Origin of the sequence: uncultured Veillonella sp. (assembly GCF_963551295.1) — a bacterium.
Classification (GTDB): domain Bacteria; phylum Bacillota; class Negativicutes; order Veillonellales; family Veillonellaceae; genus Veillonella.
This window is the reverse complement of record NZ_CAUVFT010000003.1, coordinates 1-57,671: the sequence shown is the minus strand read 5'-3', so window position 1 is coordinate 57,671 and position 57,671 is coordinate 1. Positions and strand designations below refer to the sequence as shown.

Annotated in this window: 56 protein-coding genes and 1 pseudogene; 11 read left to right on the top strand and 46 right to left on the bottom strand. The window is 38.3% G+C overall.

Annotation, left to right across the window (positions count from 1 at the left end; translation table 11 throughout):
• Positions 1-30 precede the first annotated feature (30 nt).
• The 28 genes from RYO55_RS01255 to RYO55_RS01120 all read right to left on the bottom strand — a co-directional run bounded on the left by RYO55_RS01255 (position 31) and on the right by RYO55_RS01120 (position 28,529).
• Positions 31-1,278, bottom strand: coding sequence for an aminotransferase class I/II-fold pyridoxal phosphate-dependent enzyme (locus tag RYO55_RS01255; protein WP_314983814.1), 1,248 nt, complete (start codon positions 1,276-1,278; stop codon positions 31-33).
• A gap of 247 nt (positions 1,279-1,525) precedes the next feature.
• A complete protein-coding gene (locus tag RYO55_RS01250; RefSeq protein ID WP_004696198.1) occupies positions 1,526-2,095 on the bottom strand; it encodes an outer membrane beta-barrel protein in 570 nt (189 codons plus the stop codon).
• 80 nt (positions 2,096-2,175) lie between these two features.
• The gene (gene ftsZ, locus RYO55_RS01245) at positions 2,176-3,216 is read right to left on the bottom strand and encodes a cell division protein FtsZ (RefSeq protein ID WP_004697140.1); all 1,041 of its coding nucleotides are present in this window, start codon (positions 3,214-3,216) and stop codon (positions 2,176-2,178) included.
• A gap of 138 nt (positions 3,217-3,354) precedes the next feature.
• Positions 3,355-3,699 carry a small basic family protein gene (locus RYO55_RS01240; protein ID WP_004696202.1) on the bottom strand — a complete coding sequence of 115 codons (345 nt, stop codon included), beginning with the start codon at positions 3,697-3,699 and terminating at the stop codon, positions 3,355-3,357.
• On the bottom strand, positions 3,696-4,391 hold the full coding sequence (locus tag RYO55_RS01235) for a DUF881 domain-containing protein (RefSeq protein WP_004697175.1): 696 nt from the start codon (positions 4,389-4,391) through the stop codon (positions 3,696-3,698). Before RYO55_RS01235 ends, RYO55_RS01240 begins: the two co-directional genes overlap by 4 nt.
• A 28-nt stretch (positions 4,392-4,419) precedes the next feature.
• A complete protein-coding gene (locus RYO55_RS01230) occupies positions 4,420-5,274 on the bottom strand; it encodes a cell division protein FtsQ/DivIB (RefSeq protein WP_295815707.1) in 855 nt (284 codons plus the stop codon).
• Positions 5,275-5,302: 28 nt separating this feature from the next.
• Positions 5,303-6,235 (bottom strand): D-alanine--D-alanine ligase, encoded by a 933-nt coding sequence (locus tag RYO55_RS01225; RefSeq protein WP_101928360.1) that lies wholly within the window; start codon positions 6,233-6,235, stop codon positions 5,303-5,305.
• Positions 6,232-7,614 carry a UDP-N-acetylmuramate--L-alanine ligase gene (gene murC / locus RYO55_RS01220; protein WP_314983810.1) on the bottom strand — a complete coding sequence of 461 codons (1,383 nt, stop codon included), beginning with the start codon at positions 7,612-7,614 and terminating at the stop codon, positions 6,232-6,234. The genes RYO55_RS01225 and murC overlap by 4 nt, the downstream gene beginning before the upstream one ends.
• A 14-nt stretch (positions 7,615-7,628) precedes the next feature.
• Positions 7,629-8,738: an undecaprenyldiphospho-muramoylpentapeptide beta-N-acetylglucosaminyltransferase gene (gene murG, locus RYO55_RS01215; protein WP_314983808.1), complete on the bottom strand. Its 1,110-nt coding sequence runs from the start codon at positions 8,736-8,738 to the stop codon at positions 7,629-7,631.
• Positions 8,738-10,108 (bottom strand): UDP-N-acetylmuramoyl-L-alanine--D-glutamate ligase, encoded by a 1,371-nt coding sequence (gene murD, locus RYO55_RS01210; RefSeq protein WP_314983807.1) that lies wholly within the window; start codon positions 10,106-10,108, stop codon positions 8,738-8,740. Before murD ends, murG begins: the two co-directional genes overlap by 1 nt.
• Before the next feature lie 83 nt (positions 10,109-10,191).
• Positions 10,192-11,178: a phospho-N-acetylmuramoyl-pentapeptide-transferase gene (gene mraY, locus RYO55_RS01205; RefSeq protein WP_295815718.1), complete on the bottom strand. Its 987-nt coding sequence runs from the start codon at positions 11,176-11,178 to the stop codon at positions 10,192-10,194.
• Between the two features lie 56 nt (positions 11,179-11,234).
• The gene (gene murF / locus RYO55_RS01200; protein ID WP_012864509.1) at positions 11,235-12,593 is read right to left on the bottom strand and encodes a UDP-N-acetylmuramoyl-tripeptide--D-alanyl-D-alanine ligase; all 1,359 of its coding nucleotides are present in this window, start codon (positions 12,591-12,593) and stop codon (positions 11,235-11,237) included.
• A gap of 1 nt (position 12,594) precedes the next feature.
• On the bottom strand, positions 12,595-14,079 hold the full coding sequence (locus RYO55_RS01195) for a UDP-N-acetylmuramoyl-L-alanyl-D-glutamate--2,6-diaminopimelate ligase (RefSeq protein ID WP_314983806.1): 1,485 nt from the start codon (positions 14,077-14,079) through the stop codon (positions 12,595-12,597).
• Between the two features lie 55 nt (positions 14,080-14,134).
• The gene (gene ftsL, locus RYO55_RS01190) at positions 14,135-14,539 is read right to left on the bottom strand and encodes a cell division protein FtsL (protein ID WP_004697156.1); all 405 of its coding nucleotides are present in this window, start codon (positions 14,537-14,539) and stop codon (positions 14,135-14,137) included.
• 21 nt (positions 14,540-14,560) lie between these two features.
• On the bottom strand, positions 14,561-15,493 hold the full coding sequence (rsmH, locus tag RYO55_RS01185; protein ID WP_314983805.1) for a 16S rRNA (cytosine(1402)-N(4))-methyltransferase RsmH: 933 nt from the start codon (positions 15,491-15,493) through the stop codon (positions 14,561-14,563).
• Between the two features lie 9 nt (positions 15,494-15,502).
• Positions 15,503-15,934, bottom strand: a complete 432-nt coding sequence (mraZ, locus tag RYO55_RS01180; RefSeq protein WP_004696227.1) for a division/cell wall cluster transcriptional repressor MraZ — start codon at positions 15,932-15,934, stop codon at positions 15,503-15,505.
• Positions 15,935-16,317: 383 nt separating this feature from the next.
• Complete coding sequence (trxA, locus tag RYO55_RS01175) at positions 16,318-16,638, bottom strand: thioredoxin (protein ID WP_004696229.1); 321 nt, start codon at positions 16,636-16,638, stop codon at positions 16,318-16,320.
• Between the two features lie 9 nt (positions 16,639-16,647).
• Positions 16,648-17,022, bottom strand: a complete 375-nt coding sequence (locus RYO55_RS01170; RefSeq protein WP_314983804.1) for a CoA-binding protein — start codon at positions 17,020-17,022, stop codon at positions 16,648-16,650.
• Positions 17,023-17,153: 131 nt separating this feature from the next.
• Complete coding sequence (gene gluQRS, locus RYO55_RS01165; protein WP_314983803.1) at positions 17,154-18,128, bottom strand: tRNA glutamyl-Q(34) synthetase GluQRS; 975 nt, start codon at positions 18,126-18,128, stop codon at positions 17,154-17,156.
• Positions 18,129-18,208: 80 nt separating this feature from the next.
• Positions 18,209-21,118, bottom strand: a complete 2,910-nt coding sequence (locus tag RYO55_RS01160; protein ID WP_314983801.1) for an insulinase family protein — start codon at positions 21,116-21,118, stop codon at positions 18,209-18,211.
• Positions 21,119-21,258: 140 nt separating this feature from the next.
• Complete coding sequence (locus tag RYO55_RS01155; RefSeq protein ID WP_004696238.1) at positions 21,259-21,576, bottom strand: hypothetical protein; 318 nt, start codon at positions 21,574-21,576, stop codon at positions 21,259-21,261.
• A gap of 7 nt (positions 21,577-21,583) precedes the next feature.
• Positions 21,584-22,813 (bottom strand): aspartate kinase, encoded by a 1,230-nt coding sequence (locus RYO55_RS01150; RefSeq protein ID WP_004696945.1) that lies wholly within the window; start codon positions 22,811-22,813, stop codon positions 21,584-21,586.
• A gap of 319 nt (positions 22,814-23,132) precedes the next feature.
• Positions 23,133-23,522 carry a class II SORL domain-containing protein gene (locus tag RYO55_RS01145; RefSeq protein WP_004696242.1) on the bottom strand — a complete coding sequence of 130 codons (390 nt, stop codon included), beginning with the start codon at positions 23,520-23,522 and terminating at the stop codon, positions 23,133-23,135.
• 129 nt (positions 23,523-23,651) lie between these two features.
• The gene (gene cobO, locus RYO55_RS01140) at positions 23,652-24,194 is read right to left on the bottom strand and encodes a cob(I)yrinic acid a,c-diamide adenosyltransferase (RefSeq protein ID WP_012864517.1); all 543 of its coding nucleotides are present in this window, start codon (positions 24,192-24,194) and stop codon (positions 23,652-23,654) included.
• 192 nt (positions 24,195-24,386) lie between these two features.
• Entirely contained in the window at positions 24,387-25,763 is a 1,377-nt protein-coding gene (locus RYO55_RS01135) for a cobyrinate a,c-diamide synthase (protein WP_314983800.1), read from the bottom strand.
• 29 nt (positions 25,764-25,792) lie between these two features.
• Positions 25,793-26,500: a precorrin-2 C(20)-methyltransferase gene (cobI, locus tag RYO55_RS01130; RefSeq protein ID WP_004696248.1), complete on the bottom strand. Its 708-nt coding sequence runs from the start codon at positions 26,498-26,500 to the stop codon at positions 25,793-25,795.
• A gap of 86 nt (positions 26,501-26,586) precedes the next feature.
• Positions 26,587-27,441, bottom strand: a complete 855-nt coding sequence (locus tag RYO55_RS01125) for a sirohydrochlorin cobaltochelatase (protein WP_295815737.1) — start codon at positions 27,439-27,441, stop codon at positions 26,587-26,589.
• A gap of 206 nt (positions 27,442-27,647) precedes the next feature.
• Positions 27,648-28,529 (bottom strand): sirohydrochlorin cobaltochelatase, encoded by an 882-nt coding sequence (locus tag RYO55_RS01120; RefSeq protein WP_295815739.1) that lies wholly within the window; start codon positions 28,527-28,529, stop codon positions 27,648-27,650.
• 474 nt (positions 28,530-29,003) lie between these two features.
• Here RYO55_RS01120 and RYO55_RS01115 point away from each other — a divergent pair, with 474 nt between their 5' ends.
• Positions 29,004-29,993 carry a sirohydrochlorin cobaltochelatase gene (locus RYO55_RS01115; protein ID WP_295815741.1) on the top strand — a complete coding sequence of 330 codons (990 nt, stop codon included), beginning with the start codon at positions 29,004-29,006 and terminating at the stop codon, positions 29,991-29,993.
• A 51-nt stretch (positions 29,994-30,044) separates the two neighbouring features.
• Entirely contained in the window at positions 30,045-30,986 is a 942-nt protein-coding gene (locus RYO55_RS01110; RefSeq protein ID WP_295815742.1) for an ABC transporter substrate-binding protein, read from the top strand.
• Between the two features lie 67 nt (positions 30,987-31,053).
• Here RYO55_RS01110 and RYO55_RS01105 read toward each other — a convergent pair whose 3' ends face one another.
• From RYO55_RS01105 to RYO55_RS01050, 12 genes are all read right to left on the bottom strand, one after another.
• Positions 31,054-31,836, bottom strand: a complete 783-nt coding sequence (locus RYO55_RS01105; protein WP_295815744.1) for an ABC transporter ATP-binding protein — start codon at positions 31,834-31,836, stop codon at positions 31,054-31,056.
• Positions 31,836-32,831, bottom strand: a complete 996-nt coding sequence (locus RYO55_RS01100) for an iron ABC transporter permease (protein WP_314983796.1) — start codon at positions 32,829-32,831, stop codon at positions 31,836-31,838. Before RYO55_RS01100 ends, RYO55_RS01105 begins: the two co-directional genes overlap by 1 nt.
• A gap of 139 nt (positions 32,832-32,970) precedes the next feature.
• Positions 32,971-33,636 (bottom strand): precorrin-8X methylmutase, encoded by a 666-nt coding sequence (locus tag RYO55_RS01095; RefSeq protein WP_004696261.1) that lies wholly within the window; start codon positions 33,634-33,636, stop codon positions 32,971-32,973.
• Positions 33,623-34,411: a precorrin-6A reductase gene (gene cobK / locus RYO55_RS01090; RefSeq protein WP_314983793.1), complete on the bottom strand. Its 789-nt coding sequence runs from the start codon at positions 34,409-34,411 to the stop codon at positions 33,623-33,625. Before cobK ends, RYO55_RS01095 begins: the two co-directional genes overlap by 14 nt.
• Positions 34,408-35,097, bottom strand: coding sequence for a precorrin-3B C(17)-methyltransferase (cobJ, locus tag RYO55_RS01085; protein WP_009351748.1), 690 nt, complete (start codon positions 35,095-35,097; stop codon positions 34,408-34,410). Before cobJ ends, cobK begins: the two co-directional genes overlap by 4 nt.
• Before the next feature lie 29 nt (positions 35,098-35,126).
• Positions 35,127-36,272, bottom strand: coding sequence for a cobalt-precorrin 5A hydrolase (locus RYO55_RS01080; protein WP_314983792.1), 1,146 nt, complete (start codon positions 36,270-36,272; stop codon positions 35,127-35,129).
• A 4-nt stretch (positions 36,273-36,276) separates the two neighbouring features.
• Entirely contained in the window at positions 36,277-37,038 is a 762-nt protein-coding gene (gene cobM / locus RYO55_RS01075; protein ID WP_295815751.1) for a precorrin-4 C(11)-methyltransferase, read from the bottom strand.
• Between the two features lies 1 nt (position 37,039).
• Positions 37,040-37,627: a precorrin-6Y C5,15-methyltransferase (decarboxylating) subunit CbiT gene (gene cbiT / locus RYO55_RS01070; protein WP_295815752.1), complete on the bottom strand. Its 588-nt coding sequence runs from the start codon at positions 37,625-37,627 to the stop codon at positions 37,040-37,042.
• Positions 37,624-38,250 carry a precorrin-6y C5,15-methyltransferase (decarboxylating) subunit CbiE gene (gene cbiE / locus RYO55_RS01065; protein ID WP_295815754.1) on the bottom strand — a complete coding sequence of 209 codons (627 nt, stop codon included), beginning with the start codon at positions 38,248-38,250 and terminating at the stop codon, positions 37,624-37,626. Before cbiE ends, cbiT begins: the two co-directional genes overlap by 4 nt.
• Entirely contained in the window at positions 38,226-39,344 is a 1,119-nt protein-coding gene (gene cbiD, locus RYO55_RS01060) for a cobalt-precorrin-5B (C(1))-methyltransferase CbiD (protein WP_215675539.1), read from the bottom strand. The genes cbiE and cbiD overlap by 25 nt, the downstream gene beginning before the upstream one ends.
• 71 nt (positions 39,345-39,415) lie before the next feature.
• A complete protein-coding gene (locus RYO55_RS01055) occupies positions 39,416-39,910 on the bottom strand; it encodes a YajQ family cyclic di-GMP-binding protein (protein ID WP_004696277.1) in 495 nt (164 codons plus the stop codon).
• A gap of 412 nt (positions 39,911-40,322) precedes the next feature.
• The gene (locus tag RYO55_RS01050) at positions 40,323-41,918 is read right to left on the bottom strand and encodes a WG repeat-containing protein (protein ID WP_314983790.1); all 1,596 of its coding nucleotides are present in this window, start codon (positions 41,916-41,918) and stop codon (positions 40,323-40,325) included.
• A 225-nt stretch (positions 41,919-42,143) separates the two neighbouring features.
• Here RYO55_RS01050 and RYO55_RS01045 point away from each other — a divergent pair, with 225 nt between their 5' ends.
• The 3 genes from RYO55_RS01045 to RYO55_RS01035 all read left to right on the top strand — a co-directional run bounded on the left by RYO55_RS01045 (position 42,144) and on the right by RYO55_RS01035 (position 45,859).
• The gene (locus RYO55_RS01045; RefSeq protein WP_302498332.1) at positions 42,144-43,118 is read left to right on the top strand and encodes an RluA family pseudouridine synthase; all 975 of its coding nucleotides are present in this window, start codon (positions 42,144-42,146) and stop codon (positions 43,116-43,118) included.
• A gap of 251 nt (positions 43,119-43,369) precedes the next feature.
• Positions 43,370-44,299 (top strand): class II fructose-1,6-bisphosphate aldolase, encoded by a 930-nt coding sequence (fba, locus tag RYO55_RS01040; protein ID WP_195394676.1) that lies wholly within the window; start codon positions 43,370-43,372, stop codon positions 44,297-44,299.
• 3 nt (positions 44,300-44,302) lie between these two features.
• The gene (locus tag RYO55_RS01035; RefSeq protein WP_105086621.1) at positions 44,303-45,859 is read left to right on the top strand and encodes a polysaccharide biosynthesis protein; all 1,557 of its coding nucleotides are present in this window, start codon (positions 44,303-44,305) and stop codon (positions 45,857-45,859) included.
• Between the two features lie 99 nt (positions 45,860-45,958).
• Here the strand turns inward: RYO55_RS01035 and RYO55_RS01030 are convergent, their stop codons facing one another.
• Positions 45,959-47,002, bottom strand: coding sequence for an AEC family transporter (locus RYO55_RS01030; protein WP_295815766.1), 1,044 nt, complete (start codon positions 47,000-47,002; stop codon positions 45,959-45,961).
• A gap of 220 nt (positions 47,003-47,222) precedes the next feature.
• Between RYO55_RS01030 and RYO55_RS01025 the strand changes: the two genes are divergently transcribed.
• Positions 47,223-47,963: a gamma-glutamyl-gamma-aminobutyrate hydrolase family protein gene (locus RYO55_RS01025; RefSeq protein WP_308521373.1), complete on the top strand. Its 741-nt coding sequence runs from the start codon at positions 47,223-47,225 to the stop codon at positions 47,961-47,963.
• A 15-nt stretch (positions 47,964-47,978) separates the two neighbouring features.
• Positions 47,979-49,286 (top strand): APC family permease, encoded by a 1,308-nt coding sequence (locus RYO55_RS01020; RefSeq protein ID WP_308521372.1) that lies wholly within the window; start codon positions 47,979-47,981, stop codon positions 49,284-49,286.
• 150 nt (positions 49,287-49,436) lie between these two features.
• On the opposite strand, the gene RYO55_RS01015 is transcribed toward RYO55_RS01020, so the two are convergent.
• Together RYO55_RS01015 and RYO55_RS01010 are read right to left on the bottom strand one after the other, a co-directional pair.
• Positions 49,437-50,279 (bottom strand): hypothetical protein, encoded by an 843-nt coding sequence (locus RYO55_RS01015; RefSeq protein WP_314983786.1) that lies wholly within the window; start codon positions 50,277-50,279, stop codon positions 49,437-49,439.
• An 81-nt stretch (positions 50,280-50,360) separates the two neighbouring features.
• Complete coding sequence (locus RYO55_RS01010) at positions 50,361-52,628, bottom strand: YadA-like family protein (protein WP_314983784.1); 2,268 nt, start codon at positions 52,626-52,628, stop codon at positions 50,361-50,363.
• 614 nt (positions 52,629-53,242) lie between these two features.
• Between RYO55_RS01010 and RYO55_RS01005 the strand changes: the two genes are divergently transcribed.
• Entirely contained in the window at positions 53,243-53,392 is a 150-nt protein-coding gene (locus tag RYO55_RS01005; protein WP_243632510.1) for a hypothetical protein, read from the top strand.
• A 15-nt stretch (positions 53,393-53,407) separates the two neighbouring features.
• Positions 53,408-53,854, top strand: a pseudogene (locus tag RYO55_RS01000) (acetate uptake transporter); the annotation flags it as partial.
• Between the two features lie 171 nt (positions 53,855-54,025).
• On the opposite strand, the gene RYO55_RS00995 reads toward RYO55_RS01000, so the two are convergent.
• On the bottom strand, positions 54,026-54,622 hold the full coding sequence (locus tag RYO55_RS00995) for a hypothetical protein (RefSeq protein ID WP_123137851.1): 597 nt from the start codon (positions 54,620-54,622) through the stop codon (positions 54,026-54,028).
• Positions 54,623-54,846: 224 nt separating this feature from the next.
• Here RYO55_RS00995 and RYO55_RS09735 point away from each other — a divergent pair, with 224 nt between their 5' ends.
• Positions 54,847-54,924, top strand: coding sequence for a putative holin-like toxin (locus tag RYO55_RS09735; RefSeq protein WP_223209338.1), 78 nt, complete (start codon positions 54,847-54,849; stop codon positions 54,922-54,924).
• A 228-nt stretch (positions 54,925-55,152) separates the two neighbouring features.
• On the opposite strand, the gene RYO55_RS00990 is transcribed toward RYO55_RS09735, so the two are convergent.
• Both RYO55_RS00990 and RYO55_RS00985 read right to left on the bottom strand, forming a co-directional pair.
• The gene (locus RYO55_RS00990) at positions 55,153-55,923 is read right to left on the bottom strand and encodes a hypothetical protein (protein WP_314983782.1); all 771 of its coding nucleotides are present in this window, start codon (positions 55,921-55,923) and stop codon (positions 55,153-55,155) included.
• A gap of 92 nt (positions 55,924-56,015) precedes the next feature.
• The gene (locus tag RYO55_RS00985; RefSeq protein WP_314983781.1) at positions 56,016-57,230 is read right to left on the bottom strand and encodes a hypothetical protein; all 1,215 of its coding nucleotides are present in this window, start codon (positions 57,228-57,230) and stop codon (positions 56,016-56,018) included.
• A 220-nt stretch (positions 57,231-57,450) separates the two neighbouring features.
• Between RYO55_RS00985 and RYO55_RS09730 the strand changes: the two genes are divergently transcribed.
• Complete coding sequence (locus tag RYO55_RS09730) at positions 57,451-57,528, top strand: putative holin-like toxin (protein ID WP_223209338.1); 78 nt, start codon at positions 57,451-57,453, stop codon at positions 57,526-57,528.
• The last annotated feature ends 143 nt before the right edge of the window (positions 57,529-57,671 follow it).

Below are 57,671 nucleotides of genomic sequence, written 5' to 3'. Positions count from 1 at the left end.
AAGTGGTTTTTAGTATAATTTACTTATGTATTATAATTTACCAAGACGTTTCATGGCATTATAAATTTTTTCAGCTAGACCTGTCATTTGACATTTAGGAATACCGCATGCTGCTATACGAATACCATTTGCTAATGCAATTACATAGATGTGCTCTTTTTTCAATTCTTCACAGATAGCATTCGCAGAGTCTGTAGGAATTGTAATAAAGAAGCCACCCCGGTAAGGTAACATAGGAAGTCCTACTTGTGCTGCTTCTTGTTTAAAGATATCAGCACGATTGCGAATTAATTGATAATAACAATTGCGTTCAGCTTCATATTCCTTAAACTTAGCTGGATCAGCCACAATATTGGCCATTGTACGCATTGCAGGACGACAAATATTAGACCATGTAGCACGACTTGTAGATTTGTTAACTTCAAAAAACTCATCAGCTATTTCTTCATCATCAGAAATCCCAATCATCGCACCAACGCGCTGACCATACATAGTGAATCCTTTAGATAAGCTATAACATACACAGGTGAGAATTTCTTTTGGCAAGTGACTAAATTTATTGAAGAACGCACGTACCTCATCTTTTTCACCAGAGTAATCAAGATATGCTACATCAATACCAATAATCACATTATTTCGACCAATAGCAACCAGATCCTTCAAGAAATTAAGGATAGAATCCCAATCTTTATCCTCAATGGAGTAGCCAGTTGGATTGTTACCAGGCGTATTAAAGATAACAACCACATTTGTTTGTTTAGCCGCCAATTCATTTACACGATTTTGGAATGCTTCATGGTTAAAGTTATTATGTTCATCAAATAAAGAATATGTAACAAGTGTACGACCTACATCACTACAAATCACGCGATAGGCACCCCAGTACCAATCCGCTGTTAATACTTCATCACCAGGCTCTGTGTAGTTATGAATCAAATGATGAATGCCACCAGTGCCACCTGCAGTAGCAATGCTACGAATATGTCCTTCTGGGCGGAAATTACCAAAACATTCTTTTTCAGCAGCGCACAAAAAATCTGGAATACCCGCAATTGGTGCATAACCAACATGTTCAGAATCTGAAAGACTCAAATATTCTTCTTTAACGGTCTTAAGAAAAACTAAGTTTCCCTCTTCATCATGAATAGCACCTAAAGTACCATTTACAACATTCTCACGGCCATTTTCTTTAGCATCAGCTTGAGCTTGACCAGCAGTTACGAAGATCACGTCTTTTAATTTTTTTCCTTTTGCATGCTTTGCAGCAACACTTGTCATAACTTGCACCATCCTATCTGAAATGAATATTACATATTTATCATACCTAAACTGATTTAAATATACAACGTATATTCAGTAAATATATTGTATACATAGAAGATTTAACTAACTATTAGTAATTCAACACTTATTAAATATATATAAAATAAATTAAGTACCTTATTTAGGAAAAATAGTTAACAAATATACAAAAAACAGTAAATATATAAAAAAAGACCACTCAAAAGAGTGGTCCTTATCATCCTTAGAAGGAGTAGCCTACACCAGCGTGTAAACCTTTTGCAGTTTTATCATTGCTATCTACGCTATATTTATCATAGCCATAGTATACATTCAAATCTACATCAGGGCGTACTTCATATTGAGCACCTACTTGATAAGTTTGCTTAATATCATTACCCCAACCAGCCTTAGCAAAGCCGTTTACTTTATTAGTCAAAGGTACATGACCGATAACACCGGCTTGGAAACCAAGTTCAGTATCATTTGTACGAATCGCAGTACCTGCACCATATAGATTTACATTTGGATGTACCTTATAAACCAATGCTAATTGATGATCTTTAATATCGCCATTTTTTGCATTTAATTTATCGTAAGAGTATTGTAATGCAGCTTTATTGGAAAGGTCGTGTTGTAAAGAAACACCGAAACCATCATTGCTATTGCCACCACCGTTAGATACGTGTTGTTTAAAAGCATAATCAGCTTGTACTTTAGTGGATCCATCACTAATTTTTGTTACAGGCGCTGCAGCAAATGCACTGCCGGCTACAACTGTAGCTGCTAAAGTTAATAATACTAATTTCTTCATTTTTACCTCCTATACACATACCAACGGTATGTCTTAATAAGTTACTAATTGATAGGTATAATAATTATACAATCTATAAATTAGCGTTTCATGAATACAGGGATATCAGGGATACCACTGTTAGTATTTGTAGTGGATGCCGGACGGGATGTAGTTGTTGTTTTACCGAATTCAGGTACATTCTTAGTATTTGAATTAAAACCAGTTGCCACAACAGTAATTTGAACTGTATCGCCTAAGCTTTCATCGATAACAGAACCAAAGATAATATTTGCATCAGGATCCGCCGCTTCAGAAATAATTTCCGCAGCTTCATTAATTTCAAACAAGCTTAAGTTAGCACTACCGGAAATATTGAGTAAGATACCTTTTGCACCATCGATAGATGTTTCCAACAATGGGCTGTTAATTGCCATTTTCGCAGCGTCGGCAGCACGGTTTTCACCTTCACCAACACCGATACCCATCAATGCTTCGCCTTGTTCAGTCATGATAGTTTTAACATCTGCAAAGTCAAGATTAATCAAGCCAGGAACTTGAATCAGGTCTGAAATGCCTTTGATACCTTGGCGAAGTACATCATCAGCTGTACGGAATGCATCGCTTAAGGAACATTTTTTATCTACAACTTGCAACAATTTATCATTAGGAATAACGATAATAGTATCTACTTTTTGAGTCAAGAATTCAATGCCTTTTTCCGCTTGTGCACGACGGCGTTTACCTTCAAAAGCGAACGGTTTAGTAACGACACCTACTGTCAATGCACCGATTTCTTTAGCACATTCTGCAACGATAGGAGCAGCACCTGTACCAGTACCACCACCCATACCGGCAGTTACGAATACCATATCAGCACCTTCAAGAGCTTTAATAATTTCTTCGCGGCTTTCTTGAGCAGCCTCTTCACCGATTTGTGGATTTGCGCCTGCACCAAGACCTTTTGTAACCTTCTCGCCAATTTGAATCGTTACATCCGCTTTAGATAATTCAAGCACTTGGCTTTCAGTATTAGCGGATAAAAATTGAACACCTTTAAGATCGCTATCTACCATGCGATTAACAGCGTTATTACCGCCGCCACCAACACCGATAACTTTAATATTTGCAAAATCAGACATTGAACTTCCTCCTCTTATCGTTATCTATCGTATCAATATACGTCCCAATGTATCGATTTATATACTGACAATCTTATAACAATTACATTTATTTTACACTAAAATTTAAAAACTTTCCACTATATAGAATGTGATTTATTAGAATCGCTTAGTCATAATAATCTTGCGTATAGCGCCTACATTAATAAATACATGTAGACCAAAGCCAATAAGAGCTACGTAATATAAGTTAATTCCTATAAGGTCACCTACATATACAAGAATAACAGCTAACACAACATTTGAAAAGAACCCAAGCACAAAATTACTAAGATCAAAGGTTCGTTCCAATGCAGCCCGGCTACCACCAAATACAGCGTCTAGTGCAGCCAGAACAGCGACTGATGTGTAATTTGCATAACTTATAGGTATATGAAATGGTGAAAGCCACCCTAATGTAGTACCTACAATTAAACCAACAATGGCAAAGATATAAATATTCATTCTTTACCTCCTGTTTCATTAGGCTTTATATGTTCTTCTCTGAAGGTTCCTGTAAAAGCTGGAATAGCTATTTCATTTTCTTCCTTTATGGTTACCTTTATGCCCCAGTGTTTCAAGGAATCCACCACACCGCCTCGCATGGTGAGCGCAGAATTTAATGTTTTTGGGTCACCAATCGCTTTAACTGTAAAAGGCGCCCCAAAAACCTTACCATTCACAGTAATAGTCGGACCAGAGCATCGTATTTCAGAAGTCCCTATGAGACGTTGATCATTGATAGCTATCGCCTCAGCCCCACCAGCTCGCAATTCATTAACAATACGTAAAATATCTTCATCATGAATCACATATAAATTAGGATTTTCACCACTTTGAATAGGCTTTAGGCTATCCTCAATTAATACACTAACACCCGTACCTTTAACATTAGTTAAAGCTGCTTTCATCATCAACTGTTCATCTGCTTTAACATTGCTACTAGCACCAGACTGTTTAAGTTCTTCTATTTGTTTTAACAATGCATCACGTTCACTTTGAGCCTCTCGTAATTGTACGGCTAAATCACCAGCCCGTTGTAAACGGATATTTTCTTCTATATTATCTTGAGTCATCTTATATTGAGTAACAACCATGAAACCCAATATACAACTGACTAAGGCTATTGCCCACCGTTCGTGTCTCACGACAATCATCTACCTTTTATCTTCAACATGACCTTGTTTATCTTGTTTTTTTATCATCCTTCTTAGTAGATGAATTTTCTGTTGTCTTTGTTCCAGTCTGATGCTTTTTAACTTCCGGTATTACATCAGTTTTTATATATGGTGATGAAACATTAACATCTATATATTGTACATTGCTATGTGTTGTCTTAATATCTTGTAACATAGACTGAGTTAACTCGGCTTTTTTAGGTAAGTCTTTACTATCCCCTAATCTAATTTGCACCCCCGATACGGTATAAGCCATTATTGCATCAGGATCTCCTATATTGACTTCTGCAATAGTCTTGAAGGTGCTCTCATCAAGAGAGTTTAAGTATTCAAGAGCCGCTAAAATGGGCTTATCAACAACGGTATCACCTAACAAAATATTTCCCGCCTTAACACCTGATATCATTGGTACCGACGTATCTTGTATTGCAGGCTCTGATGCAATCACTTGACCTTTACTGTCAAGTGTTAAATAACCAAACTGAGCTGGTACAACTGCAACAGCTTTGCGCTCTATGACACGAACAACCATTGTAAATGGCAATTGATAACTAATTTGGGCCTCTTCAACCCGTAAGTCTTTCGCCAATCTAGTTTTTAATTTCTCTGTACTAATTTGCAATATATTTACAGGTTCATGAATATCCCCTGCTACCATTACATCTTGTACAGTTACCTTATCCGACCCTATAATTTTTAAGGATCCAAAAGGAATAGGTAGTGTAAACAATCCCACCAACACGAGAGTAACTGCACCACCGATTTTTAACACTCGTTTTCTAAATACAGCCCGTTCATCTTGAACAGGTGTAGAAGACTGCATCTCCCCAGAGTTGGATGGATGGTATTGCTTATCATCCATAGATAACTCCTTATGTTCTATTCAGCCCTTAAAATTTCCCTATACTAGCTGTTAATAGAATCTTTTCACATAATGTTGGAAAGTCAATTCCCATTTCTTTAGCTGCCTTTGGTACTAAAGACGTTGCCGTCATACCTGGCACAGTATTGTATTCTAGAACATACATATTATCTGCATGATCTGTCATAATATCAACACGAATAACCCCACTGCCTTGTACTTCGCGATACACAAGTTCCCCTATGCGTTGCATCTCAGCAGTCATTTCTTCACTAATAGGCGCAGGTACTAAATATTCTGTAGCACCTACAGTATATTTACTGGTATAGTCATACTCCCCAGAATGTGGACGTATTTCAATTACTGACAATGCCTTTCCGTCAAGAACGGATACTGTAAATTCGCGACCATCAAGAAATTGCTCTACTACAAGAATCGGATCATATTTTAGCGCTTCTGTAACAGCAGCCTCCAATTGTGCCTCATCACGAACGATGGTAACGCCAATACTAGAGCCTTGAGTAGCAGATTTCACCACTACAGGAATCGTAAACTGTCTACGAATATGTCCTATAATAGCTTCTGCAGATTCTAAATTACCATTAAAGGATTCAGAAGTAGCTGTTGGAATATTAGCCCCTTTGAAAACATCTTTGCTTACTTTTTTATTCATTCCTACCGCATGAGCCATGATGCCCGATCCAGTATATGGAATTTCTGCCATTTCAAGCAAGCCTTGTAATGCGCCATCTTCACCATAACGGCCGTGAATTGCATTAAATACAATCTCTCCGCCTAAGGATTCAATATCTTTTAAAACAGTACGAGGATTAAGTTCTAATGTTTGCGCATTATACCCTTTGCTTTCGAGTGCTTCCGCAATAGCAGCGCCAGTACGGCGAGATACTTCAGCCTCTTTGGAAGGGCCACCCATCAATACGATTATTTTTCTATCTTTCATTGTAAGCCTTCCTCCAATATAGCTAATAATTTGGGTCCATATTGATTAATAGAACCGGCCCCCATTGTGATAACCAGATCATTAGGTCGCACAATTTTTGCCAATACAGCCGGTATGTCGTCAACAGATGGTACATAATGTACAACCTTATGTGTAGCGGCTTCAACAGCGTCAGGAATAGTACGTCCATCGATACCTGCAATCGGATCTTCACCAGAACTGTAAATATCTGTCATATATATTTCATCAGCACTGGTAAAAGCAGTGGCAAATTCATCTTTCAATAAGCTTGTACGTGTATACCGATGCGGTTGAAACACACAAATAACGCGATGTTTTTCAAGCTCTTTTGCTGCTCTTAAGGTCGCTTTAATTTCTGTTGGATGATGTGCATAATCATCGACAACCCAGACTCCACCAACATGACCTTTTGTTTCAAAGCGTCGTTTTGCACCGATAAATTTACCTAACGCTTTTGTAATAAAGCGATTCTCTACACCGCAACATTCATGAGCCACAATAAAGGCTGCCAAGGAATTTAATACATTATGCTCTCCTGGCACGCGCAAGCTGATGCGGCTTATATTAATGCCTTTATGATATACATCATATACCAAGGAAGAGTCCACATAATGAATATTTTTTGCTACATAATCATTATTATCCTCTAACCCATACGTAATAAAAGTACGCTTTACGTGGCTCATAACATAACGAATATTTTCATTATCACCACATACGATAGCCTTACCCGTTTCTGGTAACGTTTTGACGAACTCACAGAAAGCGTTTAATAAGTTATCCATAGTTTTATAATGATCCATATGATCATCTTCAATATTAGTTATAACGATAGTATGTGGACGCAATTTCAAAAATGAACCATCGCTCTCATCCGCTTCCACAACTGAAAAATGTCCTTTACCAAGACAACTGCTACCTTTAAGATAATCTACTTCGCCACCAATAATTACCGTAGGATCCGCATTAGCCTCCACCAGAATTTGTCCAATCATTGAGGTTGTAGATGTTTTACCATGCGCACCAGCTACTGCTATACCATCTGTCACATCTAACACAGCCTTTACAATATCAGAACGGTGTAAAATGGTAATCCCTTGCTCTTTAGCAGCAACAATTTCAGGATTGTCTTCACGAATCGCTGTAGAACGAACTATGGCATCAACACCATTTACATATTCTTTATTATGACCGATATGCACTGTGGCACCCATATCTCTAAATTTAGAAATCACTGCAGATTCAGCTACATCTGAGCCAGATACATCATAACCTTTTTGAATCAAAATATTCGCTATCGCACGCATACCAGATCCACCAATACCGATAAGGTGAATCTTGTGAATACCGTCTAACATAAAACCTCTCCTTATTACTTTGCAATAGATAAAGCTAATTTTGCAATATCATGAGCCGCATTCGGTTTCCCCAATTGCAATGCTCGATCTCCCATTTGTGCCAACAAATCACGGTTGGCCATAAACATCTCGATTTCCCCTATTAAATCGTGAGCACTCAACATTTTATCTACAATCATATGCGCCGCCCCTTCTTGTACAAAGATACGTGCATTATAGGTTTGATGATCTTCCGCTGCATATGGATACGGTATCAATACGGATGGAATACCGCGAACTGCTAATTCCGCAAGACCTATAGCACCAGATCTAAAGACTGCTAAATCGGCTGCTGCTAGTGCTTTTGGCATATCATGTAAATACGGCAAAATCAAAGATGAACTACCTAAACCATCCCCAGCGGTAATACCTAATTGAGATAAAACAGATTCATATTCTCCGTTTCCCGTAATATGAATTAATTTAATACCTTCTACACCTTGGAAGTGTTTATGTACATCTATCATAGCATTGTTAATAGTTCTCGCCCCTCGAGAACCTCCAGCTATGAGTACTGTGAAGGTATCATCACTTAAGTTGAAATAGTTACGTCCCGCTGTTCTTGAATCAACTAACACATCTGGACGAACAGGATTACCAGTGTAGACTACGCGCTTTGCTTTAGAAAATGATGCTTCCGCATCCTTATAGCCTAAGGCTACCACATCAACAAAACGACTCAAAATTTTATTAGTAATGCCTGCTATGACATTCTGTTCTTGAATTAAAGTAGGAATATTGTGTAATGCTGCAGCCATGAGAACAGGACCACATACATAACCTCCAGTACCAATAACTACATCAGGTTTAAACTTACAAATTATGGCATTAGCTTTCACAATACCTAAAGCAGTTTTACCTAGCGTGACCATGGTACCTAATGATAATTGACGCTGCAAGCCTTGCACAGGAATTGTACTAAAATCAATTCCTTCTTTAGGAACTAATGTAGCCTCAAGGCCTTGTTTGGTGCCAACGTATAACACCTTTGCATCAGGGTTTTGTTTCATGATTTCTTTATATATAGTTATTGCTGGATATATATGTCCACCAGTACCACCACCTGAAATAATAATACGTTTCATTAATGGTGTCCTCCCTCTTGCAACATATGAACACAACGTTTAAAATCATCTCCACGCTCTTCAAAACAGCTGTACCAATCAAAACTTGAGCAAGCCGGAGATAATAGCACAATATCGCCCGTCTCTGCCAATTTATAGCCTTTCTCTACTGCATCCTTCATGGATAAAGCACGATAAATCGGCTTCACACCAGCCGTTTTTGCAGCCGTCTCGAAACGATCTGCCGCTTCCCCCATGAAAATAACAGCTTTAGTCTTCTCTTTAACTAACTCCATGAAATCTTCTAAAGGCGTCATTTTATCATGGCCACCAGCTAATAGAATAACTTGTTGATCAAAGGATTCTAATGCTTTAATCACAGAATCTACATTAGTGGCTTTGGAATCATTATAGAATGTGATACCACCAATCGTCTTAACGCGCTCTAAACGATGTTCAACTCCATGAAACTCGCTAATAATGCGATGAATTGTCTCTACGGGTACGCCCAACGCATAGGATAAAGCAATAACGGTCAATATATTTTCAATATTATGACGGCCTGGAATATGAATATCTTCATTTCCAATAACAGATTTTGCTATACCATCTTTAGCAATATAACATTGCCCATCAGCATAATAAGCGCCATTCTCTACAACTCGGTTTTGACTAATTTGTAAAATATGGCTAGCCGCACGGTGCTCCATATCGGCTACAATGGGATCATCAATATTAAGTACTAAAAAATCTGTACTCAATTGATTTTCAAAGATGCGTTCCTTAGCAGCAATATAGTTTTCCATCGTTTTATGACGAGCCAAATGATCGGGCGTAACATTGAGCATAATAGCCCCAATAGGTCTAAAATGCTTGATCGTTTCTAATTGATAACTAGATAATTCGGCTACTAAAAAACCATCTGCAGGCATAGAGTATGCCACTTCACTAAGGGAATCACCAATATTCCCACCGACGCGAACTGGTTTTCCAGAGCCTTCTAGAACCTTAGTTAATAAAGTTGTTGTCGTAGTCTTACCATTTGTACCAGTAACAGCTACGATAGGTGATTTAGATACTTCATAAGCTAATTCTACTTCGCTGACCACGTCAATACCACGAGCCTGTGCTGCTTTTACAATCGGAATATCTAAAGAAATACCTGGAGAAATAACGATACGATCCACGCCATCTAGCAAGGACTCATCTTGACATCCTGTAATAATAGTTACCCCTGCTGCAACGAGTCGTGTCTCCTCAGCCGTAGGCAGTGTCATGGGTTTATAATCATTTAACACAACATGCGCACCCACTTGGGCTAATACCCAAGATGCACCTATACCGCTGGCTCCAGCGCCAAGAACAAGTATATGTTTATCTCCGTATTCCATCTATATCACCTAAATTATCTACAAAATTAATGTATCCTGTCTAATAAGCATACCATTATTTACAACTTCCGTTAAGTATTATCTTATAAAGTTATAGTCGCTAAAAGCACACCAATAACGGCTAAAACAGCTCCACCAAACCAGAAACGATTAACAACTGTTTGTTCTGCCCATCCGGAAAGTTCAAAATGGTGATGAATAGGACTCATCTTAAATACACGCACACCACGTGTTTTGAAAGAAATAACTTGAATAATAACAGATAATGCTTCCATAACAAAAATGCCGCCAATCACCACAAGTAACAATTCTGTTTTAGTTAAAATAGCCATTGCTGCAAAGGCACCGCCTAATGCCAAAGAGCCTGTATCCCCCATGAATACTTTTGCAGGGTTCACATTATATACCAAAAAGCCAAGACATACAGCTGCTATAATAGCACCGAAGTACGCAACACTTTCAGCACCGATAGAATTTGTCATCGATACAGCCATCAGGCCAATAACAGAGAATGCTATCGCCGCCACTGCTGATGTACCACCAGCAAGACCATCAAGACCATCTGTTAAATTTACTGCATTTGTAGCTCCTACAATAATCAAGAATGCCAATACATAATACCCCCATCCCAATTGTAATTGTATATCTACAACAGGAATCCATAATGTGGTAGGAACAACCATAATCTCAGTAATGCAATAACAGAATACGGCAGCCAATATAAATTGTCCAAGTAATTTTTGCTTCGCTGTTAAACCAAGATTTCGTTTCTTTACTGCTTTTACAAAATCATCAAAAAAACCTAATAAACAATGACCCAGTGTTAAAAATAATAACATACCTGTGCCCACATTCCATGGTGCAAACAATGCCACGCCAATAACAAGGGCTACCATCATGAAAGCACCGCCCATTGTTGGCGTACCTGCTTTCGCTTGATGACTTTCAGGGCCTTCTTCACGAATACTTTGTTGTGCGTGCAAAGAACGCAACATAGGAATAGCAATTTTACCTAGCACTACCGTAATGATGAAAGTCGCTACGAAGGCTAACAGAATGTGATTTATCATATGAATCCTCTACTTATTAATAAATAGGACGGCTAGATATAACTAGCCGTTACCTATTATTCTCGATCCTTTAATTCTTCAACAACGCGCTCCATTCGTAAACCACGGGAACCTTTCACAAGGATAACATCCCCTTTTTCACGAATATCACTGTATGCGTTTGCCATTTCTAAATGACTCTTACAACGGAATGCAGTTAAACCTGCTTTTTTCGCTTCCTTTGCAATAAAGGCAGCAGCATCACCAAAGGTAAATACAACACTATATCCTTCTTCAGCAAGTAATTGACCAATTTCGCGATGTGCTTCTTCAGAGAAGTCGCCGAGCTCGAGCATATCGCCGAGCATTGCAATTTTACGTTTACCTTCCAATTGACCAAGAGCTTTAATCGCTTCAGCCATGGATGATGGATTTGCATTATAAGCGTCATTTAAGATAACAATATCTTCAAACGGAACGATTTCTTGACGCATTGGAGTTCCAGTAAACTCGCTCAAACCTTTACGAATTGTATTTGATTTTATGCCTAACACACGGCCTGCGACGATAGCCGCCAATGCATCATATACATTATGTTCACCAATCATAGGCAAGAAGATATCAAACACTTCATCATAACACTTACAGGTAAACTTAATACCATCTTTTTTATAGCGCAAATGACTACCAATACAGGTAGCATTACGTTCAATACCATACGTAATAGTTTTACCTTTAGCTAAGCTATCCATTGCTTTTACATATGGATCGTCCTCATTAAGGATAGCCACACTATTTTCAGGCAAGCAACGAATCAACTCACCTTTTGCTTCAGCAATGGCTTCGCGAGAACCTAAAAGTTCGATATGACTAGTACCAACATTGGTAATAATCCCCATCGTTGGTTCTGCAATCAACGCCAGTTCTTCAATTTGGCCGAGGCCACGCATACCCATTTCAACAACACAGGCTTCATGCTCAGCGGTCAAACGTAACAAGGTTTTTGGTAAGCCAATTTCATTATTATAGTTTTTCTCAGTTTTTAATACATTAAATTCTGTACCAAGTACGGCTGCCACCATTTCCTTTGTTGTAGTCTTACCAGATGAACCGGTAATAGCAACTACAGGAATATCAAAACGGCGACGATGATAACGTGCCAAATTTTGATATGCTACCAAAGTATTGTCTACCTCGATACAAGCAATGCCTTCTACAGCACGTCCTTTTTCAACGATAGCTCCTGTGGCACCTTTTTCAATAGCCGTATTGATAAAATCATGACCATCAAAAGTGTCGCCTTTTAATGCTACAAATAAAAATCCCGATTCAATAGTTCTCGTATCAGTAGATATATCTAAAAACTTAATATTGTCGGTATGTGCACTTGTCCCCTGTGTGGCTTCCACTACTTGAGACAATGTAAATTCTGCCATATTAAATCTCCTTGAGTGCTGCTCGCGCCTCTTCACGATCATCGAAATGAATCGTTTTATCCTTTAAGATTTGGTAATCCTCATGCCCCTTACCTGCAATCAGTACAATATCCCCAGGTTTTGCATTTTGTATTGCATGTTGAATCGCTTCCCGACGATCAACGATAACTTCATAATAAGAGCCTTCACGAAGCCCTTCTTTAACGCCTGCTTCCACATCTTTAACAATTTGTACAGGATCTTCTGTACGCGGATTATCAGATGTAACGTACACAACATCACCATATTGTGCCGCAATACGCCCCATAATAGGGCGTTTGGTTGCATCTCGGTCCCCGCCACAGCCAAAGACTACGATAATACGATTCTCTTGAATCGCCTTTGCTGTTTGTAAAATATTTTCTAAACCATCCGGTGTATGTGCATAGTCTACAACAACAGCAAATGGTTGACCTTCTTCTATCAACTCAAAGCGCCCAGGTACAGCGCTAAATGTTTTTAATGCTTTATCGATATCTTCCATGGAAATACCTTCCAAAAGGCACGCCCCAATAGCCGCCAATGTATTATACATATTAAATAAGCCCGTTGTATTCATAGCTACCGAATAGTCATGTCCGTCATAGGATACAGTGTAACGGCTAGATTTAGGAGTCATATCTACATCATGCGCATTCAGCGTACCATTTCCATCAATACTATAGGTAATGATAGGGGCTGTGGTTTTTTCAACAACCCGATGCCCATAGGCATCATCAATATTGATAACAGCACCCTTACCAGATTTTATTTGGTTTGGTTTGCTAATTTGTTCGAATAGTTTACATTTAGCTGCTAAGTAATTCTCAAATGTTTTGTGAAAGTCTAAATGATCTTGTGTAAGATTTGTAAATACTGCCGTATCATACTCAACACCAGATACGCGTCCTAAAGCCAATGCATGGGAAGATACTTCCATTACGCAATGTGTAACCCCCTCTTGCACCATTTGATACAAGATATGTTGTAAATCTACTACGTCAGGTGTCGTATTATGAATCGGATATGATGTATCACCAATCATAATATGAACGGTACCAATTACACCAACCTTATGACCTTGAGCTTTCAAAATATGACGAATCATATGACTCGTAGTCGTTTTACCATTAGTACCAGTAACGCCAATCATGCGCATAGAGTTGGCTGGATAATCAAAAAAGTACGGTACACAGACCATCATAGCCGCACGTGTATCTTCAACAGTGATAACACAAACATCACCACTTACCTCCACCGGTTTAGATACTAGTACAGCTACTGCACCAGCCTCAATGGCTTTATTTACATAGTTATGACCATCTACAGTGGCACCATCTAAAGCAATAAATAAACTACCTGCTTTTACAGCACGAGAATCAGCAGTAACATCTAAAATTTCAACAGCTGTATTACCTTCTACATGCGGTGCATGTAAGGTTTTTACTATATCTTGTAAGTGTTTCATATACAATCTCCTTTACACGCAAAGGAAAGCAGCCCAATACGAGCTGCTTCGCCTGCTAGTCTATAATTTGCTGTTTCTCTTGTACATTACGTTCAGTAACAGCGCTTTTTGTGCTATAAACAAAAGAATCAGGCAAAACCATTCCTAGTTGTTCTTCTGCGATTTGTTGGATACGTACAGGAGACTTCAAAGAAGCCACTTCAACGTCCAATGCATCGTTATCTTTTGTTAATTGTACTACAGCTTGCTGTGTTTTAACTACCTCATAGCCCAACTTTGTACTGTATGCATTCATAACCATCATGATAAGCAAGCATGCAACTAATGCAGCAATACCATATACAACTTGCCACATCATAGGGCTTAAATCTAAAGCTACGTTTGCACTACGTCTTCTTCCTTGTGCAATGACCAACATATCACCTTTTACTTGGCCCACAACAGCCTTTCTCGCTAACATAACACTTAACCCCTTCCAATTCTACAACTTTACTGCTACGCGCAATTTAGCGCTTCTAGCCCTCGGATTAACTTCAATCTCCCCTATACTTGGCTCTATAGCCTTATTTTTTGTCTTTACGACTGCCTTGTGATTACAAACACACATAGGCAATTGTGGAGGACATATACATGCGGTACTTAACTCTTTAAAAGTTTGCTTTGTAATTCGATCTTCCAAGGAGTGAAATGTAATAACTCCAATCTTTCCCTTTGGTTTTAACATCGATATAGCATCTACAAAACTATCATGCAAAATTGCTAATTCTCTATTTACTTCAATACGTATAGCTTGAAACGTCCGTTTTGCCGGATGAGGTCCATCTTGTCGCGCCTTTGCAGGTATTGCATTCTTAATAATTCTAACTAACTCACCAGTAGTAGTAATTCTTTTTTCTTGGCGTGCTTCAACAATAAACTCAACAATCCGTTTAGCCCATCGTTCTTCCCCATAGTCGCGGATAATTTGCAGTAATTGTTCACTGTCATATTCATTAATAATTTCCTCTGCCGTGAGAGGTGCATCTTTATCCATACGCATATCAAGAGGTCCATCATTCATATATGAAAAACCTCGTTCAGGGGTATCTAGTTGATAGCTTGATACGCCAAGATCAAATATAAAACCATCTACTTCATAGATGCCCGCATTTCGGAGGGCTTCTTTTAAGTTAGAAAAGTTTGTAGGTATTGTTAACACCTGACATTTCAAATCAGATAAACGCTGTCGAGCTACACTCAAAGCATCTTCATCTTGATCTAAACCTATAATCATGCCTTCTGGGTCTAGCATCTCGCCCACTGCGTGAGCATGTCCTGCCCCACCAAGGGTACAGTCCACATAAATGCCTTTTGGATTAGTTACGACGGAGTCCACCGTTTCACGTAAGAGTACGCTAGTATGATTAAATTCCATCATAGCCTCCTATAACATAATCCCTTCAAGCCCTTCAACTAATTCTTCCATGCTTTCAGCCACTTGCTCATCATAGAAATCGTATTTTTCACGACTCCAAATTTCAACGTGGTCCCCAGCACCTACAATAACAGCCTGTTTATCAAGGCTTGCATATTCACGTAGTGGTACAGGAATGAGGACACGACCTTGTTTATCATATTCAAGTTCAGCAGCACTACCAAAAACAAAACGTTTTAAGGCACGCACGCTAGCTTTAGTGGAGGATTGTGATTGTAAAGCAGTAGAAATTTTTTTCCACGCCTCTTCGGTGTAAATAGCCAAGCAGTTATCTAAGCCTTTTGTAACGATACACAAATCGCCTAGTTGTTCACGTATTTTCGCAGGTATAATCATCCGCCCTTTTGTATCAATAGTGTGATTATATTCGCCCATGAACATACGTATCACCGCCTTTCACTATTTCTTATCCACCACTATATGGTAAATTCTACCACAATTCCCCACCTTTCACAATAAAAAATCCATTTTTATCCCACTTTTTTATATTTTTCTTGTTTAATCTTTATTTTTCTCCGCTTTTCTACAATACATATGTTCGATTAAATATTTAAAACTAATCAATTTAAACCACTCTCCACCACAATGGTGAAATACCACTCCTCAGATGGATATAATCCCCACTTTTAGATGTATTATGTTTAGCAACTCATAAAAGTTAAAGATATTTAGGACTATATTCAAAAAAGCACAAAAAACCTCATCAATGTACAACACATACATTGATGAGGTTTTCCTCTATTTATATAGTTTTAATTATAGTATTAGAATTTAGATTCGATAGCCGCTTGAAGATCGCCTTTAGGTAAGAAACCAATTTTACGGTCTACTACTTCACCATCTTTTAAGATAACGAATGTAGGCAATACTTCAACTTGTAAGTTACGTGCTAATTCTGGTTCTTCATCAGCGTTTACTTTTACAAAGTTAGCTTTACCTTCAAGCTCACCTGCAATTTCTTCAATGATTGGCATCATACGTACGCAATAACCGCACCATGGAGCCCAGAAGTCAACAACAGTAACACCACCTTGGTTTACTAAATCTTGATATTCAGCAGTTTTTAAGTCTTTTAATTCGCTCATTGTACCCTCCTACGGTAATTGAACTAATACACAATCTTGAATGACATGCAAGTCTAAAGCATGTGCTTTTTCAACAACAAATGGTTTATCCGCCCCCGGTTGCAACCACACAATAGAAATGCCAAGTTCTTTGCATTCATCAAGTGCAGCTAATCCCGCTGCTTCTGGCACAACAAAATCTACCACAGCAGGCACAACGGGAAGTGCAGAAAGGCTAGAGTAACAGGTGTCTCCATCTATTTCTGCAATATTAGGATTAACTGGATATACTTCATATCCGTGATCTTTAAGACATTTATAAATCTTATAACCGAACTTTTCGGTTTTATGGGTAGCTCCAATAACGGCCCATACTTTTTGATCTAAAGCTTGTTGAATTGTCATTTCGACCACCTCTTATATACTATTATAAATAAATATCGAATATTGTCAATATATTATATCGAATTATATAGTTAAAGAATTATTCTCTTTTAGCAAGCATCCTATAACATAAAGCAATACCATTTTTTGCTCTATGCTTTGATTTCTATCTCAATCGTTTTCTGACTAAGACTAGGTAAATTTAAATCAATCTCAATTAATTCAGATAAACTGATTTCTCTACGACATAATGTATGCACTTCAACTAAGCCGCCGGCAATAGCTAGTTCACCTAAAATTCTATTAGGAGACCATTGACTTTCACGTAATTCACGAATAGTAATACTTTTTTGTCGTTTAGATAATTTATGCCCTTCAGAATCAATTAATAATGGAGCATGTCCATAAGAAGGTATTTGTATATTTTTAGATGTAAAACTAGATTGTAATGTTTTATATAAATATATTTGCTGCCCCGTAGTCTCTAGTAAATCGTCTCCACGAATGATCTCCGTTATCCCCATAGCAATATCATCCAGTACGACAGCTAAATTATAGGCATACATACCGTCACCACGACGCAATACATAATCATCTAATTCACCTTCCAAATGAATATGTTGAAAGCCTTGCCAGCGATCTACGAAATCTATATCACAGGAATTAACGGCTAAACGCAAAGATGGTTCCTTAGACGTCATATACTCTTTTATCAATGTATCCTCTAGATGACGACAGTGTCCATCGTATCGATGAATTATTTCCCCAACATGGGGCGCCGAAGCAATAGACTGGAGCCTTGTACGATTACAAAAGCAAGGATAAATTAGTTTTTCTAATGCAAGATGTTCTAATATGTCTCTATAATATGTTTGTCGCTCACTTTGCCAATACGTTGATTCTGGTCCACCAACACGAGGTCCTTCATCCCATTCAAATCCTAGCCACTCTAAATCATCTAATAGCGCTTCCCCTAACTCACGTTTAGAGCGTTGGGTGTCTATATCCTCCATTCGCACAACATACTGCCCTTTTTGTTGTTTCGTAGAAACATAAGATAAGAGGGCTATCCACACATTGCCGAGATGGATATATCCTGTGGGACTTGGAGCAAATCGACCTTTCATGATGCCCTCCTACAGTACAAAACAAGTGGCATATCCCGTAAATTTACACAGAATATGCCACTATAAATAATATAAAACGATTATCCTAGAGAAATAATGTTATCGAATACCTTACCAGCATCTTTAATTTTTTGTTCGTTTCCCATTGTACAAATATGATTGTCCTTCAATACAGGTTCAACCACATCTGCTAAAGCAACGATATCCTCTGGTTTACAAGCGATAACTTGTTTACGAAACTCTACCTTATCCTCTAGTTTAGTACCGCTAAAATACATCCCCATCGCACGTGGACCACGCAATGCAGGAGTCATTGGTAAATCTAAAGAACTCATAGTACCGATAATATATTTACGCATCTCACGATCAGTCAATGTGAACTCACGAAGGTATTGAGGTAACTCTTTATATACATTTAATGTTTCTACCAAGTTTGGATCGCGATAGCTACAGAAAATCATATTACCATCGTCGTAGAAGTTTGCAAAAGCTCCGTAAGCACCGCCTTGTACACGAATACGAATCCAAAGATATTCATAACGTAAAATCGTTTCCAATACACTCATTGGGCCTACGTGTTTATACCCATGGTCTACAAAGTTACCACCTTGAGCTACGTATTGAACCTTACCAGCTGTAACGATACCATCATTACCAGACAAACGTGTAATCTTTAGTGTATCATTACTTAACTCAGTAGTATCCCAAGTTTCAATCAATGGTTTCATGAGATTTTCAAAGGCTTCTAATTCGCCTTCTTCACCAACGAACATGATATCTACATTATTAGCACGGAAAATCTTACGAGCCACATCAGCTAATTTATCTGGCAACAATGGTAATGCCGCAGGATTAGAAGCCAATTCACTAATCTTTTGATAATAACCAAAGTTACCATTATCTCTAAATTTACCAACTGCAGATACTTGTGCCATAACACGTTGACTTACAATGGAATTACCACGACGAAATGCTTCATTATCCCAAATAGCTTTGCTTTCTTGAACAAGTTCAGTCAAGCGTCTATCGTTACTATAATCTGCTTTTTGTACTACTTCGTTAATCAAGCGACATAAGTCAGGTAATTTAGAATGCAAGGCTTTAGCTCGAACAATCATGAGAGGTGTAAATTCATCACGCTTACCATCTTTGCTAATAGCCGTAATATCTGAGCTTAAACCGCCAAGATTCATATTGATATCTTTCGCCAATGCTTCGTAGCCACGTTCAGATGTGTCGATACGACCGATAATATCGCTTAGAATATCGGCATAGAACAACTCATCTTCTGTAAGACAACTTAAATTAAAGTAAAGGCCTACATAGTTGATACCTTTTGTGAAAGTAGGTACAAAATGTACTGTAGTGTTGCCAATTTTACTTTCACGACGCTCTACCTCTTCAATATTAGGATTTAAATCAGATAATTCAAGCAATGGAATCGACGCTAACGCTTCATCACTATCTGGCGCTTCTTGACGAAGTTTAAGTCGTTTTGTTTGCTCTACAATTGCTTCGATTTCTTCTGGAGACATCTTAGCTTTTACAGCAGTTAAATGCTCTTTAACCTCTGCATCCTTGCGCTCTTGAAGACCACGTTCAGGATAAATAGAAACAAGCACTTTATGATTGTTATTTAAGATAGATTGACGAATCAAATCTTCAAAGTACGTACCAGATAAGCCTTTACGAATATTCACTAATGCTTCTTCGTAGTGTAATAGCTCCAGTGGATCATTGTCATATAGCCAATTATCCATCATACGAATAACATAAGCTAAACCGATTGGGCGACCACCAAAGTCGCTTTCACGAAGAGCAAACTCAATACTATTTAAGGAAGCTTCTAATAATTCTTTATCTAAACCGTTATCACAAAGTTCTTGCAATGTAGACTCAACAATGCGTTGCAAGTCAGCTTGTTTATCGAGATTGGAACCAGTTGCTTGCACGGTCCACATTGGTTGACGAATACTATCAAGATAATAACCACTTACATCAGAGCCGATACCTGCTTTCACCAAAGCCTGTTTAAGAGGAGCCGCAGGAGATGTTAACAATGCATGTGTTAAGACCTCAAAAGCTAAACTATGCTCAGGTGTTACATCAGGCAAAACATAGGCAAAAGAATGTAAAGTACGGTTATCTGTAGGTTCTTCAGAACCTACGCTGTATGGATAGCTCACCACCTTACCTTCCGTAAATGGAGCTTGTAAGCCAACCTCTGTATTAACCTCAATAGCATCGAAATGACTTAAGTACTCATCATTCAAGAATGCCAATTGCTCCTCAATATTCATATCACCATAAAGGAAAATATAACTATTGGACGGATGATAATGAACTCGATAGAACTCTTGGAACTCTTCATAAGTTAAGTCTGTAATATGGTCAGGATCTCCACCAGAATCAACACCATAAGTGGTATCTGGGAAAAGTTCACGCATCATTTGGCGTTCTAGAACGGAATCCGGAGAGGAATAAACCCCCTTCATCTCATTGAATACAACACCTTTATAGGTAAGTTCATCTTCCGCATTATCTAGTTCATAATGCCAACCTTCTTGCATCACGATTTCTGCATCATCGCGAACGCGTGGATACAATACAGCATCAAGATATACGTCCATCAAATTGTGGAAGTCTTTATCGTTTTTGCTGGCTACAGGATACATCGTTTTATCAGGATATGTCATAGCGTTCAAGAACGTGTTTAAAGACCCCTTAACAAGCTCAACAAATGGCTCTTTTAAAGGAAACTTACGAGAACCACATAAAACGGAATGTTCCATAATATGTGCTACACCAGTACTATTATGTGGTGTTGTTCTAAAAGCGATATTGAATACTTTATTAGAATCTGGTGAATCAATATAAATTAAACGTGCACCAGACTTTTCGTGTTTCATTTCATAAGCGGTACCATTGATCTCATCAATGCGCTCAATGCGGTCAAGGCGAAAGCCAGAATAAACCTTATTTATTTCCATGCTGTCCCTTCTTTCTATACTAATATAATTATTTCTCTCTGAATAATTTATTATATCATATCGATGACTCTATATATAGATGTTAAGAATAATTATCGAATTACAAAACCCCATAGGCAAGTATACCCATGGGGTTCATATTATTTATTATGTTGCATCTGCCACTTTTGATTGCGACGCAAGGTTAATAAGCCTTCTAACACGGCTTCAAATTGTATAAAGCTCAATGTATATGGTTGGTACATATCTGGTACAACCTTGTAAGTAATAGTAACCTCAGACTTATCGTAATCATAGAAGATACCATGTAAATTACTCATTGTTGTATAACCAGTTTGAGCTTGTTCCAATGTTGGAATAGGCTGATTTTTTAGATTTCCTAGTAGATCGCTAATGAAACCTTCCTTACGACCTTGGTCATTGAGCATTTCATCCATAAAACTACGTAGACTATCCATGAATAAATTAACCTCGTTGATCTAACAATAAGCCATTATGAATTACACGAACGGCATCTTTTACGCGATCTTCAGCAACAAGACAAGAAATACTAATTTCAGAAGTAGAAATGATTTCAATATTGATACCTTCTTGGCTCAAGATATCAAACATTTGCGCAGCTACACCAGGTTGTCCTAACATACCTGCACCAATAATGGAAACTTTCGCCATTTTTTCATCGATATTAACAGCTTCAATATCTACTGCTTTTTGTAATTCTTCTAATACTTCTCGAGCTAATACCACATCATCCATAGCTACAGTGAAGATAAGATCAGTTTTTGGCTCTCCCACAGAACGGATAGATTGAACAATCATATCTACGTCAACGTTTCTAGCAGCTAATGCTTTAAATACAGTCGCTGCAACGCCTGGTTTATTTTCAACGCCTACAAGGGCTACTTTTGCTGTATTTGTATCATCAGCTACGCCAGTAATTACGTGTTTATTTGCTTCCACAGTATAATCCTCCCGAATAATAGTACCTGGTTTATCACTAAATGTAGAACGTACATGAATAGGTACACCATAACGGAAACCCATTTCTACGGCACGCGGTTGCATTACACCTGCACCAAGACGTGCCATTTCAAGCATTTCACCATACGTTACTTCTTCTAATTTGAAAGCTTCCTTCGCCACGCGAGGATCTGTAGAATATACGCCGTCTACATCCGTAAAAATCTCACATACATCCGCTTTCATAGCACCTGCCAATGCAACAGCTGTTGTATCAGAGCCACCACGGCCTAATGTCACCATATCACCATATTCAGTTATACCTTGGAAACCAGCAACTACTACTATTTTACCTTCATCCAAAGCTTCAAACACACGATTAGGATCAACGCCCAAAATGCGACCTTTATTAAACGTATCACTACTTGTAATACCTGCTTGATCACCTGTTAAGGATACAGATTCCTGACCACGTTCGTTAAAAGCCATTGCCATCAATGCAATTGTTACTTGTTCACCTGTAGATAACAAGCGATCCATTTCACGACCATACGGCTTGGATGTAACTTGTTTAGCTAAGGCCACCAAGTCATCAGTTGTATCACCCATAGCGGATACAACAAGAACGATTTTATCGTCAGCTTGCTTCTCACGAAGAACGCGATCAACAATATTAAATATTTTTTCTGGTGTAGCTACGGAACTACCACCAAATTTTTTAACGATTAAGGCCACAATAATCCCTCATTTAACTATGTTTACTAAATATCAATATGCATATACTTTACCACAAACAAATAGCACTGTAAAGGGATATACAGCAATTAATCCACTGGAGTGATACAAAGCTCCTTTTTATGCGGACACTAAAAATCAAATAATATGTTTATAATATTATGAATATGCATTAAATAATCCTAACATGTATTAGCCATAATGCCATTAAATATCTACTATTGAAAGTTTAACTTTACCTCATTATTAAGCTATGTAAACACATAGATATGCAAAAAGACCAGCCCTCGGGCTGGTCTTTATTAGTTGTTTTAGTTAATTAAGCAACTACGATATCTTTTTCGGATTCCCACAAGCCATGGATATTGCAGTAGGAAACAGCGATCAATTTACCGGATTTTTTCAAAGCTACTGCTAAAGTACCTTCAGAAACTGCTGCTACAGGACCTTCATTTGCAGTTGCACCGTCACCATGAACGTTGAACTCGATAGCGCCAACTTCGAATGGTAATTGAGTGCCTTCAGCTACGAAGTACAATTTAATCCAATCAATGTGATGTTCTACAGTGTTTGGATGTGCAATGTCTTTACCTACGGATAAAGTAACGTGGAATGTTTCACCTGCTTTTACAGTGTCAACTGTTTCGATAACAGGAACGTGTTTTTCAGTAGCGAAATCGCCAGATTTAATGTAATCATGTACAGCCATAGTTAACCTCCTGGTTAGTCTTATATACATACTTAATGTCAAGAATATTGAGCACCTCTGTGCTTATGACTATATTATACATTTTCGATATAGTTTTAGCAAGTTCTTTTTCGATTTTTTTGAATTTAGTTAGAACTCAATTCCTTTAGCAGCCTTAATGCCCTTTTCATAAGCATGCTTTACTACATTCATTTCCGTTACAGTATCTGCCATATCAATGATTTCAGGTTTAGCATAGCGACCCGTCAAAACAACATGAAGTCTTTCTGGCTTATTTTTAAGCATTTCCACTACAGAATGCACATCGATAAGCTCATAATTAATGGCATTATTTATTTCATCCATAACAATTAGATCCCATTTATCGGAGTTTACTTCCTCCACCAATGTCCGCCAAGCGGCTTGAGCTGCTTCTTTATGGCGAGCAAGTTCAGCTTCTCCTACTTCATCACGTTTATAGTAAATAAAACCCTTTCCCATAGAGCGAATTTCAACTTGATCACCTAGTTTAGCGAGACCTGCCAATTCACCATAACCATTACCGCTCTTAATAAATTGTAATATAAGAACCTTGAAACCTTGTCCGACAGCACGTAAAACAACGCCTAATGCCGCTGTTGTTTTACCTTTACCATTCCCTGTATTAACTAGAATTAATCCACGTTCTTCCATAATAGCTCCTTTAATACGAACTGTCCCACAATAACTTTAAGAACTAACTATTCCTGATTAATTACATTCTCCTCATATTTACTAATAGGATCACAACAATACATATGAATATAATTGCATATTACAATACTTATGTATGTAATTGTGATAATACATAGTAATATAAACCTATTAAATACATTTATACATCTATTACTTTTGGGCTTTATAAGCAGCACATGTATCAACAAAATGTTGTGCCCCTTCATCAGAGCCAGCAAAGTTCAAATGTAAGTAAGATGCTAATACATTTTTTGTTGCATAGCCGCCGTCATACGATTGAGGTTTACGGCCTCCTTCTAAATGAAAAGCCCATGGGAAGTCATCTATAGTTGGTTCCATTGTAGAGAAATGGAACTCATGACCATGAATAGCTGTATTCATAGCGCCTAATAAAGTATCTCTCTTTGCAGTTGCTGTAACATAGCCCACCTTTTGAAGCTTTTGTTGCATCACACAATTGGCAGGTACAATACCTACAGTTTTATATACAGAACCTCCAAAGTCATTAATACTTTCACAAAGATACATGAGGCCACCACATTCGGCATAAATAGGCATACCTTGTGCATTAGCTTGGCGGATAGATTCCTTCATAGACTCATTGCTAGATAACTGGAATAAAAACATTTCTGGGAAGCCACCACCGAATACAAGTCCGTCTACATCAGGAATTACCGAGTCATTAAGCGGACTAAAGTAAACAAGCTCAGCCCCTTTTTCCTCTAACGCAGCAAGACTAGCTGGATAGTAAAAAGAGAACGCCTCATCATAAGCTACACCGATTTTCACACGTTTTTCAATGGTTTTAACATCTATAGCATCTGGTAGTTCGATAGTTGGTGCATTAGTAGCAATTTCCAATAGTGCATTGAGATTTACCATCTTCTCAACAGCTTCTCGAATCGTATTAATCGCCTCTGTTGGATCAATCTCAGTAACCGGTGTAAGTCCTAAATGACGTTCTGGAGAATGCATACGATCATCACGATAAATGGCACCAATAACAGGTACCCCGATTTTATCCATCCCTTCACGAACCATACGCTCATGATTGGCTGAGCCTAAGCGGTTCAAGATGACACCACCAAAGTTTACCTCTGGGTCATAGTCACGGAACCCTTTAGCAATAGCGGCTGCACTTTCACCCATAGCCTTACAATCAATAACAAGCACCACCGGTGCATTTAACTGTTTAGCAATTTGAGCCGTAGAACTAACGCCCTCTCGACCACCATCGTAAAGGCCCATAACACCTTCAATAATGGCAAGGTCTACATCATGTGACATTGTAGCGAAGAAAGGAGTCAACTTGTGAGGTGGCACGAGCCACGTATCTAAATTATAGCTGTCACGGCCGGATGCAATTTTATGAAAGCCCGGATCAATATAATCCGGGCCCACTTTAAAAGATTGCACCGTACGTCCACCATTTGCATAAGCGGACAATAAGCCCGCTACGATAGTTGTTTTACCAACACCAGAATTGGTACCAGCAATAACAACACGTGGAATCTGTACTGTGTTCATAGATTTTACCTCGTAATACGACGTATTTGTTAACGATCCTTGCGTTTTGCAAGAATTGTAGATAAGTAGTTGAGTTTAGTATCTTTTGGTATATTATCTAAACCTACGAATACTTGCTCATCAGGCAAACCTACACGGCTAATCATAACCGCATCATCTGCCATATTATGTTTAATCAAGGTTTCTTGTACTTCATCAAAGTTTTTATATACCTTCATAATAACTGCATCATCTGCAACAGCCAATACAGCATCGATTTTTTCTTTAGGCGCTGTAGCTGGAACGATGGCCAATACCTCTTCCTTCTCTACGATTGGATAGCCAAGGTGAGATCCGATAGCACAGAATGCAGTAACGCCAGGAATTGTTTCAATTTCATGGCCTGTGTTTTCAATCAAACGGTATACATACATATATGTGCTGTAGAACATAGGATCACCTAATGTTAAGAATACAACACTTTTACCTTCATCCAAGTACGACAAGATAACGCGTTTAGCCTCTTGCCAGCCTTCCTCTTGCGTAGAATCATCCAACACCATTGGGAATACTACGGGAACGATTTCTGTATGTTCTTGGATATATGGGGATGCGATATCAAGGGCTACGGAACCATCTTTCTTTTCTGTTTTAGGTGTGATAATAATATCTGCTTCTCCTACGATGCGAGCAGCTTTCACAGTCATTAATTCAGAATCGCCAGGGCCTACGCCAATACCATATAATTTACCTTTCATGGGTATCTCCTATTCTTATAGTCACACTCTATTTATAATTGCAATATCTTTTATTATAACCAATTTATACAATATATACAAAGTTACTATTTAATATTTGGTATTGCAGGGCGATGTGGGCTACGTTTGCCATACAAATCGTCGATACAATCTTGCACATGTTGACGGAAAATATCATGAATCGCTTCATATTCACCTAGAGCACTATGAATTGGTTTAACCTCATATCCTGCTCCAGCGAGTTCATTCACTATGCTATCCTCTTCGTCACCAAATAAATCATTTTGTGCATGATCCCCGAGTACCAATAATAAAGGATGTACATAAATTGTTTTTGGGCGTTTACCATCAAGCCATTCCCAAGGCATTGCTACATCTGACACATATGGTGCGTTTTCAAGTACAGCAATACGCACATTCATAAGTCCATTACGGATTAGCTTAAACTGTAAATTACCATATGAAGAATTGCCAGAACCAAGACCTCCATGACCAACCAATAACAAACCATCATCTTTGGAAATATTAAGAGATTTAATGAAACGATCAATCAAAATTTGGTAATCATCTGGATGCTCTTCTTGTCCCATGTAGTATACGAGAGGTCTACCTACACGCAATACTTCAAGTTGACCTTCCCCTTCATGAGCAAGGATATTATTTTTTAATTTATCAAACTCTTCACCTCCGGTGAAATGAAGTGGCTGCACATATACATGTGTATAACCTTCTTGAATCAGTTTTTCTAACGCCCCTTGTTCAGTAGGAATCTCAATACCACGCTCACGTAAGCGCTTAACGATGATACGAGACGAAAAAGCTAATTCTACAGTATAATCCGGATACGATTTACGAATATGTTCTACTACAGAATCAATATTATGTTCACGAGCACTGTCCACAGTGGATCCAAAAGCAACAACTAAGATAGCTTGTTTCATGAAAGTCTCCTTATATTAACTAATAATGTATCTTAATCATACCATAGACCATCCTTTAGGGGCATACCGTGGTACGTATAAAATGGAAATTATTCTTATCTTTCATGGTAAAAGTAAAAATCCTCCTCATTGGATATCCAACAAGGAGGATTTTTATTAATGTGAAGGAGTGCAGTAATGTATGTCTAATTATGTAATAGCAAATATCAAGAAATCAAACCTTGCGCTTCCAAGCGAGAATTTGTCATCACAGGTTTTACGGATTCTCTAGGCATGGGCCGCTTCCGATCAGACATGCGAATAGCTTGACCTAAATGTTTCAAAAATAAATCTTGTACATGTGGATTTTCTCCAAGCCCTTCATTCCAGATGTCAACATTATAGCCTTCCTCAGCGAGTAAAGCATAAATGGAATCGGAACGTTCACCGCCAAGATAGTCCATTAAATGTGTAGAACCTATGAGAGCCAATGGTACAACTAATAAATCTTTATGTCCCATACGATCCAAGAAAGTAAGAGCTTGTTTAAAAGTAGGAAAACCATTTGTAGTAAATACTACTACGTTTGGTGCTGCACCATACATCGCCTTTAATTGCAATGTACTGAACTCTAATTGATTTTGACCATTCGCCATGAGCACAACAGATTTATTAAGTGCTTTTGTATTAACGTGACGAACAATGCTTTCTAATGTTGCTTCATAATCATCGGCATAATTTTTTACACCTAAAGAGGTAAGCAATGGTTTACCGATATTTACCTGGCTAAAACCATATTCATTGCTATGTAAAAATTTTAATGCTTGTTTGCGCATTTGTTGGTAGCACTGATCTGCCACCAATGTAATAGGTTGAATGTACACCTCATCGATACCCATACGAGCGAAATCTTGCATAGTCTCTGTGAAAGAAGAAATCTTATCTTCGTACTTCTCATTCCACTTCTCTACTAATGCATCAGATAAGAACACCCGGCGTACCTCCATATCACTATACATGGAACGTACTTTTTTCTCTATACTGCCAATGGATTTCTCCACAGCATCTTGGTAAATTGATCCAAAGGATGCAATAATTATGCCTTTCATATGTGACCTCCATATTACTCATATATGAAACAATTTTCACAATTGAAAACTGTTATCAACTACTATGTAATAATAGTACAAGATTAATCTATAGAAGTCAATGAGAAAAAATATCAAAATTAACATTTATAACGATCAATTTAGTTGTAGTAACGTTATGGGCCCCATCAAAATAGTCCTAAATAAAAAGGAAAAATAAAATTACTCACATATTCACATATTCATATCCTTATAACCAACAAGAATATAATTATAAAATGTACTATCATACTATATTCATCACATTAATTTATTAATACTTTCTTATTTTCTCTATACTTCTAGGGGTATAGGGTTTATTGACACTCCTTAGCCCCTCTGCTACGATTGATTTAAAGTTATATATATGCGATAAATCCATAGTTCTCATTATATTAGAACTATGTGAATGATTGCATATTAGTGTAGTTATAGTTATAAATTAGGAGTATAGAAATGAGAAAACAATTAGCTTTAGCATCCGCTATTCTAGGTCTTGCAGTATCCTTTGGTGCACCTGTTGTATCTAATGCTGCATATCAATTAAATGAAGAAGTAAAAGATCCTACACCTGCATTAAAAGAGGCATCTACTATTGGTGTTCGCACACATGAAACTAAAGAACTTCAAAATCTTCAAAACAAAGATGCTATCGTTGTTATGAGCTTTGGTACAACTTATAAAGATACTCGTGCGAAAACAATCGATGCAACTGTAGATGCTATTAAAGCAGCTCATCCAAACACAAAAGTAATTACAGCTTTCACAAGCCATATTATTCGTGATCGTATCCAACAAAAAGAAGGTATTACTTACCCAACTCCTGAAGAAGCATTGGCTGAACTTAAAAAAGACGGTTACACTCGCGTTGCATTAGCATCCCTTGATGTAATTCCTGGTATGGAATACAACTACGATACAGCAGTATATAATTTGTACAAAGATAATTTCAAAAAAATGACACTTGGTACATCTCTTATGTACTGGATGGGTCAAGAAAACCAAACTGACCAAGTTATTGAAACATTAAAAGCTGTTCAATCTCAATTCCCTAAATTAGGCAAAGAAGACGCTCTTCTTATCATGGCTCATGGTACTCCAGATCCTTCCAATGCTTACTATTCTGTAATTCAAGACCGTATCCATACTCTTGGTATGAAAAATGTATTCGTCTACACAGTAGAAGGTACTCCAAATCTTGAACAAGTTATCCCTCAATTAAAATTACATGGTATTAAGCACGTTACATTGATGCCATTCATGATGGTTGCAGGCGACCATGCTAACAATGACATGGCTGGTAATGAACCAGATTCCCATAAATCCATCCTTGAAAAAGAAGGCTTCAAAGTTGACACTTACATCCATGGCTTAGGTGAAAATCCTAACATCCGTAACTTATTCGTTGAACGTGCTAACGAAGCTTGGGACGCATTACAAAAATAATCAATCCATAATTTAACTAGTATCGTTATATAACGTACATAGGAGTACATCATGAAAAAACTACTACTTTGTAGTCTCGCTTTGGTCATGGTTGTACTAGCAATAGCTGGGTGTGGTAAATCCACATCCAGCTCTTCTGCTACTACGAAGGAATTGACCTTTAATGGTCAAACCTATACTGTACCAAAGGATCCACAAAAAATTGCTGTATTATCTAATTCTGTTTTATCTATGCTTTATGCTGTCGATGGTAAGGCCATTAGCCGTGCCAATACAACGGATAAACTAGCACCAGAGTTAGAAGCTCTACCCGCTCTTGGTCAAACTGCAAACATCAACATGGAACAACTATTAGGCTTGAAGCCAGATGTGGTATTGGGTTTAGTAAATCAACATAAAAAATATGAATCCCAATTACAAGCTAATAATATTCCAACCGTACTTTTTGATTACGATGGTATTAAAGATAATGTACCAATGTTAACATTCCTTGGCGAGTTAACTAATCATCAAGATAAGGCTAAATCTGTTATTACTACCTATGAAAGCAATATTACCAAGGTAAAAGATGCAGTTAAGAATCAACAGCCTGCACGTGTTGCCGTATTACGTGCCACAGGAAAGGGTGTAACTGCCGAAACTGATGAAGCAGTTACTGCATCCATGGTAAAAGAGCTAGGCATGACAAATGTTGTTGCCTCCCACCTAGAGGGTACAACCAAGGACAAAACTGTCCCTTACTCTCTTGAAACATTGACTGCAGATAATCCTGATATTATCTTTGTTGTTACAATGGGTAAAGAAGAAGAAATTACAAAAGCTATGAAACAAGCTATGACAGATAATCCTGCATGGGCTAATTTAAAAGCTGTACAAAATAACCGCGTAATATACTTACCATCTAAACTATTCCTATTAAACCCAGGACTACAAACACCTGAAGCTATGGCGCGTTTAGTTAAAGAAGCATACGGTATTAATGTTACATTCTAACATATTGCATCATGCGAAAGAGGGCATCCCCCAAATAGGGAATGCCCTCTTTTTTATTAATATCAAGCTACTCAACTAATCCTTTTACGCGTACATATTTTTTATTATCAAATGTATCAAGTTGTACATCTACAGAGAATACATCTCTAAACAACTCATCCGATATTATTTTATTTGTTTCTCCTGACGTTACTAAATGGCCTTCTTTTATAACAGCCATATAATGTGAATATTGAACCGCCTGTGTTAGTTCATGAAGTACCATGAGAACGGTTAAATCTTGTTCCTTATTTAATCGTTTCAATAACTCCATAATTTCTAATTGGTGATTAATATCTAAATATGTTGTAGGTTCGTCTAAGACTAATAATTTTGGTTGCTGTGCTAGCGCCATAGCAATCCAAACGCGTTGCCGTTCACCACCAGATAGGGATGGGATTAATTGTTCTCGCAAATGATTCGTTTTCGTGATATGTAACGCATAGTCAACAATCTCACGATCTTCTTTAGCCGTGTTTTTCCACCACGTTTGGTATGGATACCGTCCACAATATACCAATTCTTCTACAGTCATATCCTTTGGCATATTCGGTACTTGTGGCAAAAATGCCATTTGCCTTGCCAGATTGTTTTGAGAATATGATTGTAACGGTTTATCAAATATGGTAATACATTCATGAGGACTATGGATATATCCGATCATAGATCGTAAAAGCGTACTTTTACCACAACCATTAGGCCCTATTAATGTCGTAATTTTACCGATAGGAACCGATACATTAATGTCATATAGAATATGACGATTGCCAAGAGTTACGGATAACTGTTTTACATCAATAGCGGTATTCATTAGTTATCCCTCCTCAATAGATACAAGAAGAACGGCGCTCCAAAAAATGCCATAATAATGCCCACTGGTACCTCTATAGGGCTCCACATAACTCGTCCTATTGTATCACTGACAACAAGAACTAGGGCGCCTAATAATGCGGATCCAGGCAGTAAATATGCATAGTCATTACCGATTATAAGACGTAACATATGGGGAATAACCAAACCTACAAATCCGATAAGTCCAGCTATACTTACAGCACCAGCCGCTAAAAGAGCAGCCACTGCAGTCATAATAAACCGTGTTTGTTCTACCTTAAGGCCTAATCCCTTTGCAGTTTCATCACCTAAACTTAAAATGGTAAGTCGTTTAGCTCCTAAACAGGCAAAAATAAGACCGACTATAGCATATGGGAACAGCACTTCTACCTGTGGCCAACTGCGTGCAGCGAGTCCCCCTACCATCCAAAGCAATGCTCCTTGTACACGATCACCGAAGAATACAAGTAGTGCTGAAATACCTGAGCCTAAAAAGGCTGCGACCGCAACACCAGCTAAGATAATACGACTAGGTCGCACTCCATTTTTCCATGCTAATGCATACACCATGAGTGCTGCAGCCATAGCACCTAAAAAGGCCACTAAAGGAACTATATGATCATACCCAGGAAATAAAATAAATACGATAACACCAGCTAGTCCTGCACCAGAGGATACCCCTACAATTTGTGGATCCGCTAGGGGGTTTTTCATAACTGCTTGCAAAATTGCACCAGATACAGCTAGACAAGCCCCCACTAACGCAGCTACAATATTGCGAGGCAATCGAATATTCCAAATAATTTGTGAAGATGTATCAGTTAGCTCACTAGACCATAATGTATGCCAAATCTCAGCTAATGATACGGGTGTTGATCCCCAAATAAGAGATATAATCATGCTCGTAATAACGGCGATGATTAAGATACAAATCACTGATACACGAAATAATTTTCGTTCATTACTTGATGCCATATGAACCCCCTCTCAAAAATTAACTACATTTTAAGAGATCTAATACATTATAATTGGCCATGTTCAGCTAATTATTGTGAAAAATATATACAGTAAAACCCGAATCGCAAAACTACTAAAACACGATTCGGGTTTTGTATTATTTAGATTCTTTACCTTCTACAAAAAGCATGTCATTACGTTTTACGTCTGTGTAAAGTAATGCATTGCATACGGAGGCAGCGATTGGGCTACCACCTTTGTTGCCTTTTACAGTGATGTAAGGAACTGGGGATACTTCCATCAAATAGTCTTTAGATTCTGCAGCACCTACGAAGCCTACAGGGATACCAATGATAAGAGCTGGTTTAATGCCTTCTTCAAGAGCAAGGCGCAATACTTCATACAATGCAGTGGGTGCATTACCGATAGCAACGATTTGTCCTTCTAATTGTTTGCCAAAGGTACGCATGGCTGCGATGGAGCGAGTTACACCTAATTCTTTAGCCATTTTAGCTACATTTTCATCTTTAATTAAGCAGTGTACTTCGTTACCGCGAATTTTAAGAGCTGGTTTAGAAATACCTGTGCGAACCATTTCTACATCTGTATAAATATCTGCACCATTATCCAAGGCTTCAATACCTTTTTGAACAGCATCAGGGCTCATTTTTACAAGTTGAGCATATTCAACATCGCCAGACGCATGTACTGTACGAGATACAACGCGCACTTCATCATCTGTTAAGCCTAAATCCTTTACATAATCGTAAATGATTTCCATGCTTTTATCTTCAATAGCTTTAGGATTTTTAACGTAATCCATTCGTGTCCTCCCATAATTTAAAGAATTCATCATTTGATGATACCACGTGACTTTCAAGTTTAACACGGGGTCGATCGATAACAATAACATGGATACCAAGATCCATAGCAGCTTGTAATTTTGTATCAGCACCACCTACAAGTCCAGAGTTCTTCATAACTACAACACTAGCCTTTGTATCGTGGAACATGATACGATTCATATCATAAGAGAATGGACCTTGAACAGCAACGATACGCTTAGGACTCACGTTGAGGTCTTCCATCATTTGTAACACCTCTGCAGTCGGCAAAATACGTGTCCATACTTCACAATCTTGTAAAGCATCAGATTTAGCAAAGATGTGCATTGTCTTACTACCTGTGGTCAAATACACATGTTTATTGTTTTCCTTTGCCAATTTGCCAGCTAAATTAGCGGCTTCTACCTCATCAACTACAATATGCAATTTATCATAGTCTGGCAATGGCACCTCTTTACGTTCAAAGCGAACAAAAGAAATACCTTCAGCTTTTGCTGCATCTTGGGCCGTAGCTGTAACAATAGCAGCATACGGATGGCTTGCATCGATTAATAAACGTACGTTGTGTTCCTTAATCAAATTTTGCATAGCCTTTTGGTCAAGACGGCCCGTATGAACAGTAATGCCCTTATGGGCAGCAAGCTCTGCCCCATACTGACTCACAACAGTAACGAGAACCTCTTCACCTGTCCGTTCTTGAATATCTACCGCTAAGGTACGACCATCCAAGGTACCAGCGATGACCCAAATCATAACTTGTAGCCTCGAGGTGTAATCATACGACCGTTTTCAACATAGGTTTGGCTGTTACCGATAATAACAAGTGTTTGCATATCTACTTCTTCTTTTGTGAAGTTTTCAAGGTCAGAAATTACCATTTGTTGACCTGGACGACCTGCTTTTTGCACGATACCAACAGGTGTTTTAGGATCGCGGTATTTAAGAACGATTTCACGAACTTCATCTAAATGAGTAACGCGTTTTTTACTGCGCGGGTTATACAAAGAGATAACCATGTCACCTTGTGCACAAAGGTCAGCACGTTTTTTAATTAAATCCCATGGAGTCATCAAGTCACTAAGAGAAATAACTGCAAAGTCATGCATCAACGGAGCGCCTAAAACAGAAGCCGCTACGTTTACAGCACTAAGGCCAGGTACGATATCTACGGAAGGACGTTTTTCTGCTGGTACTTTATTAGCAAGTTCCAACACAAGACCTGCCATGCCGTATACGCCAGAGTCACCAGATGATACAACTACGACTTGATGGCCTTCTACCGCTAAATCAACAGCTTGTTGGCAACGATCTACTTCTTGCATCATGGCAGTGCCTACAGTTTCTTTACCTTCGATAAGGTCTTTAATCAAGTCAAGATAAGTCAAATAACCTACAACACGGTCAGCCGCTAAGATGGCTTCGCGCGCTTGAGGTGTCATGAACTCTTCATCGCCAGGCCCAATGCCAATTACTTTGATGTTACCTGTGCAATGGCTACCGTTGTTTTGGGATAAATTGTTTTGTGCTGTATTAGTGTTCGGCTCTTGGCCGCTAGTAATGCCGTTGTCTCGCATACGTTTCCTACTCCTATAGTTCCTTTTACAAAATTAGATTCTTTTAATTTTTCTTCTTCAATGAGTGGTGCCATCTCGTCTTGTGTATAGAACACGATAGGCCACCCCATAATTTGCATAGCCTCTAACAGGCCTACTTCATCTTGTTTAACGATGACCGATGCCGCCGTTACAATGCTCTTTGGTGAAAGCTTATGCTCTGCCAAGGATTGTTGAATGGCGTCAAGGATCAATTCCTTTGGCGTATCTCTACGACAACCAATCCCCATCGTATACGTACGAGGGCGTAAAATCAATTGATGACCATGTTCGATAATCACCTTATCAGTAATTACAACCCGAGATAAGCCCTCTTCAGCACTATCGTTTCTACAAGGGATAGACTCGAGTTGCTCCAAAGAAACAACGTGAACCGTACCATGTTCACCAATATGATTTTTTGCAGATTGCGCTAAATGCGCTGCATTCGGCAAGCTTTCGTCGATGTAATAATCAACCCGTTCGCCCCCAACAATGGCAGAGTTTACATTGATTAATGTTTGAAAATCATCTACCAACAGATGCTCGTGGCGCGCCAACACATCAGGCGCTGGCAATCCGTTTACATCCGTTGCGGTTGTGATAACAGGGTCCGCATCAATGGCCAGCGAAATGGACTGCGTCCATTCGTTGGCGCCCCCAAGGTGACCAGATAATAAGCTGATAACATGGTGCCCTACTTCGTCCATTACGACTACCGCAGGATCCTTAGATTTATGTTCAATATACGGTGCAATCATGCGCACTACAATACCAAGTGCCATAATGCATAACACTTGGTCGTAATCCTTGAAAATTTGTCCAATATGGTTTTTAAGGGAATCAAAATAGATAGCCTCTCCACCAGAGGGACGGGTTTCCTTTTCAAAGCAATCCGCATGGGGTGCCACTAAAGACTTGATGCGTTGACCTAGCTTCGCACCTCGTTCGGAAACGGAAAGAATAGCCGTTCTATTTTTCTTAGTTCCCGTCATAGGCGCACCAGTTTCTAGTTCTTTCATTATACTAGTCCTTAGCACTGCGGTACATGTGAGCAAAGCCTTTATCATAGAGTTTAGACAATTCGTATTCACTATCTAATACATGGCTTACAACGATCATAGCTTGGCGCAATACGCCTTCTTTAGCTACGATGTCCGCAATAGTTTCCAATGTGCCACGAATAATGCGTTGGTCTGGCCAAGATGCTTTTACCACGATAGCCACTGGAGTCGTTTTGTCATAACCGCCCTCGATGAGTTCAGCTACAACCTTATCTAACATTTGAACGCTAAGGAAAATACACATTGTCGCTTCATGAGATGCTAACATGCGCAATTTTTCCTTTGGAGGCATCGGTGTACGACCTTCCATACGCGTAATAATGACTGTTTGAGATACATTTGGCAATGTATATTCTTGTTTCAATGCCGCAGCTGTAGCAAGGAAAGAGCTTACACCTGGTACGACTTCATAAGAAATCCCCATGCTAGCAAGTGCATCCATTTGCTCTTGAATAGCACCATAAATAGCAGGGTCACCTGTATGAAGGCGAACTACGCTTTTACCAGCCTCAACAGAAGCTTTCATAACAGCCAATACCTCATCAAGGTTCATAGTAGCACTGTTATGGATTTCACAACCTGGTTTACAAGCCTCTAAAATGACAGGGTTTACCAAGGAGCCCGCGTAAATAACAACGTCTGCCTCTTGCACTAAACGATACCCTTTACGAGTAATTAACTCAGGATCTCCAGGGCCTGCGCCTACGATATGTACGTCAACCATATTACTCTCCTTCTGCGATACGCGTTGCAGATACGATAAAAATCGGACTCAATGGGTCTAACAAATGATAGGGACCAGCTTTGCGGTAACGGCTGATGGACATTTGGTACCCTTCATAGGTGAAAGGACGTCCTTTCAACTCTTTAAGGATGGTATAACCAGTTTCCATCGTTACAGCGGTTACAACTAGACGACCACCAATTTTTAATAGACGTTGTGCCTCATCCATGATGCCTGTCATACCGCCAGCACTGCCGCCGATAATAACCGCATCAAGCTCAGGCAATTCTTCCATGCCTTCCGGAGCTTTGGACTTGATAACAGTCATATTAGTTACATTAAATTTCTTCATGTTCTCATTGATAAGGTCGATGCCTTTATCAAAGCGCTCAATCGCATATACATGCCCTTTAGGAGCTGCCAAGGCTGCTTCAATAGAAATAGAGCCCGTACCAGCACCTACGTCAAGGACAATGCTATCCTCCTCGATGCGCGCCTCGTTCATAACAGCCTTGCGAATCTCGCATTTTGTCATCGGCACGTCACCGCGGATAAATTCCTCATCGGGAATTCCGAAAAAATGTCTCATCCTAGTACCACCATTACAGAATGACCAAAGCCTTCAAGCTCAGTTAACACCTCTAGCGTGGAGTCTACAATTTTTTCATCATCATAACTCAAACGCTCTAGCGCTGCCGCTCTCGTTTCTTTTGGCCAACCTGCATCTATTAAAATACGCGCAATATGCGCTGGATTATATTCAGGATCCGTCAAGAATCCCATCTTTTTACCTGCTTCATATACGAGTTTTTCGGGCGCCGGTTGACGACCGTGAAAGCTCATTAAATCCGCATCATGCCATACCTCATTAAGACGGGCAAAAGCAAAGGTCATAGAGCTAATGCCTGGCACCACCTCAATAGGGTTAGCAGTAAATTTTTTCTTTAAATAGGGCAATAAGCTATAATAGCCTGTATCGCCACTAACCATAACGACTACGTCATGGTTGTTGAGCTCACGCTCAATTTGCTCGGCTAATACGCTGAGCTTACCTGTTACAGGATATGTAGTTTGGCCAGGCTCTTGAAAGTCCTCTAAAGAACGTTCACTGCCTACCAATACTGTAGCATGTTTAATTAAAGTAAGGCCTCTAGGCACCACATAATCAGGATTACCCGGACCAATGCCTACGATATACAAGGTATGTGCCAATGTTCAAGTTCTCCTATCTCTTTTGCATGCTTATCCATAGCCAAAATTTCACCTTTTAAGGTCGTAATGATGATCCCTACTTCAGCTTCGTTAGCAATATAGCGCTCACTACGTAGAGATGCACGATCTACCACACGTTGGTATACACCAGTCAATCCTTCTCGCTCCAAGATAGGAAATGTAGACTCTGTGGTTTGGCAATTAAATAACTCTTCACACACCTCTTGGGATGCTCCTTCTAAAGCAGCATAGGCCACGATACTTTCCATACGGCCATCACTCATGCGATTATGAGTATGGAAGCTACCACTAGCTAGTTTGATTAACTTACCGATATGACCGATAATTAAGATTCGCTTAAATCCAATCTGTACAGCCTTTTCAAGCATAAATCCGATAAAGTTACTCGTTTCTGCCATTTGGTTCTTATGGATACCTAATACTTGCTCTGCAAGATCTTGACCAATACGCCCCGGTACGAGAACAGCTGTTTCACATCCGTTAGCCTTCATAACTTTCAACTGTGGCACTAACGAGTTCTTAAACCCTTCTTCACTCATAGGCTTAACAATACCGGTGGTACCAATAATGGAAATGCCACCTTCGATACCAAGTGTATGATTTAATGTTTTCTTGGCTAATACCTTACCATTAGGAACACTAACGGTTACCGTTACACCTTGACCATGGACACAATGTTCTTCAAAAACTATTTTCATCATTGCTCGGGGCCCTGGATTGATAGCCGGTTCTCCTGGCGGCATAGCAAGACCTGGTTTCGTTACAGTACCTACACCAAAGCCCGCTCGAAATCGCAGTTCACCAGTATCATCAAGGGTCACTGTCGTTTCCACATCATTACCATGAGTTACATCAGGATCGTCGCCGCCGTCTTTCATGACGGTTACCTTCGCCTCTATATCAGATATAACCTCTACCGCTTTAATAGGAACCTCAATATATTGACCTTGAGGGTTTTCGATGACCACTTGGTCCACAATATTCTTATCTAAGAGGGCCAATAAACCAGCTTTCATACCTGCCGTAGCACATGAACCTGTGGTATAGCCACCCTTCATGTCCTCCACTTTCATAAGGCCTCCTACACTGATAGTATTAGCGACTCAAACGAGTCTAACTAACCCTATCCTATGGACATATAGTATTAAGAACGGAAGTTAACGAATTGCAATTCTACAGGGATATCCAATTGTTTTAGCATTTGGATTACTGCTTGCAAATCATCTTTATCCTTACCAGATACACGCACTTGATCCTCTTGAATAGATGCTTGTACCTTAATTTTCATGTTTTTAATTGCTTTTACTACTTCTTTAGCATTTTCTTTGGTGATGCCTTTTTTAATAGTAATGATTTGACGAACTGTTGCACCTGCTGCTGGTTCAACTTTTCCGTAATCAAGATTTTTAATCGCTACGTTACGTTTAACCATCTTGCCTTTTAATACATCGATAATGGCATTCAATTTGTATTCATCATCACCGATGATTTTGATAGTGTCGCCTTCAAGACTAATTTCCGCTTTAGAGCCACGGAAATCATAACGCGTACCAATTTCTTTTTTTGCTTGGTTTACCGCATTATCTACTTCCTGCATATCCACTTCAGACACAACGTCAAAGGAACAATCTTTAGCCATTTTATACCTCCTACACCTGAACCTGTTGGGCATAAGGTTCATAGCATTACTTTCATCATCCTCATATTCCAAGTGAAAGTGTAAAACTACACCAAAACGGAATACATCTCTATAATTATACCTTAAAACAGGCTTATTTTCTAGGTAAATCGATTTTCTTAATTATAATTGTTAGCTATGTATTAATGAAGCTTTTATAAGTATAGTGAAAGTTCTCTAATACGGTTATGCAACGCAATACATAACACAAATAATATAAAAAACTAGCAACATACATAATATATGTACATTGCTAGTTCTATATAACGCTATTCTGTTGTATTTAGTCTATAGCTAAGAACTATACTAAAAAAACTAATTAAGCCAGAACTAAAGGCAATACAAATTCAAAAGAATTCTACAACCAATTATATTATAAAACGTTTACCGCATCATATGTAGGTTGTACAAGCCATTCACCTTTGGAGTTCATGATTCCCCATTTGCCTTTAGACTTAACAGAGCTGAAACCATGGTTAAAGGACTTAGCGTCTTCAATAAGTTTGTTTGTATCTCTAAATAAAATATGACCATTATTATCTATGATTATATAGCCCTCTTTACCAGTATGAACCCATGTTACAGTATCGTTGTTGAACGGTTCAATAGTTGCTTCTGTTTGAGCAGAATACAAGGATTTACCACTATTCATATCGATAAGGTTTTTAACATGATCTTTCACAACTACTAAACGATCAGTCCCTGCAAAGGAAATAGAATCATATTTAAAGGATACCACTTGCTTACCTGTTGATACATCGAAAATGCCCCATTTATCATTCTTATTATCCTTTAAAGCTAATAGACCATTTAATTTATCCATTTCACCTGCATCGTAATCGCCTGGTTGAATAACAACTTCACCTTTACGGTTCACAAAGTATAAGTTACCAGCATCTTTGATTACCGTACCATAAGCTGTGATAGGCCATACTTTATCTTTTTTGCTGTCAATAACAATATTACCAGAGCGATCGATATAGCCACGTTTTGCACCATCATAGGCAAAACCACCTACGTGATAATGTTGACCACCTAAAAGCGCACCTCCAAGGATACCGCCCACGATGAAGCCACCTACAAGGCCACCTAAATTAAAGCCACTCACGGAGCGGCGGTATTCAGCCAGACCATTACGGTATCTATATACCTCTTTAGATGGAGCATTAAATAATTCTTTACCAGTACCATCAATAGCTACAATTTTACCTTTAGCATTTTTAACAAAAGCACGGTCTTCGCTAAATCCAGTCACGATTTGACGGAATTGTGGAGCAATCACTACTTTGTCATCAGTAGTTTTAAAGCCATATTTACCTTTTTCTTTAAACTCTACATAGGAATCACTTGGATACTCTTGAGTTGCTTCTTGTTTAACACGTTCTTTTAAAGCTTCCTCTTCAGAGATTTCCACACCCTTAGGTGTAACCCAAGTTTCTGTTTTCTTATCTACTTGAGCTAACACATTGCCTGTTTTATAATCAACATCTTTAATTTCTTTGTACTTAGGTTCAATAGCAACAGTACCATCTGGACGAATAATACCCCATTTACCACCTTGTTTCATAGCTGCCAATACACCATGTTCAAGCACTTCGTCATTTTTGAAAGTAGTGCCTTTACCAGATTTCAAAGATTTAGGAGCATTGCGATAAGGGTTTAATGCGCTCGCCACATCAGCTGCGATATAGCCAGAAAGTGCACTACGCTCTTCAATTTTTTGAGGGGTCATAACGCCTACACTAGCTTTTGTGCTTTTAGTGGAGCTAGAGCTCTCTGTACGAACAGTAGAAGTTGATGTAGTCGTTGTATGTTGCTCACGGGTTACACGTGTACTAGTAGATGTTGGTGTATCGTGGTTTGTTACCGTTGTACTACTAGTAGATGTTGTAGTAGATGCCGCAAAAGTTGTTGTAGACATAGCCGCTAACACACATGCGACTAATACAGATTTCTTGTTAATATTCATAAACCTCTCCTTTTATAGAATAAGCTATAACCATACAGTCGTTAACATACATATATAGTTCATAAAATATACTGTTATAACTAAACACACAGTTTTACAGTAAAAAAAGTTCACACATAAATAATGTATAAAATTAATAATTCAAATTATACTATATGGGCCTTCATAAATACAACGAATTATGAGAAATTCTTCATTTATATTTTATTTGTTATAATAATACGTATGAAAGCAGCAACAATAATCGATTTGATTGTAAACTCTAATGTACACACACAATCTATAAATCATGTTATAAAACAACAACATATTTCACAGCGCATGCGGCGACGCTTACGAAATGATGGCATCATAACAGTTAACAATAAACCTGCCAATTGGGATACCCTCGTTCACGGTGGCGATCATCTCGTTATGAAATTAACACCTGAGCAAGATTTTAGCTTGAGCCCTATGAACTTAGATATCATATATGAAGACGAGTATATCTTAGTTATTAATAAGGCGGCTGGGGTACTCATGCATCCCACTTCTACTGTACGAGATCATACACTAGCAAATGGGGTACTTCATTACTACCAAGAAACAAATCAGCATTATGATTTCCATCCTGTACACCGATTAGATAAGGATACATCTGGTATTGTCATCATTGCTAAAACATCGGTGGTCCAACATGCTTTTGATAAAAAGCACACTCATTTTTACAAATGCTATGATGCTATCGTAGAGGGACATCTCCCTGCTGTGCCTATAAGCATTAACTGGCCTATAGGTCGTAAACCAGGCAGTATCATTGAACGCTGTTGTACAGTCCAAGGAAAGCCAGCTCGCACGGTTATAACTATTATTAGTAAAAATACAAGCAAAATCAGTAGTGGTAAGATTAATTCTGATGATGTAATTACGATGAATAATAATAGTAATGTATGTTCAACTGACAACTCGCTTACATCTTATAATCAGTTTACCCATGTACGGTGCTTATTGCACACAGGACGCACCCATCAGATTCGAGTTCATTTATCTCAACTAGGGTATCCACTAGCTGGTGATGACTTATACGGTGGTCATCTAGAATCTATCCAACGCCAAGCACTGCATGCAGCGCGCATCAGCTTTTACCATCCCGTAACAAATGAATGGCTCGAACTGCATGCAGAAATACCGGAGGATATGAAAGTATTGCTAAACGATTGAGCTGATATAATACCCTAAATAAATGCTCCTACACAGAAATAACCCACATGGGTCACATAACAAGACGAATTTTATGCATAAGTTATACAAAAAATATTGGCCCTTTGTAGTGTTTCTTGATATACTTAACTTGAATTGATATATGATTGCAATAACACTAGTTTTTTTATCTAGCTCATATGCGCTAGAAATACTAGCAGTCACAGTATTAATAACATGATATGACAGGCTCTAGAGCCAAGGAGGACAACATGCCATTAGTTACTACTACAGAAATGTTCAAAAAAGCCTATGAAGGCGGCTATGCTGTTGGCGCTTTCAATGTAAACAACATGGAAATCGTACAAGGTATCGTAGATGCAGCGAAAGAGGAACAATCCCCTCTTATCTTGCAAGTATCTGCAGGTGCTCGTAAATATGCTAAACATATTTACCTTGTAAAACTCGTAGAAGCAGCTCTTGAAGACAGCAACTTACCGATTGCTCTTCACCTTGATCACGGCGATTCCTTTGAAATCTGTAAAGACTGTGTAGATGGTGGTTTCACATCCGTTATGATCGACGCATCTCACTATGATTTCGATGAAAACGTAAAAATCACTAAACAAGTTGTTGAATATGCTCACGCTCATGGCGTTGTAGTAGAAGCAGAATTAGGCCGTTTGGCTGGTGTTGAAGATGATGTAAACGTATCCGATGCAGATGCTCGCTTTACAGACCCAGAACAAGCTGCTGAATTCGTACACCTAACTGGCGTAGACTCCTTAGCAATCGCTATTGGTACTAGCCATGGTGCTTACAAATTCAAAGGCGACCCTTACCTCGACTTCAATCGTTTGAAAAAAGTTGGCGAATTATTACCTAACTTCCCTATCGTATTGCATGGGGCATCCTCCGTATTGCCTGAATTCGTAGCAAAATGTAATGAATTCGGTGGCAACATTCCTGGTGCTCAAGGCGTTCCTGAAGAAATGCTTCGCAAAGCAGCTCAAATGGCGGTTTGCAAAATCAACATCGATACAGACCTTCGTCTTGCTATGACCGCATCTGTACGTGAATACTTGGCTCAAAACCCATCCGAATTTGACCCTCGTAAATACTTAGGACCTGCTCGTGATGCTATTAAAGGCATGGTAGCTCACAAAATTAAAAATGTATTGGGTTCTTCCAACAAACTATAATCAATGGCTAGTGGATTTTTAAAAGGAACCTTAATTTTAACCATTGCCGGTTTCGTAGTGAAAGCCATCGGTAGTATCAACTGGATTCTTCTATCCCGCATCTTGGGCGGTGAAGGGATCGGCATCTACCAGATGGCCTTTCCTATCTATTTGTTACTATTGCAAATTTCAAGCGCAGGTGTGCCGATTGCCATCTCTATTTTGACGGCAGAACGATTAGCCTTACACGACTTTAGTGGTGCTAAGAGAGTATTCAATATTTCTTTTACAATGTTGACTATTACAGGTTTTATCGCCAGTCTTGCCATGTACTTTGGTGCAGATTGGTTAATCTCTAGTGGTCTCATTGCTGAAAGCCGTGCCTACTACTCTATCATCGCGCTCGCTCCGGCAGTATTCTTTGTAACATGGATTTCCTGTTTCCGCGGATATATCCAAGGCTATGAAATGATGACGCCTACGGCGATTAGCCAAATTGTAGAACAATTGCTACGGGTCATCGTTATGCTTGGTGCTGCTGCTATTTTATTACCTTACGGCTTACCGGCCGCGGCAGGTGGCGCTAGCTTAGGTGCCGGTGTAGGTGCTTTTGGGGCCTTCCTGGTGCTGTTGTATTACTACTACAAATTACCTAAAGCAAGTAGTACTGGTGAAAGCTACGATGGCCCCCGTGAATCAGCTAAAGAAATTTTGTCACGACTCTTAACCTTGTCCATACCAATTTCCTTAGCAAGTATCATGTTACCGTTAACGGCGAATCTCGACTTACTTATCGTACCACGTCGCTTATTAGATGCTGGGTTCCCAATGAACGAAGTAACAGAACTCTTCGGTTACCTTACTGGGATGGCGGTACCACTCATCAACTTGGCTACCATCATTACCGCAGCCCTTGCGACAAGCATTGTACCAGCTATCTCTCATGCCTTTGCAAAACGCGATCATCAAGGTATATATGATCGCACTGCTGGCTCTATGCGTTTAACATTTATGGCAACCGTACCATTTACAGTGCTATTATATGTACTTGCTGCCCCAACTGTTACACTGATTTACAATGCGCCTAAGGCAGAACTAGCAACGCAAATCACGGCATTCTCTATATTCTTCCTAGGTGTACATCAAGTAACAACAGGTATTCTACAAGGTCTCAACAGACCACGTATTCCAGTCATAAATATGGGGATTTCCCTCATAATCAAGGTCATCCTTAACTGGACACTGACTGCTATTCCTTGGCTTGGCATCGGCGGTGCCGCTTGGGCAACCGTTGCTGATATTGGCTTTGCCGCATTACTTAACTTGATTTATATCAAAAAATACACAGGCTACTTCCTTGATATTTCCCTGCTTTGGAAAAACGTGGTCAGTGCCGGTGTTATGGGTATACTTATTTTCATGAGTTACCATTACTTAATAGACATCCTACCAATGTGGGCTAACTTTATACTCACAGGTATTGAAGGATTACTACTATACGTAATTATCATGGTTCTTTTAAAAGGCCTTAATAAAAACGATGGTGCTAGCATGCCACTCGTTGGTAGATTCTTTAGATAAGCTGTATATACTTACATAAAAATAGGTTCCTAATAGTCACCACCTATATGACCATTAGGAACCTATTTTTTATTTACTTATTTTAATCTTTTCCTTATTTTAAGCTTGTATACCTATCATAGTTAAAATTTCCATTATGATTGGAATTACTACAACAAATAATATAGTACTGATCATAACTAGACCTGTAGCAAATGGCAAATCAGCTTTTGATTCATTAGCTACAATTGGTAATACAGCAATGACTGGTCCTGCTGATTGTACAACAAAGGTGATGATTGCGATTGGCTCTAATACAATGCCTGCTCCATATTGTAAGACCGTAATCAGACAGAACATGATAATCGGAGAAATGACAAATCGTCCTACAATCCCACCGATGGAGTCTTTATTTAAACGCATGCTTTTTAAGCCCGCATCATGAAGTACAATACCTATATAAATCAAGGATAGTGGGGTTACCATGTCACCTAAGTAATTCAAGGTAGTATGCAAAATTGGAAGTAAAGGAATTTCAAAGAACAAGAAGATTAATGCCACAAAAAAACCTATCAATGGTGGTGGTAATAACTTCTTCCAATCAAATTTAGGTTTCTTGCTTTTACCTTCAGTAGATACTGAACCATTATTTATACTATCAATCTTATGGGAGCCATTATTAAAATCTACTTCAGAATTTGGCAATGGATCTAGTTCTATAAGGAATACTCCCACCATCCATACGGAAATAGTGTTACCGATGTAATATAACAGGAAATACGGCAGCGCATCTTGACCAAAAAGTGCAATTTGCACTGGTAACCCAATAAACAAGCAGTTATCATTTACTACCATATTGATAAAAATACCACGTCGTCCTTTAGGAACTTTCAACATTTTCATCATAATAAACGCTACGATATATGCGATAACATATGTTAGCACAACCACTAACATGCCATATCGTAAATTCCATATATCAGAAGTATGTAGGTGATGTAATACAGATACAAATACTCCTGCTGGTAATGCAACCGACATGATAAATCGCGATAAATTACCGCTAAAGGTAGGATTAAACATGCCCCGCCCTTTTAATATATATCCTAACAAAATAAGTAGCACAATAGGTATGATACTTTGTAAAGATGTTAGAAAAACCATAGTAAACCTCCCGCACAGTTCATTCGTAGTTTATCATATCATGTTTCGCACTAAACATATACAACTATATCTTGAAAGAAAATATAGTAAAATGTATCAACTTTAACATATTTTCTCTATTATAAGTCTTATAATTATATCTATTAGTAGTGTTTTTATCCATAAAATCTGATACACTAACATAAGGTTGTACAGTTTTTTACACATATGAGGTGATATTATGATGAAACCATTCATTGGCATATCCGGCAATATCTTACGAGATAATGGTGGTCCTTACGTAGATTTATTGCGTTCTTACGTAAACCAAGACTATCCTCGTTCTATTGAGGAGACTGGTGGCATTCCTATTATAATTCCATTTACCCAAAATCTTGATGTAGCTCGCGAAACGGTAGCAAAACTTGACGGCTTACTATTATCCGGCGGTCATGATGTATATCCTCTCCACTATGGAGAAGAACCTTTGCAAGGTATTGGCGATGTATTTCCGGAGCGCGATCAATTCGACTTTGCTTTAATCAAAGCAGCAGAAGAAAAACAAATTCCTATCTTTTGCATCTGTCGTGGCTTACAAATCTTAAATGTATACCGTGGCGGCTCTTTATTCCAAGACTTAAAATATGATCAAAACTGTACAATAAAACACTCTCAAAATCAAACACCTTCTCTTGGTACCCATACTGTAGAGATTGAGACCAACTCAAAACTAGCTAGTGCTATAGGTTACAATACTTGGATTACGAATTCCCATCATCACCAAACAGTTAAAAACGTCGGTAAAGGATTACAAGTTGTAGCAAGAGCTAAGGATGGTACTGTAGAAGGTTTAGAGGACCCATCCTATCCTTGGTTAGTCGCCTGTCAATTCCACCCAGAAATGATGTCTACAAGTGATGAAAATGCAAAACGTTTATTTACTGCATTCGTAAAAGCAGTTCGAGAAAATATAACTAAATAGTAGGAAGATTGTATCATGAAAGAAACAGGAAAATTTGACTTTTGGAGTATTGTACTCCTTGGCATCAATGGTATTGTAGGGACAGGTATTTTCCTACTACCAAACAAAGCATATTCTATAATTGGTTCCGCTAGCTTAGGCGTCCTGTTATTTGACGCCGTTATTGCAGGCTGTATCGCCCTTTGCTTTGCTGAAGCGGCAAGCTTATTTACACGTAATGGCGGACCTTACCTATATGCAAAACATGCATTAGGTGACTTTTGGGCCTTCGAAGTAGGCGTTTTAAAATGGATTGTAACCGTTATTGCTTGGGCCGCCATGGCCGTTGGCTTTGCTACCGCATTAGGTGCTGCAGTACCGGCGTTAAGTGGTGATTTTGCAAAAGATGTTATTTCATTTATCTTGATTGTAGGTCTTACCATTGTAAATATTTTTGGTGTTAACGTATCAAAATTCGTTAACAACTTAATCACTATTTCTAAGTTAGTTCCTCTTGCCCTATTCATTGCAATTGGCATTTTCTTTATAAATGGAGCTAACTTTACGCCAGTCTTCCCGCAAGATACTTATGTGGATGGATCATTTGCTCAAGCTGCAGTGCTTCTATTCTTTGCGTATACAGGATTTGAAGTTATTGCCATTGCTGCAGAAGATATGAAAAATCCAAAAAAGAATTTACCACGTGCTATTATCATGTGTATGCTTCTCGTATCCGTTCTGTATATGGCAATCCTCGCCGTATCTATTGGTGTACTCGGTACTGACTTGGCAAATACCAAGGCTCCAGTACAAGATGCATTCAACGTAATTGTTGGACCTATTGGTATGTATATCGTATTAATAGGCACATTAATCTCTATGGGTGGTATCAACTTTGCCGAAGCTTACTATGCTCCTCGTGTGGCAACATCCATGGCAGAGGATGGTATGTTACCAAGTGCTTTGGCAAAACGTAATCGTTACAATGCACCATATGTAGCAGCTATCGTTACTGCCATTGCTAGTGTTTTACTTGCCTGGTCCGGTTCCTTTACAACACTAGCAGCAATCAGCGCGGTATCTCGTTTTACACAATATCTACCAACGTGTTTAGCTGTAATTATCTTCCGTCGTAAATGGGCAAACAAAGCTCGTTCCTACACAATTCCTGGTGGCTACTTAATCCCAGTCATCGCTATCGGCACATCCCTATGGATGCTTGCCCAAGCTCAAACTAACCAATTATTATGGGGTCTAGGCGGCTGTATCGTAATCTTGCCATTCTACTACTCCTACTGGAAAAAGAAAAAAGCTGGTCTCATTAAAGACCATGACGAAATGTAAATAATACAAAAAACTACCAGTTATTCATAATATCTAGTGGCTTATCCTTCCATAGTAGAAGGTCTGTTTAAAAGATATATGTTTAATTGGTAGTTTTTGTTTTATCTATTAATCCTAATTAGATTAGATATATCAAATGAGTAGTATCGACTAATATAGATCCTCTTCAATAATAGTTTCCTTCGTTAAGTCCTCTTCGATATAACCAACCTCATCAGTCGCTTCATCTTCATCGCGTGTATCGATATAGATACTGATAAGTGCTAATGCACCTTCTTCATTAAGTGTAGCAATAGCACTCATAGGACCATAAGTCAAAATAAGACCATCTTCTTCATCGCGAATAATATGAGGCACCGCATCAAAGTGTTGGTTCATTAATTGATCAAAATAATCCTCTACATCAAGGCCACTTTCAAGAGTAATCGATTCAGAATCGCCCTTTTGGAATACAACACGTGTGTCTTCATCGATGTATTGATAAAAATCATCGACAGCAACATTCCCGGTTTCAAGCCATATGCTGAGAGCTGTAATCCAATCTTTTACAGTAGTTGGTGCAGAAATAAAAACATACTCACTTTCATCGTCGCCAAAAAAGCGGAGATCATCATACTCAATACTATAGTTTTCCTGACTAGATACGATGCGGTCTACGAGCCCCTCATCATTTACATCTACAAAAATCATGTACACATAGTTATCGCCGCTTTCATAAGAAACAGTCAAACCATGACGGCCCTCATGGAATAGCGCATCCTCCTCGTACACATCGGTAATATGCATCACCTTGCACGTAACAGGCACATTATCAGCCTTAATAGACTCAGTCATAGAGGATAAAAACTCAATACTTTCATTACGATTGCGGCCAATAGTACCACGCCCTGTGGACATGTATTCACAATCCTTAGCCAAAATGTTTTCAATACCATGAATATCTGCGGACTCAAGAATAGATTTTATCAATAAAAGAGCTTGTATTTCAGTCATAAGTTACCTCGCATAATACAACAGCCAACCACATTACATTATTGTAACATAGTCGGCTGTGTATAAATACAGAAAGCTATATTAAAGATCTAATTTAGCCATCATTTTATTAATTTGTTCTTGCATGGTATTGATTTTTTCGTCTTGTTGTTTAAGCTTTTCATCTTGGTCGTTAATAACCTTAATAAGCCCTGCCTTGGAATACTCCGCATAAGGATTACCTTTGCCAAATTTCAGACTAACACCTAGATTAAGGAGATCTTCGCCTCCGCCGAAGCTTCCACCAACAGAGAATAAAGCTTTACTATTAGGGCGATAGAAAATACCAAGCGCCATGGCATTAGCGCCACGATAATTGCCATACCCGGCAGCAATATTCCATTTATCATATGGATCAAACTCCTGTGGATGTAGTGCAGCTAGTGCTGCCGCGCCTGCCCCTACACGCTTAACTCGACTATCCACCTGATTAATATGAGTATCCACTTGACTGAATCGGTGTTCCATAGTAGATGCAGATTCTGTGGCAATCCGTTTTAATTGAGCTACATTGACCGCATCTGTATCTTCACTACCGGCTGCAACATTCGTAATTTGGCGTGTCAAAACCGTATTCCCTGTTGAATCTCCTACCGAAAGGGCTGCTGCAGTGGACTTCCAAGTTGGGGAGCCTTCTGTAGAGGTAGCGTTTCTAGAAGGATCATAGCCAGCAACCCCTTTATCTCTAGAGGCTACTGAATCACTACCTAATGCTACACCACCATTATGTTTAACATCCGTATTATATCCAAGCATAACAGCATTTTCAATATTAGCCGTATTGCGTTTCGTAGGAACTATTTCCTTAACAGTATATTTAGTTTCACTACCATCCCAAGAATTTTTAAGGGTCTTTGTTACTTCTTTTTCCTCTGAAGCCATAGAGCCTAGTACGACATTATGTTTGCCACCATCAAGCTTATGAAAGTCACCGATAACCACATTGTCTTCGCCATTTTTTAGACTATTACCTGTCCCAACTATTGTAGTTCGGCTAATGTTACTACCTTCATTGCCATATCCACTCATGTTATTATAAACATTCATGTGCCCTTCTTGGCCTTTTAACGCATTATTAGTACCCGATATTTGGGAACGCATCGTATAATCAACGCTATTACTATTGCCTAAAATAGATACGGCACCAGCATGCCCCGCCATATAGGCCTTCATGTTTTTACGACCAGCCTCTACGGTTCCTTCATGATTTCCATTTATCTTATCCATGCCAGCTATTTCAGCGCTTTCAAGATAAAAGTTCCCCAAAGTAGTCCCTAATTCAGGAAGAGGTATCACAGAGGCCTTAGAATTTGTTACTTCATTCCCGGAACCTACAATCATGGTTCCTGTTGATCCAGAGGCTCTATTCAAACTACCAGTTATCGTATTACCGATACTATCGGCTTCATCATTTTCAGTTGAAGTACTTTCAATACTATTAAAACTACCATAGGATGACGAAAATGCTCCCGATGAACGACTCATTTCCGTTCCGCCCTCTATAACGGAACCATGACCGGTTAGGGTTTGGAATATACTATTTGCCTTTGAGTGATTACCAATGACTACACTGCCTCCTGAAGAATTGGCTGAGTGATATCCAATGATAGTACTACTTCTACCGACTGTATATTTTTTATCCCTCGGATCACTTTCTGATTTTTCGGCCTGTTCCGCCGGAGACATACTGCCTATAACAACAGAATCTCTTATGGTATCAAGATTTTGATTGTCCCCGATAACAATACCTGCAGCAGGACCGCCAGCAGACTCTACACTATATTCAGCTTTGTTATTGTTCCCAATAACGGTCAATGAATCCCATTCATTTCGATAGGTGTCATTACCACGAAGGAAATTGCCTCTACCGATTGTCAAATCAGACGTATTCGGCTCCCGCCCTGTTTTATGCTTATAATCCGTAACAGTTCCCTTATCACGAGCAATTAATGTGTTATTGTCACCAATAACATGCTGTCTACGACTACCTTGAACGGTATTGTTTGAACCTACAATTCGCACATCTTCACTGCCCATGGAGTTAACTGGTTTCCCCTTCTCGTTTGGAAAGGTTTTACTGATTGTGTTATTATCCCCTACGATAGTAGCATTTTTACCACTAGTTACCGTATTCTTTTTACCGGTAATATTGGTATTATCACTAGCTAAATACTCATTACCATTACCATCAGTAACAGGAGTTTCGCCATAAACAGGACTACCCCATAAACAACCGCACGTACTTGTTACTAAAACAGCAGTCAAGAGAGCTTTATACCTGCTTGGCTGTTGCCCCATTTTCTTTTCCATGTTCTACGCCCCTTTTATATAACAACACAAAAAATACATCACATAATAACAAACGTTTCTAATTAAAGGGTACGCCTATTACATAGGGCTTGTCAAAATGTTAAAAATTATGCGCTAAGCCTTTTGATTTTCTCAACGTACATCATATATCAACACATCATTTATCACTAATTCTAATAAATGATTATGTGAATATAATTTAATAATTGAACTCAATTAGGAAATACCTAGGTCCTATGCACCAAATACATCGACAAGCGTTAAATAATATCCTAGATAGCATTGTACTCCTTAATCTATAACAAATTTATATACATTAAATACTAATTCTGATAAAAGCGTAGAAATATATAAGGTTAAAATCTTATTCCTCATTATTTCTTCGCTTTTTATATGTTTTTAACGTATTTCTTTATATGCGTTTTAGGCATACATCTATGACTCACTCTATTGCTCTAAAACTGTGATATATGTTACATTTATGAGGCAGTACTTTCACAATGGTTATCTGTCAATTCAGTACACACAGTATTTAATAGGAGATAACAATAGTTGTAATCATGTGAAGATTTGGCTGTGTAGTTGTAGTTAGTTGACAGAGAAATGAGGAACAAATGGAAAAGGAAGTAAGAAAAGTTGAAATGAGTGAAAATGTGGCAGATCCTACTGGTCTTGGTCTACTTGGTCTCGCTGTAGTATGTTTTGTGGTATCCACGTCCCGTGTAGGCTGGTCTGGCCCAACAACATCCGTTATTATACCTTAGGCTGTTTTATTAGGTTCATTGGCCCAATTAATGGCAAGCTATTTTGATTTCAAGAAAAACAATCCATTTGGATCCGTTGTATTTGGTGCGTACGGTTTATTCTGGTCTGCAATGGCTGGCGTTTGGTTGATCCAAATGGGTTCCTTCGGTCCTGAAATTCATAAAGGTTTTGATGTAACACAATTAGCATTTGCTTTTGTGGGCTTCTTAATCTTTTCTATCTTTGGTACTATTGCATCTTTAAAAACAAACAAAGTTGTATTCGCTATTATGCTCTTAATCTGCTTCCTATTCTTCGGTCTAGCAACAGACCTATTCTTAGGTGGCAAAACAGGCTTTTTCGCTCTTGCAGCATGGTCTGAATTATTCATATCCCTCTTGGGCTTCTACGGTTCTGGTGCTGTACTTGTTAACAAAGTATTCGGTAAAACTATATTTCCTTTAGGTAAAAGCATATTATAATAGTTTGAAAACTATATAAACTCTTGCACAACAAAAGAGGTTCCTAATGGTCACAAGTTGACTCATAGGAACCTCTTTTAAATTTACTTTTACTATACCCGTTCAGCTAAATATTACAGACTGACTAAATACATTAGGATAAACAAATATGGAAGTCTAATCAAATACACCTTATTTATAACTAAACTGCGCATCCATAATCATCTGGCGCAACTGCTCAATGCGAACACCATTTGGTAGCTTGTCTCTATAAAACTGCAACTTATAATAGTAACGAGTGTCTTCATAATCAGTAACTAATACCATATCCGTCCTATTATGTAATGGCCAGCCATACATAAATTCGGCTAGTAAACTGCGCACACCATCATTATCGACCTCTGTTACATCATGCTTAACAGGCAATACCATCTTTACCGTAGGTTCAGGAATCGTTCTATCTTTAATAAGCTGATTAACCTCATCATCTAGAGTAGGGCTATTACTATCAATAGATCTAGCCTTAATATGCATAAACACATCATCAGAAGTTCTAAACACTCTACCGTCAATATCCTTTGTTTCCCCTTTTGTTTCTATCGATTCTTTCAATACACGAAATTGATACGGTCCATAAAACTTTGTTGCTGTAATAGCATCTAACACCTCATCATATTGACCATTATGTACATTTGTAACATGTATGATAGGTTTTGTATCCACTGCTTGTGAAAGCATTGGTCTAGCTAAACATAAACCTAAGCTTAGTAGTATAATATAACGTTTCATATGAGTTTCCCTCTCCCTAAAAACTATTATCTTATTTGTATTGTAACATAATTATCTATCCTATAATAATAATTACAAAACGAAAGAGGTTCCTATTGGTCACCTAGGTGACTATTAGGAACCTCTAATCTATTTACTTTTATTATCCACAACACTATATTGAACTTGAGGCCGCTAAATGGGTCCAGCCTTTGCTAATCTTCTAGAGATTGGCGGTGATCAATATGAGTACATTCAAAGTGTTATCACTCATGATTTCCTTTGGCATACTTGTAGCGACCATTATCATGGCAGCAAAGTGATTAACCTCTAGCTAAAAGCTAGCTTTCTAATCGTGGTATGAAAAAAGGCCCGACATTGAGAGTCAGACCGTTTCTTCAACATTAAATTCTAGAAGCGAAGTCTGGCGTCGAAACCATTTATGCCTCACTTTGATATAAATTATATCATATCTTTGCTGGGAAAGAAATCGCATGATTTCTTTCCCTGTTTTAAAGCATAATAAACCTATGCAAGAAATAATATACAAACTAATCTCCAGTGTCGTCAATATAAATATGTATAAAATTTGCTGGTCCCGCTAAACTACGGCCGATTTCAATCGTCATAGGTCCATACATTATAAAGGATCTATTAGTCTTATCATGAATTATATGTGGCATAGTATAGAAAAATAAATTCATTATCTTACTAAAGTCATTTATAATGTTTTCCTTACCTAACAACAAAATAGGTTCTTGATTTTTTCTTTGAAAATGTACACAGCACTCATTAGCAAGTGAATCATAAAAAGAATGCTCATTTACATATCCAGTTTCTAACCAAATACTAATGGCCGTAAGCCAATCCAAAAAATCAACAGGCGTCTTATAAAAAATGTAATCTATAGGAGGTGAATTATGTTCAGCACGATGTTTATCAAGTCTAAAACTCGGAATTTCATCACTAACAATAATTTTGTTAATAAAATTATTTGAATCTAACTCAATAAACATACCTATAGCATAATTGTCTATTTCATTGTATGCAATAGCGAGCCCTCTTTGACCTTCATAAAAAAACTCTTTTGCTTTGGTTTCCCCCCAAAGTGTCATCATATGTGCATACACGGCTACATTTTCATCTCTGGTCCTTTTTGCCATTGAATTTAGAAAATCATATACTTCTACCTTTCCATTTTTTAATATATTCCTCTCAACATTAATATACTTACAATTGTCTGCTAACAAATTATTAATCCCCTTAAAATCAGCATATTCTAGTGCAGATTTAAATATTAATAACGCATGATTTACATTCATCTAGGACACCGCTTTCACTAAAAGAAAAACTAATTATTAGCGCCTTAATTATTGAATTAATTACTTATTGCAATTCAAGATAAAAATAAGGATTAGATAAACCAAACACCTCCTTGATACATATTACCAGTGTCAGATAATGTTGCATCTATAATTAATTTTCGTAACTGTGCCTTAGTATATGCACCATTATCTAAGGGATATTGAATTGAATTTTGGTACTTAAAACTTTCATCATAAGTAATAAACATCAATATACCTTGTCGATTATCTAATTCAAGATCTAGTAATAAACCTGGCACACCATCATTCCAAACAAAGGAATGGCTACCTTTGGTAATCTTTGGGGATCCAGGAAATCCAAAGAACTCTGCAGTCTTATTATCAATTTTATGTAACAGATGAATTTCGTCAAATGAACTAAATATACCCTTTTCTAATTTACTCGCAGGCTCAATCAAAATTTGTTGACTTAAATCTTTATCAACTGTGAAAGTTACACCATCTAGCTTAACATTAGGGTTATTTTCTTTAACGGCTGTTTTAGGGACTCTAAAAGAATAGTTCTTATAATTTTCTACTCGGCTATAGTTATCTAAAACTTGAAGAGAATGAATTGAAGGCAATATATAATTTGCCATTATTCTATTAATATCACTTGATGTGACACTCTCCGTTGCACGAGGATACAGAATAACATTATATGCTTGCTTAGAATGCTTGCTCAACTCAAAATTTAAAGCAATAATATCCATATCTACAGCGCGACTAAGAGTTGTTTTTCTCCAGTAACTTTTACTAAGACCATCATATTTAAAAACCACATCTGTTTTATCAGGAGAACCTGACATTTTACGTTCAATAATACCTGCAGCAATCAAAGGGGACTGAAATAAATAACTAGCCGTTGCATCTGGAAAATCACGTATTGTCTCTTTTTGTACTGCACTAAATGGGAATGTGACTGATAATCCGCCCTCTTTATTATGTAGATTCACTACTGTATTACCATCAAACTTACGGCGCTCAATAGTATAAAACTCATTTTTTAAGGATTCTACTGCATCGTCATCTACTACACCAAACTCTTGATTAAAGCGCGCTTTAAAATAAACCGAAAATGAATCTGCCTCCTTTTTAAATTTCTCATCATAAGCAGACTCAATTTTGTCAGTCGTATATACCGCCTGTACATATGCATCACGCGAAATACTTGGATCTGCGCCAGGAAGATTTACATCAATTGCATAACTAGTAACACTTACAGAACTCAAGATAATTGCACTTAATAATAATTGTTTTAACATATACTTCTCTCTATAAAACTATAATTTAACTGTATTGTAACATAATAAGAACACAATTATGAATATGATTACAAAACGAAAGAGGTTCCTATTGGTCACCTAGGTGACTATTAGGAACCTCTCATCTATTTACTTTTATAATTGACAACACTATATTGAACTTGAGGCCTCTAAATGGGTCCAGCCTTTGCTAATCTTCTAGAGATTGGCGGTGATCAATATGAGTACATTCAAAGTGTTATCACTCATGATTTCCTTTGGCATACTTGTAGCGACCATTATCATGGCAGCAAAGTGATTAACCTCTAGCTAAAAGCTAGCTTTCTAATCGTGGTATGAAAAAAGGCCCGACATTGAGAGTCAGACCGTTTCTTCAACATTAAATTCTAGAAGCGAAGTCTGGCGTCGAAACCATTTATGCCTCACTTTGATATAAATTAT

Excerpts from the sequence above, each read along its gene's own strand:
- RYO55_RS01155 (WP_004696238.1), bottom strand. The coding sequence starts at position 21,576 with ATGGATAGTCTACGTAGTTTTATGGATGAAATGCTCAATGACCAAGGT.
- rsmH (WP_314983805.1), bottom strand. The coding sequence starts at position 15,493 with ATGGAATTTAATCATACTAGCGTACTCTTACGTGAAACGGTGGACTCC.
- RYO55_RS01025 (WP_308521373.1), top strand. The coding sequence starts at position 47,223 with ATGATGAAACCATTCATTGGCATATCCGGCAATATCTTACGAGATAAT.
- RYO55_RS01225 (WP_101928360.1), bottom strand. The coding sequence starts at position 6,235 with ATGAAAGATAGAAAAATAATCGTATTGATGGGTGGCCCTTCCAAAGAG.
- RYO55_RS01235 (WP_004697175.1), bottom strand. The coding sequence starts at position 4,391 with ATGATTGTCGTGAGACACGAACGGTGGGCAATAGCCTTAGTCAGTTGT.
- RYO55_RS01170 (WP_314983804.1), bottom strand. The coding sequence starts at position 17,022 with ATGACAATTCAACAAGCTTTAGATCAAAAAGTATGGGCCGTTATTGGA.
- RYO55_RS01045 (WP_302498332.1), top strand. The coding sequence starts at position 42,144 with ATGAAAGCAGCAACAATAATCGATTTGATTGTAAACTCTAATGTACAC.
- cobM (WP_295815751.1), bottom strand. The coding sequence starts at position 37,038 with ATGGTTGACGTACATATCGTAGGCGCAGGCCCTGGAGATCCTGAGTTA.
- murG (WP_314983808.1), bottom strand. The coding sequence starts at position 8,738 with ATGAAACGTATTATTATTTCAGGTGGTGGTACTGGTGGACATATATAT.
- RYO55_RS01010 (WP_314983784.1), bottom strand. The coding sequence starts at position 52,628 with ATGGAAAAGAAAATGGGGCAACAGCCAAGCAGGTATAAAGCTCTCTTG.
- gluQRS (WP_314983803.1), bottom strand. The coding sequence starts at position 18,128 with ATGAAAGGTCGATTTGCTCCAAGTCCCACAGGATATATCCATCTCGGC.
- RYO55_RS01195 (WP_314983806.1), bottom strand. The coding sequence starts at position 14,079 with ATGAAACACTTACAAGATATAGTAAAAACCTTACATGCACCGCATGTA.
- RYO55_RS01020 (WP_308521372.1), top strand. The coding sequence starts at position 47,979 with ATGAAAGAAACAGGAAAATTTGACTTTTGGAGTATTGTACTCCTTGGC.
- RYO55_RS01080 (WP_314983792.1), bottom strand. The coding sequence starts at position 36,272 with ATGAAAGAACTAGAAACTGGTGCGCCTATGACGGGAACTAAGAAAAAT.
- RYO55_RS01015 (WP_314983786.1), bottom strand. The coding sequence starts at position 50,279 with ATGACTGAAATACAAGCTCTTTTATTGATAAAATCTATTCTTGAGTCC.
- RYO55_RS01100 (WP_314983796.1), bottom strand. The coding sequence starts at position 32,831 with ATGGCATCAAGTAATGAACGAAAATTATTTCGTGTATCAGTGATTTGT.
- RYO55_RS01115 (WP_295815741.1), top strand. The coding sequence starts at position 29,004 with ATGAGAAAACAATTAGCTTTAGCATCCGCTATTCTAGGTCTTGCAGTA.
- mraY (WP_295815718.1), bottom strand. The coding sequence starts at position 11,178 with ATGATAAATCACATTCTGTTAGCCTTCGTAGCGACTTTCATCATTACG.
- RYO55_RS01050 (WP_314983790.1), bottom strand. The coding sequence starts at position 41,918 with ATGAATATTAACAAGAAATCTGTATTAGTCGCATGTGTGTTAGCGGCT.
- RYO55_RS01110 (WP_295815742.1), top strand. The coding sequence starts at position 30,045 with ATGAAAAAACTACTACTTTGTAGTCTCGCTTTGGTCATGGTTGTACTA.
- cbiD (WP_215675539.1), bottom strand. The coding sequence starts at position 39,344 with ATGAAAGTGGAGGACATGAAGGGTGGCTATACCACAGGTTCATGTGCT.
- RYO55_RS00985 (WP_314983781.1), bottom strand. The coding sequence starts at position 57,230 with ATGTTAAAACAATTATTATTAAGTGCAATTATCTTGAGTTCTGTAAGT.
- cobJ (WP_009351748.1), bottom strand. The coding sequence starts at position 35,097 with ATGACACCTCAAGCGCGCGAAGCCATCTTAGCGGCTGACCGTGTTGTA.
- ftsZ (WP_004697140.1), bottom strand. The coding sequence starts at position 3,216 with ATGTCTGATTTTGCAAATATTAAAGTTATCGGTGTTGGTGGCGGCGGT.
- RYO55_RS01095 (WP_004696261.1), bottom strand. The coding sequence starts at position 33,636 with ATGGATTACGTTAAAAATCCTAAAGCTATTGAAGATAAAAGCATGGAA.
- RYO55_RS01255 (WP_314983814.1), bottom strand. The coding sequence starts at position 1,278 with ATGACAAGTGTTGCTGCAAAGCATGCAAAAGGAAAAAAATTAAAAGAC.
- ftsL (WP_004697156.1), bottom strand. The coding sequence starts at position 14,539 with ATGTTAGCGAGAAAGGCTGTTGTGGGCCAAGTAAAAGGTGATATGTTG.
- RYO55_RS01055 (WP_004696277.1), bottom strand. The coding sequence starts at position 39,910 with ATGGCTAAAGATTGTTCCTTTGACGTTGTGTCTGAAGTGGATATGCAG.
- RYO55_RS09735 (WP_223209338.1), top strand. The coding sequence starts at position 54,847 with ATGAGTACATTCAAAGTGTTATCACTCATGATTTCCTTTGGCATACTT.
- RYO55_RS01030 (WP_295815766.1), bottom strand. The coding sequence starts at position 47,002 with ATGGTTTTTCTAACATCTTTACAAAGTATCATACCTATTGTGCTACTT.
- RYO55_RS01240 (WP_004696202.1), bottom strand. The coding sequence starts at position 3,699 with ATGAATATTTATATCTTTGCCATTGTTGGTTTAATTGTAGGTACTACA.
- RYO55_RS09730 (WP_223209338.1), top strand. The coding sequence starts at position 57,451 with ATGAGTACATTCAAAGTGTTATCACTCATGATTTCCTTTGGCATACTT.
- fba (WP_195394676.1), top strand. The coding sequence starts at position 43,370 with ATGCCATTAGTTACTACTACAGAAATGTTCAAAAAAGCCTATGAAGGC.
- murC (WP_314983810.1), bottom strand. The coding sequence starts at position 7,614 with ATGTTAGACGGTATTCACAAGATTCACCTTATCGGTATTGGTGGATCT.
- cobK (WP_314983793.1), bottom strand. The coding sequence starts at position 34,411 with ATGATTTGGGTCATCGCTGGTACCTTGGATGGTCGTACCTTAGCGGTA.
- RYO55_RS01105 (WP_295815744.1), bottom strand. The coding sequence starts at position 31,836 with ATGAATACCGCTATTGATGTAAAACAGTTATCCGTAACTCTTGGCAAT.
- RYO55_RS01005 (WP_243632510.1), top strand. The coding sequence starts at position 53,243 with ATGGAAAAGGAAGTAAGAAAAGTTGAAATGAGTGAAAATGTGGCAGAT.
- RYO55_RS01120 (WP_295815739.1), bottom strand. The coding sequence starts at position 28,529 with ATGAAAGGCATAATTATTGCATCCTTTGGATCAATTTACCAAGATGCT.
- RYO55_RS01230 (WP_295815707.1), bottom strand. The coding sequence starts at position 5,274 with ATGGATGATAAGCAATACCATCCATCCAACTCTGGGGAGATGCAGTCT.
- RYO55_RS01125 (WP_295815737.1), bottom strand. The coding sequence starts at position 27,441 with ATGAAACAAGCTATCTTAGTTGTTGCTTTTGGATCCACTGTGGACAGT.
- cbiT (WP_295815752.1), bottom strand. The coding sequence starts at position 37,627 with ATGAGACATTTTTTCGGAATTCCCGATGAGGAATTTATCCGCGGTGAC.
- mraZ (WP_004696227.1), bottom strand. The coding sequence starts at position 15,934 with ATGTTCATGGGCGAATATAATCACACTATTGATACAAAAGGGCGGATG.
- RYO55_RS01135 (WP_314983800.1), bottom strand. The coding sequence starts at position 25,763 with ATGAACACAGTACAGATTCCACGTGTTGTTATTGCTGGTACCAATTCT.
- cobI (WP_004696248.1), bottom strand. The coding sequence starts at position 26,500 with ATGAAAGGTAAATTATATGGTATTGGCGTAGGCCCTGGCGATTCTGAA.
- murF (WP_012864509.1), bottom strand. The coding sequence starts at position 12,593 with ATGGCAGAATTTACATTGTCTCAAGTAGTGGAAGCCACACAGGGGACA.
- cobO (WP_012864517.1), bottom strand. The coding sequence starts at position 24,194 with ATGGAAGAACGTGGATTAATTCTAGTTAATACAGGGAATGGTAAAGGT.
- RYO55_RS01145 (WP_004696242.1), bottom strand. The coding sequence starts at position 23,522 with ATGGCTGTACATGATTACATTAAATCTGGCGATTTCGCTACTGAAAAA.
- RYO55_RS00990 (WP_314983782.1), bottom strand. The coding sequence starts at position 55,923 with ATGAATGTAAATCATGCGTTATTAATATTTAAATCTGCACTAGAATAT.
- RYO55_RS00995 (WP_123137851.1), bottom strand. The coding sequence starts at position 54,622 with ATGAAACGTTATATTATACTACTAAGCTTAGGTTTATGTTTAGCTAGA.
- RYO55_RS01160 (WP_314983801.1), bottom strand. The coding sequence starts at position 21,118 with ATGGAAATAAATAAGGTTTATTCTGGCTTTCGCCTTGACCGCATTGAG.
- RYO55_RS01035 (WP_105086621.1), top strand. The coding sequence starts at position 44,303 with ATGGCTAGTGGATTTTTAAAAGGAACCTTAATTTTAACCATTGCCGGT.
- trxA (WP_004696229.1), bottom strand. The coding sequence starts at position 16,638 with ATGAGCGAATTAAAAGACTTAAAAACTGCTGAATATCAAGATTTAGTA.
- murD (WP_314983807.1), bottom strand. The coding sequence starts at position 10,108 with ATGGAATACGGAGATAAACATATACTTGTTCTTGGCGCTGGAGCCAGC.
- RYO55_RS01250 (WP_004696198.1), bottom strand. The coding sequence starts at position 2,095 with ATGAAGAAATTAGTATTATTAACTTTAGCAGCTACAGTTGTAGCCGGC.